The organism is Dolomitihabitans soli, from assembly GCF_022213955.1.
GTDB classification, from domain to species: Bacteria; Actinomycetota; Actinomycetes; order Streptosporangiales; family Streptosporangiaceae; genus Streptosporangium_A; species Streptosporangium_A soli.
Map to the genome: position 1 here is coordinate 508352 of NZ_JAKNTW010000001.1, position 57671 is coordinate 566022.

Below are 57671 nucleotides of genomic sequence, written 5' to 3' on the forward strand. Positions count from 1 at the left end.
GCGACTATCTCGCGGGGCCCTGGCGGGAGACCCTGCTCGCCCCCTTCCCCGGTTGCCGGCTGGCCCCGGCTAGCTGATCAGTGCGGTCGCCGGCGGGGCCGTGGGGGCCGGCTCGTCCTCGGGCAACGGGGTCGGCGCGGCGGTCACCTGGGGCGGCGGGGGCAGGGTGCCTGCGTCCGCGAGACCGGTGTCCTCCAGCAGGTCCATGTGCGTGTTGACGAACTTGGCGGCGCGCTCGGCGAAGTCGCGGACCAGGGTGTTCCTGGTGCTGGCCCGGATCTCGAAGATCACCGGGAAGATCTTGCCGTGGGCCATCCGCAGCCGCTTGACGGCGATCGCTCCGTAGGTCTCCGCGGGCTCGGTGGAGATCTCGTCGATCCACTGCTGCTGCTGCTCGCTCGGCTGATCGGGGAGCGGGATGCGGAGCTTGGCGGCGACGCCCCGCACGTCGGCGTCCAGGGAGCCGTGCTGGCCCGCGATGTGGCCGAAGTTCTCCTTCGTCCGCGCCTGGGTGGCGCGCTCCGAGACCTGGTGCCCGACCGGGATCTCCCACAGGCCGGCCAGCCGTACCTTGACCAGGAAGTCGCGGTCCGCCGCGCTCAGCGGGCCCCATCGGGTCTCGACGAGGTCCGGGCCGGACTCCGGCGGCGGCGGGGCCGCCAGGGAGCCGTCGGGGACGGGGAGCGAGGTGGCGGGGGGCGCGGTGGGCGCGGGGCTGCCGGCGGGGACGGGGAGCGGGGCGGAGGGGACCTGGGGCGGCGGCGGCAGGGTGGCGGCGTTCGCGAGGCCGGTGCCCTCCAGCAGGTCCATGTGCGCGTTGACGAACTGGGCGGTGCGCTCGGCGAAGTCGCGCATCATGGTGTTCCTGGTGCTCGCCCGGATCTGCGCGATGACGGGGAAGATCTTGCCGTGCGCCATCCTGAGCCGCAGCACGGCGGTCCGGTCGAAGGCGGCCCCCTTCTTGCCCGCGATCTCCGCCATCCATTCCTGCTGCTGCTCGTTCGGTTCGTCGGGGAGCGGGATGCGGAGCTTGGCGGCGACGCTGCGCGCGTCGGTGTCCAGGGTGCCGTGCTGGCCGGCGATGTGCCGGAAGTTGTCCCTGGTCCTGGCGCTCGCGCCACGCTTGGCCACCTGGCGGCCGACCGGGATCTCCCACAGGCCGGCCAGCCGTACCTTGGTCACGAAGTCGCGGTCGGCCGGGCTGAGCGGGCCCCACGCGGTCGGGGTGTAGCCCTCGGGCAGGGGCTCCTCGACCCGGGTGGTCGGCGCGACGAACGGCTGCGGGTCGGTGGCCACCGGATCCGCGATGCCGCACGCTCCGGTCAGGGCGGTCGCCACGATCGCCACGGCGACCACTCGCATGCGTCCTCGTTGCACGGCTGTCTCCTCCTCGGTGGTTCACCGGGAGGTACGCAGCGGCGCGGGTCCTGGTTCGCCGCTCAGCGGCCGGGCACGGGGGAGTTCCAGTGCAGGATCACCGGATTGGCGTGTTCGAAGCCGAGGGCGCTGTAGGTGCCGGTGTCGAGGCGGAGCAGGCGGCCGTCCGTCGGGGGCAGGCCGAGCCAGCGGGCGGCGAGGACGCGGAGGAAGTGGCCGTGGGCGACGAGCGCGACCGTGCCGTCGCAGGCGCGGGCCCTGGCGATGACCTTGTCCGCGCGTTCGCCGACGTCCGCGGCCGACTCGCCCGGGTGGTCGGCGTCGCCGGGGATGACGCCGTCGCGCCAGAGGTACCAGCCGGGGCGGTTGACGCGGATCTGCCGGGTGGTGACGCCCTCGTAGCCGCCGTAATCCCATTCCCACAGGTCGGCGTCGGTGTCGTACTCGGTGAACCCGGCCAGTTCCGCCGTCCGGGCGGCCCGCTGGGCGGGGCTGACCAGGACCGTGCCGAACCGGCGGTCGCCGACCAGCGGCGCGAGCGCCCTGGCCTGTCCCTCGCCCCGCGCGGTCAGCGGGATGTCGGTCAGGCCGGTGTGACGGCCGTCCCGGCTCCACTCGGTCTCGCCGTGCCGAAGCAACATCATGTCGTCCATCACCCACCATCATCCCCGACCGCCGGCGCCGAGCGGCGGCACGGGGTGCGTCCGAACGGGCGGGACGGGTCAGACCCCGCTGAGGGACTGTGCGACGGGGGTGAAGGCGCGCAGGTCACGCTCGTTGTGGAGGACGTAGTAGGAGAGGTCGTGGGTGTCGCGCCAGTGGCGGAGCTTGGCGGTGATGTCGTCGGTCGTGCCGAGCAGCACCTGGGGGGTGTCCTCCTGGCGGGAGTCGTCGGCGGCGCTCCACGAGGCGCGTTCCCTGCGCTCGCCGACCTGCTGGACGCTGGTGCCCAGTTCGATCCGGTCGTAGCGGGCTCCGGCGGCCGTCCGGACGGTCTCGATCTTCGCCAGGAACGCCGCGAGGCCGCCGTCGCTTCCGTCGGGGCCGGTGCCGTCGGCCCGGACCCGCATGCCGAGATTGATCACGTCGGCCTCGCGCGCGGCGAGCCCGAGCATGCGCGGGCCGCCGCCGCCGAGCAGCAGCCGGGGATGCGGGCGGCCGACCGGCCGCGGGTGCTGGTCCAGCTCGGTCACCTGGTAGTGCTCGCCGCGGAAGGTGAAGGGCCCACCGGCCCACAGCCCCTTGAGTACGGTGATCGCCTCCGCCAGCCGGGCGACCCTGGGCCCCGGCGGATCGAACGGCAGGCCGGCGGCGGCGTAGTCGGCGGCCATCCACCCGGTGCCCAGTCCCAACTCCAGCCGCCCGTCGGACAGCAGGTCGATCGTCGCCGCCTCCTTGGCCAGCAGCGCCGGATGCCGGTAGTCGTTGGCGAAGACCAGCGTGCCGACCTTGAGCCGGGTGGTCGCGCACGCGGCGGCCGTCATCGCGGCGATCGGCCCGAACCTGGGCCCGACCAGATGATCGGGCACCAGCAGCACGTCGAATCCCGAATCCTCCAGCCGCCTGGCCCGCTCCGCCCACGCCCGGCCCGACTCGGCCAGCCGTACCACCGCGGCGAACCTGAAGGGACGTCTCACCTGATACCTCCCAAGCGCTTGGTCAACACGATGGCAGCCGCCGCCGGAAAACACCAGTGGACCAAGCGCTTGTTCGAGTGGCACACTCGGCTCATGGCCGACAGCATCCGGGTCCGCGACGTGACGGACGACGAGGCCGCCTTCTTCACCGAACACGGCTGGGCGCATCTGCCGCGGCTGGTCGACCCGGCCCACGTGACCCTGCTCGAAGACAGGGCGAAGGAGCACCTGGCCGAGCGCACGCGAAGCCGCAGGACCCTGGTGGACCAGGCGTTCGGCCAGTCGCGTGACATCGCGGACGGCGACCCGCTGTTCCACGCGCTCGCGCACAGCCCCGCGCTGGGCCGCGGCGCGACCCGGCTGCTGCGCGGCGTGACCGGGGTCCGGATCCAGGTGACGAACCTGCTGATCAAGGAGCCGGGAGGCGGCCACGGGGCGACCGAGTTCCACCAGGACTTCCCGTGGATGCCGATGGACCGCTCGGCCATGCTGACGGTCTGGCTCGCGCTCGGCGACGTGCCCGCCGACATGGGATCGCTGCGGTTCTACACCGGCTCGCACCGGCAGGGGATTCTCGGCCGCTCCTTCACCAGGGCGGGCGACGACCAGCTCAGCCAGCACCCGTGGCTCGGGGACCTGGAGGTGTCGCCGCCGCTCGACCTCGCCGCGGGCGACGCGACCGTGCACCACGCGCTGACCGTGCACGGTGCGCCCGCCAACCGCCGGGACGCCGCGCGGCTGTCGTTCACGGCCACCTACTTCGACGCCGACGCCCTCTACACCGGCACGCCGTACGGCCAGACCGACGGGCTGGGGCTGGTCGTGAACCGGCCCTTCGACCATCCGAGGTTCCCCGTGGTGCCGCATGCCTGAGACGGTCGCCGGCCGGGTGCGGGACCTCGGCGCCACACTGATGCACGAGCACGTCTTCGGGCTCAGCCCGGAGATCCTCTGGAACTGGCCCGACGTCCCCGAAGGGTGGGACCTCGAACGGCGGGCCGGGGAGGCCGCCGCCCGGCTGGAGAGTCTGAAGGACCACGGCATCGACACGATCGTCGATCTGACGGTCGTCGGACTGGGCCGCTTCGTGCCCGCCGTGCAGCGGGTGGCCGAGCTGACCAGGGTGAACATCGTGGCCGCCACCGGGCTCTACACCTACGACGCGCTGCCGCCGTACTTCGGCAACCGGGGGCCGGGCAGCCTGTTCGGCGGGCCCGACCGGCTCGCGGAGTTCTTCGTCAGGGACATCGCCGAGGGGATCGGGCGAACCGGGGTGAAGGCCGCGATCCTCAAGTGCGCCTCCGACCACCTGGGCATGACGGCGGGCTGCGAGCGGGTCTTCCGCGCGGTCGCCGAAGCCCACCTGGAGACCGGCGCGCCGATCTCCACGCACTCGCACAGCGCCTCCAGGGGCGGCCTGGCGCAACAGGAACTCCTCGCCTCCCTGGGCGTCGACCTCACCAGCGTGATCATCGGCCACGCGGGCGACTCGACGGACCTCGGCTATCTCCAGGACCTCCTCCGCAACGGCTCCTACCTGGGGATGGACCGTTTCGGCATCGAGACCATCAGCTCCTTCGAGTCACGCGTCGCCACCGTGGCCGCCCTCGCCGAGCGCGGCCACGCCGGACGGATGGTGCTCGGCCACGACTCCTACTGCTTCAACGACCGCTTCGACCCCGACGTCGTACGGCGCCGCCACCCGAACTACCACCTGCTGCACATCTCCCGTGACGTCCTGCCCGAGCTGCGCAGACGCGGCGTCACCGAGGAACAGATCCACCAGATGCTCGTCGGGAACCCGCGCACGATCTTCGCAGGGAGCGCCAAGTGACCACAGACTTCGACGTCGGCGCGAGCTGGCACGTCGCCGCGCCGTACGACTTCCTGCGCACGCTGCGGCGGGAGCGGCCGGTCTTCCACAGCGAGCACCTCGGCGCCTACGTGCTGACCAGATACGAGGACGTCCGGGCCGCCTACGGGGATCCGGCCAGGTTCTCCTCGCAGGGATCGCTGACGATCTCGCGGAGCCTGGCGGCGGAGACCACGCGGGTGCTCGGCGAGCACGGGTCGTTCCTGTCGAGCTTCATGGCGAACGTGGACCCGCCCGTGCACACGCGGCTGCGGCGCTCGGTCTCGCGCGCGTTCACGCCGCGCGCGGTGATCGCCCTGGAGCGGCGCTTCCGCGCGCTCAACGAGGAGGTGCTGGACCGGGTGCTGCCCGATGGGCGGGCGGACCTGGTGGCGGAGATCGCCCACCTGCCCTCGGTGCGGCTGTCGGCCGGGTTCATCGGCCTGCCCGAGAGCGACGAGGGGTTCGTCAAGGACCATGTGAAGAACTGGTTCCAGCTCTTCCTGTCGCCCCAGCCGGAGGAGCGGCAACTGGAGCTGGCCCATAGTTTCCTGGAATATCTGGCATACGTTGACGACCTGGTCGCCTCGCGCCGGGCCGACCCCCGTGACGACTTCACCTCCCTGATGGCCGGGCACATCGGCGGCGAACTGTCCCACCGCGAGGTCGTCGAGCTGATCTCCACGATTCTGCTCGGCGGCAACGACACCGTCCCCAACCAACTGGGCAACAGCGTCCTGCGGCTGCTGCGCGAGGACGGCTGGCCGGTCCCGCCCGGCAGAATCCAGAACGCGGTGGAGGAGTGCATGCGGATCGACGGCGCCAGCCTCGGCTCCTTCCGCTACGCCACCACCGACATCGAACTGCACGGCGTGACCATCCCCGCCGGGGCGCTGTGCCTGCTGGCTACCGACTCGGCGGCGCACGACGAGACGGTCTTCCCCGACCCCGAACGGTTCGACATCGACCGGCCGAACGCCGACGCCCACCTCACCCTCGGTTACGGCGTGCACTTCTGCGTCGGCGCCGCGCTCGGCCGCCTCCAGCTCCGCACCGCCCTCGACGTGCTCGGCAGCCGCCTGCCGGGGCTGCGCCTCGCCCCCGGGCGGCCGGTGGAGTACCGCCGGTCGATCGTCGGACGCGGCCTGACCGCCCTGCACGTGGAGTGGTAACTCTAGGGTCGTGACAGGACGCGACCTGAAGGAGAACGCCATGGAACCGGTGTCGGTGGGACTTGTGGGGGCGGGACCATGGGCGTCCCAGGTGCACGCGCCCGTGCTCGCGGCGGGGCCCCACACGCGGCTGGCCGGGGTGTGGGCGAGGCGGCCCGAAGCCGCGGCCGGTTTCGGGGTGCCCGTTCACGAACGGCTGGAGGACCTGTTCGACACCTGTGAGGCCGTCGCCTTCGCCGTGCCGCCCGCCGTACAGGCCGAGCTGGCGGTGCGGGCCGCGCGGGCGGGCAAGCACCTGCTGCTGGAGAAGCCGCTGGCCGCCGACCTGGCGGGGGCGCGGGCGGTCGTCGACGCGGTCCGCGACGCGGGGGTGCTCACCCAGATGGTGTTCTCGTGGCGGTACGCCGACGGGGTGCGTGACTTCCTCGACCTGGCGGGCACCCTGAAACCGTTCGGCGGGCACGCCGCCTACGTCTCCAACTCGCTGCGGCCGGAGTCGCCCTTCGCCACGCCGTGGCGGCTCGACCGGGGCGCCATCCTCGACGTGGGCCCGCACATGATCGACCTGGTCGACGCCGCGCTCGGCAAGGTCGTCGGGGTCGTGGCCCGCGGCAACGTGCTCGGCTGGGCCGGTCTGCTGCTCGAACACGACAGCGGCGCGCTGAGCGAGATGTCGCTGTGCCTGAGCGCCCCGGTGACCGGCCACGCCGGGGTCACCGTGTACGGCGAGCACGGCGTCGCCGCCGTCGACCGGTCCGCCCTCAGCGACGACGCGGTCTTCTCCCGGATGGCCCAGGAGTTCGCCCAGACCGTACGGCTGGGCCGCGCCCATCCGTTGGACGCGGCCCACGGCCTGCGGATCCAGGAGACGATCCACGACGCGGAGACGCAGCTCACGAAGGGAGGCTAGGCTCCCGCTCCGCACTACCGCGCCGGCTCGCGGCCCCGCCTCGCCCGGGTACGCCGCGGCGGCGGATGGATTACGGGTCACCCCTTGGGGCGGTCCTGCCATGAGGACATTGATAGCGTTTGCCCGACGCGCAGCGTGCAGCGAAGTCCGGTGAGAATCCGGCGCTGTCCCGCAACTGTCAGACCCCGCGCTGTAAAAGGGGTCGTAGCCAGGTCGCCTGCATGCCGCGCCGACGTCATAGCCCTCGTGGAAAAGGGTGATCCGTCCGTTCTTATACGGGTCTCTCGGTTCCCGGCAACCTGAAAGGACTCTCGTGAGGCCCGTAAAGTCGGCCCTCGCGGGTGCCTTGCTGGGTGTGCTGGTGCTGGCCGGATGCGGCCAGTCGACCACCACAGACAGCGCGGCCACCGCGTCGGCGTCCCCCACGCCCCCCAACGCCACGTCCTCCGCCTTCCCCGTCACGGTCGAGGCGGGCAACGGGCCCGTCGCCATCGCCGGGCGGCCCCAGCGCATCATCTCGCTCTCGCCGACGGCGACCGAGACCCTGTTCGCGATCGGCGCGGGCCCGCAGGTCGTCGCGGTGGACGACCAGTCGACCTACCCCGCCGACGCCCCCAAGTCGGCGCTGTCCGGGTTCAAGCCCAACGCCGAGGCGATCATCGCGGAGAAGCCCGACCTGGTGGTCCTCGCCAACGACATCGGCGGCATCGTGGCCGAACTCGGCAAGGTCAAGGTGCCCGTGCTGCTCGAACCCGCGGCCACCAAGCTGGAGGAGAGCTACGACCAGATCACCGACCTCGGCGCCGCGACCGGCAACGCCGCGGGCGCCTCGACGGTGGTCGCCGGCATGAAGGAGAAGATCGAAAAGCTCGCCGCCGCCGCGCCGAAGGACAAGAAGCTCACCTACTACCACGAGCTGGACACGACCCCCTACGGGGCGACCTCCGCCACGTTCATCGGCCAGATCTACGGGCTGTTCGGCCTGACCAACATCGCGGACGAGGCCCCGGACGCGGCGGGCGGCTACCCCAAGCTGTCGGCCGAGTTCGTCGCCAAGGCCGACCCCGACCTGATCTTCCTCGCCGACACCAAGTGCTGCGGCCAGTCGAGGGACACGCTGGCCAAGCGCCCCGGCTGGGGAAAGCTCTCGGCGGTGAAGAACGACCAGGTGATCGGCCTCGACGACGACATCGCCTCGCGGTGGGGACCCAGGATCGCCGATCTCGCCGAGACCGTCGGGGCCGCGATCGACAAGGCCGCGGCCGGCCGTTGACCTCCCGCACCTCCCCGGAGCGCCGATGATCACGCGCTCGTCCCCGCCGCGCCCCGCCGTCACCGGCGGCGGGGCGCGGCTCCGGCCGTTGTGGGTGGCGGGCGCGCTGGTCCTGCTGGCCGGGTGCATGGTCGCCGGGCTGCTGGCCGGGGCGGCCGAGATCTCCCCATGGGCGGTCGTGCTCCAGCTCTACGACTGGCTTCCCCTCGTGTCGGCCGACAGCGGGCTGGCCCCGGTGGAACAGGGCCTGCTCCAGGAACTCCGGTTGCCGCGGGTCCTGCTCGCGGCCGTCGTCGGCGGGCTACTCGCCCTCGCGGGCGCCGGCTACCAGGGCGTGTTCCGCAACCCGCTCGCCGATCCCTACCTGCTCGGCGCGGCCGCGGGCGCCGGGCTCACCGTCACCATGGCGATCGTGTTCGTCGGCGGTGACGCGGGCTCGGCCGCCGTGCCCGCCGCGGCCTTCGCCGGGGCGATCGGCGGCGTCTTCCTCGCCTACGCCCTGGGCCACACGGCCCGCCGCAGCGGTGACGGAACCGCGACGCTGGTGCTCGCCGGGGTCGCGGTCACCTCGTTCCTCACCGCGATCCAGACGTTCGTGCAGCAGCTCAAGGTGGAGGAGCTGCAGCGGATCTACTCCTGGATCCTCGGCGACGTCGGCGGCGGATGGGACGACCTCTCGCTCATCGCGCCGTACGCCCTGCTCGCGGCCACCACCATGCTGCTGCACGGGAGGATGCTCGACGTGCTGTCGGTCGGCGACGACGAGGCGGTCAGCCTGGGCGTGCGGGCCGGCAGGGTACGGATCGTCGTGCTGCTGGCCGCCTCCCTGGCCACCGCCGCGGCGGTCGCGGTCAGCGGGCTCATCGCGTTCGTCGGCATCGTGGTGCCGCACGTGGTGCGCAGGCTGGCGGGCGGGTCCTACCGGATCGTGCTGCCGCTCTCGCTGGTCGGCGGGGCGGCCTTCCTGGTGCTCGCCGACCTGGTGGCGCGGACCGTACTGGCCCCCGCCGAACTGCCGATCGGCGTCGTCACGGCCTTCGTCGGCGCGCCGTTCTTCGTGTTCGTGCTCCGCGTGACCAGGCGGGTGGAGACTTGAGCGCGCTGTCCGCCAAGGGCCTCTCGGTCGCGCTCGACGAGCGCGAGGTGCTGTCGGACGTCGGCCTGGAGGTCGGCGCGGGCGGCTGGCTGAGCGTGATCGGGCCGAACGGGGCGGGCAAGTCGACGCTGCTGCGCGCCCTGGCCGGGCTGCTCGGCTCGCGGGGCGAGATCCTCGTGGACGGCGTCCCCGCGGCGCGGCTCAAACCGCGCGAACGGGCCCGCCTGATGGCCTACGCCCCGCAGACACCGGCGCTGCCGCCCGACATGACCGTGTTCGACTACGCCCTGCTCGGTCGCACGCCGTACATCTCCTATCTCGGCAGGGAGGGCAGGACCGACCGCGACGTCACCGCGGGGGTGCTGGAACGGCTCGACCTCGGCGCGTTCGGCGCGCGACGGCTCGGGCACCTGTCGGGCGGCGAGCGGCAGCGCGTGGTTCTCGCCCGCGCGCTCACCCAGCAGGCGCGGGTGCTGCTGCTCGACGAGCCGACCACCGCCCTCGACCTCGGCCACCAGCAGCAGGTCCTGGAGCTGGTCGACCGGCTGCGGCTCGCCGACCGGCTCACGGTGATCTCCACGCTGCACGACCTCAACCTCGCCGGGCAGTACGCGGATGCCATGATGCTGCTCGCCGGGGGACACGCCGTGGCCTCGGGCAGTCCCGTCCAGGTGCTCACCGAGGAGTTGATCGGCACCCATTTCGGGGCGAGTGTCAAGGTTCAGGCCGGTCCCGACGGCAGGCCGCAGGTCCAACTGGTGAGAGGAGAACGATGAGGCCGGCGCTGAGCCATCGGGTGGAGGACGGCGTGCGGCTGGGGTCGCTGCTGTGGGAGTTCGAGCCGGGCTGGCGGATGATCTCCTCAGCGATGCTCGGCGGCGGCATCGGGCCCCGCCGGTGGGTGCTCAACGCCCAGGTCGCCGGCGGCTACTCGCGGATGGACCCGGTCGCGCACCTGACCGAACTGGGCCCGTCGGGCCCGTCGGGCCACACGCGCGCGTCGGCGGACACCGGCCCGGACGCGCCGGCGGTCGCGGGAGCCGGCACCCCGGCGGGCACTGGGCTGGGCACCGGGCTGGGCACAGCATCGGACACGGCGGCGGACACGGCGTTGGACACGGTGGCGGGTGTGTGGGCGGGTGCGGGAGTCGGCATGATGACGGCGGCCCAGGTCGACCGTTACGTCATGGCGGACGACGGCGGGGTGCGGGTGACCGCCACGGTGGGCCTCCGGGTGCCCACCTGGGCCGCGGCCCCCGAGGGCGGCGTCGATCCCGAACTGGCTCCCGAACGCCTCGCCACCGCCCCTGGAACGATCAACATCATGGTCGCCGTGCCGGTGGCGATGACGGATGCCGCACTGGTCAACGCCGTGATGACGGTGACCGAGGCGAAGTCCCAGGCACTCATCGAGGCGGGGTTCCCGTGCACGGGCACCGCCTCGGACGCGGTCTGCGTCGCGGTGCACGGCCACGGCCCGGCGGAACTGTTCGGCGGCCCGCGCTCCACCTGGGGCGCCCGCGTCGCGCGCGCCGTCCACCAGGCCGTACGGCGGGGCGCGGACGACTGGCTGGCGTACGCCGCGAGCCGCGGTTACGACCCCCACCACCTCCGCCCCTGAGCGCGGCCCTGGAGACCGTCGGATTGCTGCCCTGAGCGCGGTCCTGGTGGCCGTTCGGGGATCCCGACCTCCGCCCGAGGCGGCGTGGACCGTCGGTGGCGTGCCGCCCTGATCGGGGTCCCGGTGGTCGTTCGGTCTGGCGCGGCCACCCTTCGTTGTCGGGGGCGGCCCTGGTGGCCGTTCAGTTCGGCGTGGCCCGGTGGGTCGTCACCCCGTAGTCGGCCGCCGCTCCCGCCGGGGTGATCTTCCCGGCGTCGAGGTCGTCGAGTACCGCCTCGTGGGCACGCGTCCCCGGCGGGCCGATGCCGCCGCCGCCCGTAGTCTCCACGACGAACGCCTCCCCGGCGGCGAACCGCACGTTGTTCACCTTGGAGTCGAGACGTTCGAGGGAGCCGTCGAGACGACGCCTGAAGAAGCCGCCGAGCCGGCCCGGCAGCCCGCCCGCGCGTCCGGGAGGCGGGTTGCGCAACCGGTCGCCGCGGGTCGTCACGTGCGCCCCGGCCAGGAAGCGGATCACCGTGCGCGACCCGAGCCCGCCCCGGTGGCGGCCGGGCCCGCCGGAGTCGGGGATCAGCTCCACCGACTCCACGACCAGCGGGCACCGGCTCTCGACCGGCTCCACCTGGGGCACCGAGTTCCGCCCGATCCCGAAGTGCACCCCGGTCGCGTCCGGCCCGTCCTTGCCCTGGCGGGCGCCGACCCCGCCGAAGTCGTAGGACAGATGGATCCAGTACGGCGCGTCACAGGCGGCGATGCTGAACGGCTGGAGGATTCCGCTGGCCGCGATGGCCCGGCCGGGCACGGCGTCCGACAACGCCTGGAAGATCGCCTCCATCGCCGCGTAGATGGGGACGAACCTGCCACCACAGGGGTACGGCGAGCGTGCGTCGAGCAGCGAGCCCGGCGGCAGCCGTACGTCGATCGGCCGGAGGCAGCCGTCGTTCATCGGGATCGTCGGATCCAGGAAGCAGCGGACCGCGAAGACCGCCGCCGCCAGCGCCTGCGAGGCCGAGGAGTTGATCGCGGCGGGGACCTGCGGGCCGGTCCCCGCGAAGTCGAGGGTGACCGCCGTGCCGTCGACGGTCACCGCGACCCGGACGGTGTGGGAGACGCCGAGGTCGAGGCCGTCGTCGTCGATCAGGTACGAGGCGGTGTGCCGGCCGTCGGGGAGATCGGCCAGCGACGCCCTGGTCCTGGCCTCGGTGTAGTCGAGGTAGTCGTCGATGCCCCGGGCGAGGCCGGCCGGGCCGTACTCCGTGACGAGGGCGGCGAGGCGGGTCGCGGCGACCGCGGTGCCCGCGATCAGGGCGCGGACGTCGCCCATGACCTTGTCGGGGGTGCGGCTGTTGGCGCGCAGGATCGCCTCGACGGCGGGCTCGACCCCCCGTTCGGTGGCCAGCCGTACCGGGGGGAGCTGGAGGCCCTCCAGGAAGATGTCGGTGGCGAGGGGGGCCATCCCGCCGGCGGACAGGCCGCCCAGGTCAGAGACGTGGATCATGGTGGCGGTGAAGTAGCGTGGCTCGCCCTCGACGAACACCGGGCGGTAGACGAGCAGGTCGTTGGTGTGCACGCCGCCCCGGTAGGCGTCGTTGAGCACGAAGACGTCGCCCGGTCGCATGGTCGGGGCCGGGAGGTCCTTCAGGAGTTCCGGCAGGGCCACCTTGAGGGCCATGCTGTTCATCAGCGTGGTGGCCATCGACTGCGCGATCAGCCGGGCATCGGCGTCCAGGATCGCGGCCGAGGCGTCGGAGCCCTCCACCACGAAGGTCGAGTACGCCGAGCGGACCACCACGATGCTCGCCTCCTCGGCGGCCACCACCAAGGCGTTTCTCAGCACCTCGGCGGTCAGCGCGTCGCTCATCCGCCCGCCCTCCGCATGACCACCGCGCCGTCGCCGGAGCGGGTCGCGTGCCAGCCGGGCGGGACCACGATCGTGGACTCCGGGTCCTCGACGACGGCCGGTCCCTCGACGGGGACGGCCAGGTCGCTCCTGGTGAGCACCGGAACCTCCGTGTATCCGCCCAGTTCGGGGAAGTAGGCGGGCCGGCTGGCGGGTCCGGCCGTCGGTGCGGGCGGGTCGGCGCGGAAGACGGCGGCGGCGCGGTCGCCCGGGTGGTGGGTCACGCGGACGCGGTAGCCGACGGTCTCGATGGGGCCGCGCTGGGCGATGCCGTAGACCTCGCGGTAGCGGGCGTGGAAGTGTTCGGCGAGGTCGGCGGGCGAGCCGGTCCAGGGAACCGTGAGGTCGTGGGCCTGGCCGGTGAACCGGACGTCGGCCGTCCGGGTGACGGTCACCGAGGGGGCGCCGGGGGAGACGCCGAGGTCGGCCGCGGCCGCCTCGGTGAGCGCGGCGAAGACGGCTTCGGGGTCGGGCGCGTCGAGCATGCTCCGCACCCGGTCCGTGGACAGGGCGCCGGTGAGGAGGCCGGCGGCGGAGGCGACACCGCAGAAGGCCGGCACGACGACCGTGCCGATGCCGAAGCGGGCCGCGATCCTGGCCGCGTGCATCGGTCCCGCGCCGCCGAAGGCCACCAGGACGAAGCCGCGCGGGTCGATGCCGCGCTGGACGGTGACGACCTGGACGGCCGAGCCCATGGCCGCGTTGACGATCTCGTGTACGGCATGCGCCGCCTCGGCCGTCGAGACCCCGAGCGGCCCGGCCAGATGCCGCTCGACCGCTTTGGTCGCGAGCTCGGTGGAGAGCGCCTGGGGCGGGTCCGGGCGTTCCGGGCGGACCCCCTCGTGCGGCACCTGGTGCCCTGGGAAGCGCAGGTCCCCCTCGTGCGGCACCCGGTGGTCTGGGAAGCGCAGGTCCGGGTGCCTGGGGGAAGGCGGGTCCAGGTGTTCGCCGGAGGGGAGCGCTTCGGGGGCTTCGGCGGGGGTTTCGGGGGTTCTCGGGGAGCAGAGGGCGGTGAAGGAGGTGGGGGAGAGGTAGCCGAGGAGGAGGTCGGCGTCGGTCACGGTCGGGGCCTCGCCGCCGAGGTCGTAGCAGGCGGGGCCGGGGGCGGAGCCCGCGGAGCGGGGGCCGACCCGCAGGGCCCCCGCGGCGTCGAGCCAGGCGATGCTGCCGCCGCCGGCGCCGACCTCGGCGAGGTCGATGGCGGGCATCTTGATCGGCACACCGGTGCCGGCCCGGCGCCCGCCGAAGCTGCCCTTGCCGCCGACGTGGAACTCGTGGGTGATCTCGGGCCGCCCGCCGCGGATCACGCAGGTCTTGGCCGTGGTGCCGCCCATGTCGAAGGAGATCACGTCGGGATACCCGGCGGCGGCGGCCGCGAGCACCCCGGCGGCCGGGCCGGACTCGATGGTGGCGACCGCGCGGCGGGAGGCGAGCCGGGCCGACATCACACCGCCGGCCGAATCCATCACGTGCACCGGAGCGCGGACGCCGATCGCGAGCAGCCGTTCCTGGAGCCGGTCCAGGTAACGGGACATGACCGGGCCGATGTAGGCGGACATGATGGTGGTGGTCGCCCGCTCGTACTCGCGCAGCTCCGGCCAGATCTCGAAGGACGCCACCACGCCGGGGAGCGTCTCCCGAAGGATCTCCGCGACCCGCCGCTCGTGGGCGGGGTTGGCGTAGGAGTGCAGCAGGCAGACGGCCACGGCCGTGATGCCCCGCCGTACGATCTCGGCCGCGACCGTGCGTACGGCGGGCTCGTCGAGGGGCAGCAGGACCTCGCCGCGGGCGTCGACCCGTTCGGGGACCTCGAAGCAGTCCTGTGGCGCGACGGGCGGAGGGGGAGGGTCGAAGCGCAGGTCGTAGCGGTCCTCCTCGACCCTGGCGTACCTGCCGAGGGGGATGGCGGACCGGAAGCCCGCCGTGGTCACGTAGGCGACGCGTTCGCCGCCGCGCGTCAGGACGGCGTTGGTGGCCAGCGTCGTGGCGTGCACGACCCGGGTGACGTGCCCGGGGGAGGCGTCCGCGCGGGCGAGCGCGGTGCCGATGCCGCGCAGGATCCCGTCGGCCGGATCGTCGTGGGTGCTCAGGCACTTGGCGACGGTGATCCGCCCGTCGCCCGCGCTCACCACGACATCCGTGAAGGTGCCGCCGACGTCGACCCCCACCGCGTACTCCACGTGCGGCAGCGTATGTGCCGAGCAAGCGCTTGTCCACACTACGAGATGGCTCCGCCCTCCGCTTCAGAGAAGGGCGCGAAGATTAACTTTTGGCCGATCGGGGTGTTATGTGTATATTTTCCGGTATATGGCGTCATGTAAGGGAGATTTTGTGTCATCCTTCCCGCGAGTATTGTTCGACGAGGCCCACAGCGAGTCCTGGACCATCCGGCGTGAGATCGCCGAGACGATGAACCCCGGGCATCCCGACGACAACAGCTACGCGCGGGCCGCCGGCGTGCTGCGAGAGCTCGGCCACACGGTGGGCGCGCACACCGAGGGACCGATCACCCCGGCCCTGCTCGCCGGGCACGACGTCTTCGTGATCGCGCACCCCGCCGCGGACCGCTGGGAGCGGACCACCGGGCTGGGCAGCCCCGTGCTGCCGGTGGAGGAGCTCGACACGATCGAGTCCTACGTGGCGGCCGGCGGCGGCCTGGTCGTCCTCGCCGAGTGCGAGCAGGAGAAGTACGGCAGCAACCTGACCGAGTTGCTGGCCAGGTTCGGAGTGGGCGTCGAGCACACCACGGTGCAGGATCCGCGCAACGCGCACAACGGCGTGGCCGCCTGGGTGATGGGCGTGCCGGGGGAGAGCGGCATCCTCGCCAGGACGCCCCGAGCCTGCTTCTACCGGTCGGGAACCCTGACCGCGCCCGAGGACGCCACCGTCCTCTTCACGACCTCGGCGACCGCCGACCCGGCCGGCGCTCCGCTGGCGCTGGCGTTGCGGCACGGCCGGGGCCGGGTGGTGGTCTTCGCCGACTCCGACCTCTTCGGCGACGACTCGATCGACGACCACGACCACGCCGGGCTGCTGGCCGCCACGGTGACCTGGGCGGCCAGGCTCCCCGAGCACACAGGCGCGCGGCGCGACCCCGACCCCGGCTTCGCCGCGCTCAAGGCGACCGTCGAGGAGCTGCGCCCGCTCCAGGCCAAGGACGGGTCGGTGGAGACCGGCAACGAACGCGCCGCCGAGCTGGTCAGGACCATCGCCGGCCAGGTCGCCGGGCTGGCCCCGCGCTTCCCGCACGACCGCGCCTACCTCGACGCCGTCGTCGCCGACCTCGGCAGGTGGGCCGACGAAGGACTCGGCGTGCCCGACTTCCTCGACTCGCTGAACGCCTTCCACCCCGACGCGCAGCGCGTGGACGGCCTGGAACACCTGGTCGTCTTCCCGATGTACACCCAGAACGGCAACCCGGGGCGCACCCTCGAAGCCGTCTGGATCCGCACGGTCTGGCCCGGCTGGCTGGCCGAGCTGGAACGTTCCGGCTACGACAACCCGATGTTCGTGCCGATCGCCTTCGAGGACTTCACCGCCGGCTACGACACCAACTCCGCGGTGCTGTTCCCCGAGACGGTCGCGGTCCGCTCGGCCCCGGAACGCTTCACCTGGGGCGGCATCTTCTGCGACCGCGAGGCGGCCCGGTTCCGCCAGGTCGGCAGGGCCGCCGCCGACACGCTCAAACTGGCCCTGCCGCCGGACGCCGAGCGCCTGCTGGCCTGCCAGGAGCTGGCCCAGGACACCTTCGTGCTGTGGGACCTGGTGCACGATCGCACGCACAGCCACGGCGACCTGCCGTTCGACCCGTTCATGATCAAGCAGCGCATGCCGTACTGGCTGTACTCCCTGGAGGAGCTGCGTTGTGACCTGACCGCGTTCGGGGAGGCGGTCAAGCTGGAGGCGCGGGGTGTGCCGCAGGCCCGCTACGTGCAGCTCGCCATACTGTTCGACCGGCTGTTCAGGTTCCCGATCACCGGTCAGCGGGTGCGCAACTACGACGGGCTCGGCGGGCAGCTGCTCTTCGCCTACCTGCACCGCAACGACATCGTCAGGTGGACCGACAACCGGCTCACCATCGACTGGGCGCGGGTCGCCGGCGGCATCGCCGATCTGCGCGGTGAGGTGGAGAAGCTGTACCGGGACGGGATCGACCGGTCCAAACTGGCCCACTGGCTCGCTGCCTACGCTCTTGTGTCGAACTACGTGGAACCGCACCCGGCCTCGGTGTGGAATCGCGGGGTGGACGCACTGCCCGTCGAAGGGTTCCCCAAGGAGGTCGTGGACGCCGTGCTCCCCGACGAGTTCCCGCTCAGCATGTTCTACGAGGCGCTGCGCCGTAAGCTCGGTGACGTCGTCGAAGCCACGAAGGGGATCCGCGGATGAGCAGCTCGGCCAGCGGTAAGGTCATCGTCGTCACGGGGTCCGGCGGCCCGGCGGGGCAGGCGGTCGTGCGCCGTCTCGCCGCCTCCGGGGCCACCGTGGTCGCCGTCGACGCCCGGCCACAGGCCGACACCCCCGGCGTCGAGAACGTCGTGGCCGACCTGCTCCAGCCCCACGTCGTCGGCGACCTGGCCCGCGAGGTCGCCGCCCGACACGGCAGGGTCGACGGCGTCATCCATCTGGTGGGCGGCTGGCGCGGTTCCAAGACCTTCGCCGACACCTCGCTGGAAGACTGGGAGCTGCTGCACGACCTGTTGATCCGCACCCTGCAACACGTCTCACTCGCCTTCGAGCCGCTGCTGGCCGAGAGCGCCGACGGCCGGTTCGCGATCGTGTCCGCGACCGCCGCGCAGTCGCCCACCCAGGGCAACGCGGCGTACGGCGCGGCCAAGGCCGCCGCCGAGGCGTGGACCCTCGCGCTGGCCGACTCGCTGGCCGGCACCGGCTCGGCCGCGACGATCCTGGTGGTCAAGGCCCTGGTGCACGACGGCATGCGGGCCGAGCGGCCGGAGGCCGCGTTCGCCGGGTTCACCGACGTGAATACCCTGGCAGAGGCGGTCGCACGACTGTGGGACGCGCCCGCCGCAGACGTCAACGGCCGACGATTGGACCTCACCAAGTGACTCAGGCGCGACGCCGCCACGACCCGGCGGCGAAGGGATTCGCCAGCGACAACTACGCGGGGGTGCATCCGGAGATCCTCCAGGCGATCGTGCTCGCCAACGAGGGACACCAGATCGCCTACGGCGACGACGTCTACACCGAGGCGTTGCAGGAGGTCTTCCGCGCCCACCTCGGCCCCGCCGCCCAGGTGTGGCCGGTCTTCAACGGGACCGCCGCCAACGTGGTGGGCCTGCGCGCGATGTGCGCGTCGTGGGAGGCGGTCATCTGCGCGGAGAGCGCGCACATCCACACCGACGAGGGCGGCGCGCCCGAGGTGACGGGCGGGCTCAAGCTCCTCACCGTGCCCGCTCCCGGCGGCAAACTGACCCCCGAGCTGATCGACAGGCAGGCATGGGGATTCGGCGACCCGCACCGGGCGCAGCCGAAGGTCGTCTCGATCTCCAACGCCACCGAGCTCGGCACCGTCTATACGCCGCAGGAGATCAAGGCCGTCTGCGACCACGCCCACCAGCTGGGCCTGTTGGTCCACCTCGACGGCGCGCGCGTCACCAACGCGGCGGCGGCCCTCGACGTGCCGCTGCGGGCGCTGACCACCGACGCGGGCGTGGACGTGCTCTCCTTCGGCGGCACCAAGGCCGGACTGCTGTACGGCGAGGCCGTGGTCGTGCTCAACCCCGAGGCGGCGCGCGGCGTGGAGTACATCCGCAAGACCGCCATGCAGCTCTCCTCCAAGATGCGGTTCGTCTCCGCGCAGTTCGAGGCGCTGCTCGCCGGCGACCTGTGGCTGCGCAACGCCAGGCGGGCCAACGCGATGGCCGCGCGGCTGGCGGCGGCCGTGCGCGACATCCCCGGTGTGGAGGTGCCACGCCCGGTGGAGGCCAACGCGGTCTTCGCCGTACTGCCGAAGGACGTCACGGTCCGGCTGCAGAAGCGCTTCCGTTTCTACACCTGGGACGAGTCGACCGGCGAGGTCCGCTGGATGTGCGCCTTCGACACCACCGAGGCCGACGTCGACGCCTTCGCCGCGGCCATCGCGGAGGAGATGCGCTAGCCGCCGCGCCGATCGGCGGCCCGCGTCAGGCCCCGCCCAGGAGGGCGGGCCTGCCGTCGGCGTGATGGCCTACTGGGTGAGGCCACCACGCCGACGGACGCCGGAGCCTGCTCCGACGAGCCCGTCGAGCTCGAACCGCCGCCACTCAGGAGCACCAGCAGGAGGAGTGCGGGCAACAGCACGCCGCCGCCACCTGCTGCCACAGCGGACCCGCTGATCCGACGCTCATGGGGGCGGACGAAGCTCCCGTTCCGGTATCGGCCACGCACATGCGTCGTCGTCTACGCGGTGTGGGCCGGCGATCTCAGACGGTGCGAACGCAGGCGCACTGGCCTGCCGCGAGTGTGCCCTCCGCAGCCTCTGCGGCTTCCCGGGTGGCGACTTCGGTCCTGGCGGAAGCGACCGCCACCGCGGCGCGGCCTCCGGCCTCGGCCTTCCTGATGTGTGGCTGGACCGCCACTGCCGTACGCCCTCCGACCTCGACCTGCTCGTCGCGCGGCCAGACCGCCAGTGCCGTGATGGCTCCGATTACCGCCAGGCCCGCCAGTATGGTCCAGGTGGTCGTGAAGCCCGCGTGCGTGGCGACCCATCCGGCGATGGGATAGGTGACCAGCCAGGCCAGGTGGGACAGCGAGAACTGGGCGGCGAAGACCTCGGGAATTCCGGTGGGAGCGACCGCCCGGCGAAGCACCCGCCCGGTCGGCGTGATGATCAGCGCCATCCCGCCGCCGATCGCCACCCAGATCACCCCGGTCGGCAGTGATGCGGCGACGCCCGCCGCGGACATCGTGACCGCCGTGCCGACCGCGAACACCAGCACGGCGGCACCGATCAGCATCACGAACCGGTCCGCCACCCGGTCCAGGACGCGCGGGAGGACGAGGGCCACCAGCAGCGTCCCCGTTCCGGACGCGGCGAGCACCCAGGCCACGTCGGATTGGGCTCCGCCGAGAACGTCGCGGACGTAGTTCACGGTGTTGACGACCACGATGGAGCCGACGGCGGCGACCACGAGGTTCAGTGCCATGACGCCGCGCAGACTCGGGGTGGCCGCGAAAGTGCGGATCCCCGCCACGGCCCGGTCCCAGGCGTTCGTGTGCGAGCTGGGGCGCGCGTTGGGGATGCGCGTGGACAGGACCAGCAGCGCGGACACGGCGAACCCGACGGAGGTACCGAGGAACAGCAGGTTGAACGACATGAAGGTGAGCGCCACAGCCGCGAGTACGGGGCTCAACAGGCTCTCCATGGTGTAGGCCACCTGCGATGCGGACAGGGCGCGGGTGTAGTCGGCCTCCTCGGTCACGATGTCGGGGATGACCGCCTGAAACGTCGGGGTGAATGCCGCCGACGCGGTCTGGAGAACCCCGATCAGGACGTAGATGTGCCACACCTCGGTGACGAACGGCAGCGCGATCACCACCAGAGCGCGCACCACGTCGAGGATCGTGAGAAACCAACGTCTGGGCAGCCGATCGACGTACGCGGCCGCGAGCGGTGCAACGACCACGTACGCGACCATCTTGATCGTCAGCGCGGTGGCGAGAACCGCACCGGCACGCGGACCTGCGAGCTCGTACGCGAGCAGCCCCAGCGCGACGGTAGCCAAACCGGTACCGAACAACGCGATGACTTGAGCGCTGAACAGCCGCCGGTAGTCGCGAATCGCGAACAATCCCATGTCCGTCTCCTCTCGGCAACCGCAGTCACCACATATACCCCCTAGGGGTATTCATCCGAGAGTGTTATATACCGGCTGGGGGTATATGTCAACGTGCGAATCCGAGCTCGGCAAGCTCGACGACGGCGCCCACTCAAGGGCGCCGCCACCTACTCGTTCACCACGGAGCGGACCCAGCCAACTCGTCAGCCGTTGTGCCGAAGGGCCTTGAGGACCAGGGGGCGCTCAGTGGGAGGCGAGGGCGAGGCGGGCCGCCTGACGGCCGCCCATCCCGTGCACTCCGCTTCCCGGCGGCGTGCTCGCCGAGCACAGATAGACGCCGCGCAGCGGGGTCCGCCACGGTCGGGGCGACAGCACGGGCCTGACGAACTGGCCGAGGCCGGCCAGCCCGGCGCCGATGTCGCCGCCGACCAGGTTGGCGTTGTGCCGCTCCAACTCGGCGGGCCCCCGCCCGGCCCGTGCCAGCACCAGGTCGCGGAAGCCGGGCGCGAACCGTTCGATCTGCGTCTCGATCCGCTCGCTCATGTCCAGCGGCGACCCGTTCGGCACGTGGCAGTAGGCCCACAGCGTGTGCCCACCCGCCGGCGCGCGGCTCGCGTCGGCCGCACCGGGCTGCACGAGCAGCACGTACGGCCGGCGGGGATGGCGGCCCGCGGCGACCTCCGCCTCGCTGAGCGCGATCTCCTCCAGCGTGCCGCCCAGATGCACGGTGCCCGCGTCCCGCACGGCGGCATCCCGCCACGGCACCGGACCGGCCAGCGCCCAGTCCATCTTGAACACCCCCGGTCCGTAACGGAACCGCTCCAGCCTGCGCCGGTAACCGGCGGGCAGCCGCGGCCCCGCCATCGCCAGGAACTGCCGGGGCGTCACGTCGAGCAGGACGATCTCCGCGCGCGGCAGTTCCCGCAGGTCGCCGATCCGGGTGCCGCTCACCAGTTCGCCGCCGAGCCCGCGCAGCCGGGAGACCATGGCGTCGGCCAGCCCCTGCGAACCGCCGCGCACGACCGGCCAGCCGACCAGGTGGGCGAGCGCGGCGAGCACCAGGCCGTAACCGCTGGAGAGGGGCGAGCGCAGGTCGAGCATCGAGTGGGCGGCCATCCCGGCGAGCGCGGCGCGGGCGCCGGCCGTACGGAAGGCGCGGGCCAGCACGGAGACGGGCAGCAACGCCTGCGGCCCGAACCGGACGGCGGACAGCGGCGCCTGCGGCACGCCGAGCGGGGCGAGCAGGGTGTCGATCAGCGGGAACCCGGCGCGCGCGGTCGCGCCGACCGTCTCCAGCCAGGCGACGCCGTCCGCACCGAGCCCGGCGGCGGTACGGCCGGCCTCGCGGTGGATCAGCACGGCGGGGCCGTCGTCGAGCGGGTGCGCGGCGGGGACGGGCGGATGGCGGAAGTCCACCTCCAGGGCCAGTTCCCGGAAGGCGGGCGAGGCCAGCGCGAGCGGCAGCACGGCGGCGCACACGTCGTGCCGGTGACCGGGCAGGGTCAGCTCCTCGGTGCGCAGCCCGCCGCCGAACCTTTCCCCGGCCTCGACGACCAGCACCCGCCTGCCCGCCGCGGCGAGCGTCAGCGCCCCGACCAGGCCGTTGGGCCCGGAACCGACCACCACCGCGTCGAACCCGTCGCCCCCGCGCACCCTCAAACCTTCCGGCCGGTTTCCTTCTCGTAAGCGGTGAGCTGCTGCTCCAGCGCCTTCATCAGCTCGAAGACCTGGCTGGGAGGAAGCCGGATGCGGCTGACGATCCGGGTCGGCACGCTGACGATGCGCTGTCCGGACTGGGGATCGTCGGCGAGCTGTGGTGGCCTTGTGATCACCGCGAAGTCGAGGACGAAGCCATCCCGGGTGTGCCAGACGGAGGCGAAGTTGGCGTACTGCCCGGCTTCCACCTCGGCTGAGATGCTCACCTCGAGATGGCTTTCCGGCTCTTCGTTCACTTTCGTCTCCTACGGCACGGGGGGTTGGCTCCATGCTGCCCTGCCCGGCGGTGCCGCGCGTGGTCGGCGCGCCGGGCGTCAGTTCAGGATGGAGGGGTACGGCTTGGCGCCGCGTTGCTGGAGCATCCCGGTCATCAGCTTGATCTCGCCGCTCTGACCGTTGCTGATATGGCGTGCCATGGTGGCGACCTCCTGGCGGTCGGACAGCCGGAGCAGCCCGTCCGCCATCTCCACGCCGCCCTCGTGGTGGCGGGTCATGAGCTGGAGGAACAGGATCTCGGCGTCCTTGCCCTCCGCCTGCCTCAGCCGTTCGAGTTCCGCGTCGGAGGCCATGCCGGGCATCGCGGCGCCCGAGCCGGCGGTCCGGCCCGCGGCGTGGCCGCCGTGCCCGGCCATCCAGGCCATCACGGGGCGTGTCGATGACTGGTTGAGTTCCCACTGCTGGAGCCAGCCCATGAAGACGCCCCGCTGCGCGGTCTGGGTGACGATGATGTCGTAGGCCAGTGACCGCACCGTCTCGTCGCCGGTGGCGTCGCGCACGACGAAGGCCATCTCGACCGCCTGGGCGTGGTGCACCGCCATGTCACGGGAGAATCCGGCTTCGGCCGACGCGTCGGCCGGTGTGGTGGTCCTCCCGACGATCAGCAGGACCACTGCGGCGATCACCACCATCGTGCCCAGCGCGAGGACGAGGGGCCGCCGCCTTGACCTTTCCTGAGAGATGTCCATCGTATGCCCAGAGTACCTATGATCTCGGGTTGAAGGCGTAAAGCGCGTGGTCGACGCCTTATTCTCCCTATACGCCCATAGGGCATAGGGTGACCCCGTTCAGGGCCACCGATGGAGGAACGATGACCAAGGACAGGGCGCAGGCCAGGCGCGAGAATCTCGCGAAGATGCGCGCCGACCAGAAACGCAAAGAGCGTCGTGCCTCTCTGCTGATGTGGGGCGTGGGCGGGCTCGTCATCGTCGTGCTCGTCGGATTGGTGGGGTTCTACCTGATCAACCAGCGTTCGCAGAGCTCGCTGGACGCGGTGACGACGACGAAGTACCCCGGCAGCGTCCACAAGGAAACCAAGATCACTTATGCGGAGCAGCCGCCGGTCGGCGGTGAGCACAACTCCAAATGGCAGAACTGCGGCATCTATCAGGAGCCGTTGAACAACGAGAACGCCGTCCACTCGATGGAACACGGCGCGGTGTGGATCACGTACCGACCTGACCTGCCCAAGGCCCAGGTCGAGCAGCTACAGGAGGTGGCCGGCGCCGACCTCGTGCTGCTGAGCCCCTACCCCGGGCTGCCCGCCCCGGTCGTGGCCAGTTCCTGGAACAACCAGCTCAAGCTCACGGGCGCGGACGACCCGAGGCTGCCGCGCTTCATCTCCAAGTACAAGAACAACCCGCAGACGACCCCCGAGTTCGGGGCTCCCTGCACCGGCGGCACCGACGCGACCGCGGCGCAGAGCCCGATCCCGGACGCGGCGCCGTCCCCGACCGGCACCGCCGAGCCGAGTGCGACCGGCAGCCCCGCGCCGTCCGAGACCGGCGCCGCCGAGCCGAGTGCCACGCCGACCGCCGGCTCCTGAGGCGCCGCGGCAGCCGGGAACGCCGCCCGCCTCCGCCGCTGAGCGGCGGAACGGCGGGGGAACGCCACCGACGACCGGGCGGCGGAGAACGCCGCCCCCCGGCCCCGGCGCCGCGCTCAGGAGCCTCCCGATCGGTTCCGCGGCTCAGACGAGCAACTGTTCCACGGAGATCGCCGCCAGCCCGTGCGCCTCGGCCACGGGCCGGTTGGCGAGGTGACCCTCGTGGGTGTTGAGGCCGCGGGCCAGCGCCGGGTCCGCGGCGAGCGCCTCCCGCCAGCCGAGGTCGGCGATCGACAGCGCGTACGGCACGGTCACGTTCGTCAGCGCGTACGTCGAGGTGTGCGGCACCGCGCCGGGCATGTTGGCGACGCAGTAGAAGACCGAGTCGTGCACCCGGTAGATCGGGTCGGCGTGCGTCGTCGGACGCGAGTCCTCGAAGCAGCCGCCCTGGTCGATGGAGATGTCCACCAGCACGGAGCCCGGCCGCATCCGCGAGACCAGCTCGTTGGTGATCAGCTTGGGGGCCCGCGCGCCGGGGACCAGCACCGCCCCGATCACCAGGTCGGCCTCCAGTACGGCCCGCTCGACCTCGTAGGCGTTGGACGCGATGGTCTGGCAGTGCCCCTGGTAGATGATGTCGGCCTGGCGCAGCCGGTCGATGTTCCGGTCGAGCAGGAGCACCTCGGACTGCATGCCGAGCGCGATCGCCGCGGCGTTCATGCCCGAGACCCCCGCGCCGATCACCACCACCCGCGCCGCGTGCACGCCGGACACCCCGCCCATGAGCACGCCGCGCCCGCCGCCCTGACGCATCAGGTGGTAGGCGCCCACCTGCGGGGCGAGCCGCCCGGCGACCTCGGACATCGGCGCGAGCAGCGGCAGGAACCCGTTGGCCGTCTGCACCGTCTCGTAGGCGATGCCGGTGATCCCGGAGTCGAGCATGGCCTTCGTGCACCCGGCGGACGCCGCCAGGTGCAGGTAGGTGAACAGCACCTGGCCCTTGCGCATCAGGGGGTACTCCCCGGGGATCGGCTCCTTCACCTTCAGGATCAGCTCGGCCCTGGCCCACACCTCCTCGGCGGTGGGCAGGATCGTCGCGCCGGCGGCCTCGAAGTCGACGTCGAGAATGGCGGACCCCACTCCCGCCTCGCGCTCGATGAAGACGTGGTGCCCATGGCGTACGAGTTCGTGTGCGCCCGCAGGGGTGAGCGCGACGCGATACTCGTTGTTCTTCACCTCTCGGGGGACTCCGATCCTCACGATTTCTCCTCGGGTCGGCGCTTTTCCTTCACTCTCCGTTCCCGCAGCCCCGTGGGCCACGCGCAGATTGGCTTGAATCGCTGGATCTTGGTGACAATTTGTTAAGAACCAACCCTGCTGACTCGCGGGTTTCCGGGTAGTACCGCGGATCGGTAGGCTCACCCGCGAACATCATCAGGATTTGGGGTTACCGATGGAAAAGCAGCCGGTTGCGGGAGAGAAGCCCGGGCCGACTCCCGCGGAGCCCGGCCAGCCGCGGGCGAGCCGGATCACCACCGCCCTGCTGGCCGTCGCGCTGGTCCTGGTCGTCGTGATCACCGGGGTGCTCGGCACGGTGGCCGTCCTGATGACGCGTAACCCCGACACGCTTCCCGGTGGGACCCTCCCGCACCGGCTGCCCGCCCCCATCCACTTCGCCCCGGTGACCGCGACGCAGGCGGCGCCGTGCCCGGGCGTGCAGGCCGTGCTCGACGAGGCCGGCACGACCTGTTACGTCGTGGCGGCCGGCATCAACGTGACTTCGGTGCAGAAGATCGAGTCGATCAGGGAGGGGAACGGCACCTACGCCGTCAGGGTGGCGCTGCCCGCGCCGTTCAGGGAGCAGATCGGCGCGCTGACCCAGGAGGAGGTCAAGAAACAGATCGCCGTCGTGGTGGCCGAGAAGGTCGTGGCGGCCCCCACGGTCGCTCAGGCGATCAGCGTGGACAGCCTGAGCATCACCGGCTCCTTCTCCAAGGAGGTGGCCGACGGCCTGGTGGCCCGGCTGCTGGGCGGCACCCAGCCGGTGCCCAGCACGCCCGCGCCGCCCGCCGTCTCCGGCTCCACGGACACCTCCGCGCCGCCCACGGGCCCGGTGAGCCCTCCGGTCACCTCACCGTCCGACGCGGGCACCGGCACCTCGGCTCCGTCCACCGGTACCTCGTCCACCGGTACCCCGTCCACCTCCCCCTCCGCTCCCGCCGCGATCGGCAACCCCCAGGGTGCCGATCCCAAATTCCCGTCCTGTAAAGAGGCCACCGACGCCGGCTACGGCCCCTACTTCAAGGAGAGCCACCCGGAGTACGCCTACTACCCGGACAACGACAAGGACGGCGTGGCCTGCGACGCCGACGAGCTCAACCGGCCCGCCCCGCCCCGCTGACCGGGCAGCGCGCACCCCCATCGCCTACGTGTCGGTCGACCCCGAGGGGAACCCCGGCCGCTAGCTGATCAGCCCTTCGAACGCGTCGATCGCGAAGTAGGCGGCGAAGATCAGCGCGACGATCCACAACAGCCAGTGGATCTCCCCGAACCGTCCCCGCGCGGCCTTGACCGTCACGTAGGCGATCACACCCGCACCGACGCCGTTGGTGATGCTGTAGGTGAAGGGCATCAGCGCGATCGTCAGGAAGGCGGGGATCGCCACATCAAGGTCTTGCCAGGGCACGTTCCTGCTCTGCGTCATCATCAGCGCGCCGACGAGCACCAGGGCGGGCGCGGCGGCCGCGGCGGGCACGACCATGGTGATCGGCGTGAACAGCAGGGTGAGCGCGAGCAGCCCGCCGGTCGCGACGCTGGCCAGGCCGGTCCGCGCGCCCTCGCCGACGCCCGCGGCCGACTCCACGAAGACGGTGCCGGCCGAGGAGCTGGTCGCCCCGCCGATCGCGGCGGCCACGCCGTCGACCGTGAGGATCGCGCCCAGCCGGGGAACCCGCCCCTGCTCGTCGACCAGCCCGGCCTCGTCGCTCACCCCGATGATGGTGCCCATCGCGTCGAAGAAGCCGGACAGGACGAGGGTGAACAGCACCACGGTCGCGGTGACCACGCCGGCCCTGGCGAAACCGCCGAACAGGTCGAATTGGCCGAGCAACCCGAAGTCGGGCGCCGAGATCACCGAGTCGGGTATCCGTGGCTCCACCACCCCCCAGCTCCGGGGGGCGATCGTGAAGACCTCGTCGACGACGATGGCGACCACGGTGGTGACCGCGATGCTGATCAGGATGGCTCCGGGCGTCCTCCTGACGTACAGCGCGATCATGAGCAGCAGGCCGAAGCAGAACACGGACACCGGCCAGCCCGCGAGGTGTCCCGTCGCGCCGAGCTGCACGGGGGTGCCGATCCCGCGCGCCACGAACCCCGCGTCGACCAGGCCGATCAGCGCGATGAACAGCCCGATTCCCACGCTGATCGCGTGCTTGAGCGCCAGCGGGATGGCATCCATGATCAGCCGCCGCACGCCGGAGACCGCCAGCAGAATGATCAACAACCCCTGGAGCACCACCAGCCCCATCGCCTGCGGCCAGGTCATGTACGGCGCGGCCTGGTAGGCGACCACGGCGTTCAGCCCCAGCCCGGCCGCCAGCCCGAACGGCGCGTTGCCGATCACGGCCATCAGCAGCGTGCTCACCGCGGCCGCCAGCGCGGTCGCCGTCGTGAGCTGCGGGATCGACAGCTTGGCTCCGGTGACGTCGGTCGCCCCGGCCAGGATGATCGGGTTCAACAGGATGATGTACGCCATCGCCACGAACGTGGTGACGCCGCCACGCACCTCACGCGCGACGGTGGTGCCACGCTCCCGCAGTGCGAAGAACCCGCTCAGCGAACCCATTCCGCCCCCCTCCGCGCGAGGGGGCATCCGGAGACCTACCCAGGTCAGGTGAGTGCGATGTGCTCCGGCCTGATGGGGACGCGGGACAGCGCCCTGCCGGTGGCGGCCCGGACGGCCGCCACGACGGCGGGGGTGGTGGAGAGCGTGGGCGGCTCGCCCGCCCCCCGCAGGCCGTACGGCGCGGCCGGGTCGGGGTTCTCCAGGATCGACACCTTCATCGGCGGCATGTCGAGGATCGTGGGGATGAGGTAGTCGGTGAACGACGGGTTGCGCAGCCTGCCGTCCGCCACCAGGACCTCCTCCATCAGCGCCAGCCCGAGCCCCTGGGCCGAGCCGCCGTGGATCTGGCCTTCGAGGGCGAGCAGGTTGAGCACCTTGCCGACGTCCTGCACGGCGGCCAGCTCCACCACCTTCACCAGGCCCAGCTCCACGTCCACGTCCACCACGGCACGGTGCACGCACAGGGCGAGCTGGGTGTGGGAGTCGCCCTGCCCGGTCGACGGGTCCATGGGAAAGGTGGGCCGGTGACGATACTCCCGGGTCTCCTCCACCGGCCCGAACCGCTGCAGCAGCGCTGTGGTCGTGAGACCCGGATGGGCGGCGGCCAGCTCCGCGAGCCGTTCGCGCACGGCCTCGCAGGCGGTCTTCACCGCGCCGCCGGTGACGTAGGACTGCCGGGACGCGGACGAGGAGCCGGCGGAGCCGACCGTCGTGTCCGCCGGCGCGACGGTGACCCGCTCGACGCCCAGCTCGGTCCGCGCGACCTGCGCCTGGACGGTGACCAGCCCCTGACCGACCTCGGCCGCCGCGGTGTGCACGAGTACGTGCGGCTCGCCGCCTGCCAGCTCCAGCCGCACCCGGGCGGTGGAGTAGTCGTCGAAGCCCTCGGAGAAGCAGATGTTCTTGATGCCGACCCCGTAGCCGACGCCGCGCCGTACGCCCTCGCCGTGGGTGGTCTGCGCCACCCCGCCGGGAAGCTCCCGCAGGTCGCCGTCGCTCGCGGCGGGCAGCGGGAACGCCTCCAGCTCGGCGAGCATGCCGGCCAGCGGCGCGGGGGAGTCGATCAGCTGGCCGGTGATCAGGCGCGAGCCCTGGGAGACCGCGTTGCGGATCCGCAACTCCACGGGGGACAGCCCGCACGCCTCGGCCAGCCGGTCCATCTGCGATTCGTAGGCGAAACACGCCTGCACCGCGCCGAACCCGCGCATCGCCCCGCACGGTGGATTGTTCGTGTAGACGCCGTACGCGTCGATCTCGACGTTCCCCACCTCGTACGGCCCCGCGCCGAGGGAGGCCGCGTTGCCGACCACCGCGGGCGAGGAGGAGCAGTAGGCGCCGCCGTCGAGCAGGATCTCCGCCTTCACGTAGATCAGCCGGCCGTCGCGGGTGGCGCCGTGCTCGTAGCGCATCCAGGCGGGATGCCGGTGCACGTGCCCGAAGAACGACTCCTCGCGGTTGTAGACCATCTTCACCGGCCGCCCGGTGCGCAACGCCAGCAGGCACGCGTGGACCTGCATCGACAGGTCCTCACGCGCCCCGAAGGCGCCGCCCACCCCGGCCAGCGAGACGCGTACCTTCTCAGCCGGCAGCCCCAGGCAGGGCGCGATCTGGTCGCGGTCCACGTGCAGCCACTGGGTGGCGACGTAGAGGTCGACGCCGCCGTCCTCCGCGGGCACGGCGAGGCCGGACTCGGGCCCGAGGAACGCCTGGTCCTGCATGCCCACCTCGTACTCGCCGGTGACCACGACCGGCGCCTCGAACACCGAGCCGACCCGTACCGGCTGGTGGCGCAGGATGTTGCCCCTCTCACCGACCTTCGGGCAGGCCGGGTCGAAGGCCGCGCGTCGCGCGTCGGTGACCGCCTCCGTCACCTCATAGTCGACCACGATCGCCGCTGCGGCCCGCCGCGCCCGCTCGGGATGGTCGGCGGCCACCAGCGCCACCGGCTCGCCCTGGTAGCGAACCCGGTCGACGGCGAGCACCGGCTGGTCCCTGAGCTCAAGGCCGTGGTGCTTCTCGCCGGGCACGTCCTCATGGGTGAGCACGGCGAGCACCCCGGGCATCGCCAGCGCCGGGCCGAGGTCGATGGAGCGGATCCGGGCGGCCGGGTGCGGGCTGCGCAGGGTGACGCCCCAGACCATGTCCTCCAGCCACAGATCGGAGGAGTAGGCGAACTCCCCGGTCACCTTCAGCGTGCCGTCCGGCCGCGGGGCGCTCTGCCCGATGCCCTGGCTCGTACGGGTGTCTGTGCTGGTCACAAAGGCAGTACATCACTCGCGGGGCGGACCGGCCTATGGGCCCCGCCATGAAAGGCGGGCCGCCGCCCGCACCGGACTTGTAGCTTCCTCCAAAGCCGGGAGTTACGCTGACGTGTGCGCATCCGGGACGTCGTGGCGATGGCGGAGCTCCGGCTCGCCGTGCTCGGCGGCGGCGAGCACCTGGACCGGGAGTTCACCGGCGTGCACATCACCGACCTGCCCGACCCCGGACGCTACCTGTCAGGCGGCGAGCTGGTCCTCACCGGGCTCATGTGGCGCGACCGGCCGGAGGACTCCGAGCGGTTCGTGGCGGCGCTCGCCGGCGCCGGAGTGACCGCCGTCGGCGCCGGGCTGGCCAGGCTGGGCGACGTCCCCGGCGACCTCGTGACGGCGTGCGAGGCGTACGGCCTGCCGCTGCTCGCCGTACCGGTGGAGATCTCGTTCAGGAGGGTCACCGAGCTGCTGGGCGCCCGGCTGTCCCTCGACGTGCGCGACGCCCTGGGCAGGCACCGCCGCATCGTGGCCGCCGTCTCCGAGGGAGCGGGGCTGCCCGACCTGTTCGCGCTCATGCTCGGCGAGCTGGGCGTCGCGGGGGCGGTGCTCTCCGCCACCGGCCGGCCGATCGCCGGCGACCACGCGGGGCTCCCGCTGCTGCCGCTGGCCCACGCGTATCTCTCCGCGCCCCGGCTCCCGCACGTCGTCCATCGCGACGGCGGCACCTACACGATCTTCGGAGTGGGCCGGTCGCACCGGGCGGCGGGCTGGGCGCTGGTCTGCGAGGGCGACCTGAGCGGGCGTGCCGACCTGGGCTACGAGCTGGCCGCCTGCGTCGCGCTCGAACGCACCAGGATCGGGGAGGGGCGCCGGGTCGAGCGCAGACTCGCCGGCCGGCTCATCGACCTGGCCAGGGCGGGCGGCGACGCGGCGGAGGTGGGAGCCGGGCTGCGCACCTGCGGGATCGAGCCCGGCGAGCCGTACGCCGTGGTCGACGCCGTCGCGGTGGACGCGGGCGGCGGTCGTGAGGTGGGCGCGGCGGCGCTCGGGGGGCAGATCGTGGAGGAGATCCTCGGCCGCGGCGTGGTGGCGGCGGCGGGGGAGGACGGCGCGCTCGCCCTGGTATCCCTGCGTGGTGGGCACACCGCCCAGGATCTGGCGGAGTCGCTGCGCGCCGGGGTGGCCGTGCTGGCGGCGGGGATGCGCGCGACGAGGGTGTCGATAGGGGTGAGCGCCGCGCTCTCGGGGGCGGCCGCGTTACGCGGCGGAGCCGAAGAGGCGGGACATGCGCGCAAACTGGCGGAAACGCGTAACGGTGGAGTGGTGACCAGCGATGAGATCTATACGCACACGCTGCTGCTGGCCACCCTCCCACGTGACGTGCGGCGATCCTTCGCCGCACGCCTGCTGGGGCCGCTGCTCGACTACGACAGCAGGCACCAGTCGGAACTCGTACGGACGCTCGGCACGTATCTCGACTGCGCAGGGTCGTGGAACGCGTGTGCCGAGCGTATGCATGTGCACGTCAACACGGTGAGGTACCGCATTCACCGTGTGGAGGAGCTGACCGGACGAGATCTGTCGAGCATGACCGACCGCGTCGACCTGTTCCTCGCATTACGAGCAGATTGAGATCTAGCAGCAGAGGGCGGCGCGATCCGCCGCCGTAGCAGACGCGGAGGGGGATGTGGTCGTAGCATTGACTCCGACCGCTACGACGGCCGTAATCAGCACGGCCAGGGCAGACACTGTGAGGCGACGACGCATTGTGGTGCTCCTGTCACGGGGGTTCGTTCGACGACATTGTTCCAGGGAGTACCAGTGAGTCAAGATCTGGTCGGTCAGCGCATCAAAACGATTCGCCGTCAACGTGGGCTTTCTCAAGCTCAGTTGGCACATCCAGAGTTGTCGGACAGCTATGTATCTCTTATCGAAAGCGGTAAGAGAACGCCAACTCCGGCAGTGCTCGAGCTGCTGGCGGTGAAACTCGACTGTTCGCTCACCTACCTGGTCAACGGCGTTACGGCGACCCAGATGCACGAGCTGGAACTCGAGCTCGGATACGCTTTGATGGCGCTGGAGAACGGTGCCGTGGCGGAGGCGCGCAGGCGATACGCCGACCTGGTGGCCGACAACGCCGTCGCGGGACTCGCACAACTCCGGCAGGACGCCGAATACGGCCTCGCGCTGGCCATGGAGGCCTGCGGCGACCTCGACGCGGCCATCGCCACCTTCAACGGCCTGCGCGCCACGGCGGCCGGGAACATGTCGCCCGAGCGGCACATCGCGGTGGCCGTCGCGCTGTCCCGCTGTTACCGCGACCGCGGCGACCTGAGCGCGGCGGTCCAGGTCGGCGAGCAGATCCTGACGGGGACTGTCCGCCCCGCCTGGACCGACGAACTGGTCGAACTGGGTTCCACGCTCCTGGGCGTCTACCTGGTCCGCGGTGATCTGCTGCGGGCGAGGCAGTACTCCGCCGAACTGCTCGCGGCGGCGGAACGCCTCGGCCCCCGGGCCACCGTCGCCGCCTGCTGGAACGCCTCGCTGGTGGCCGAGGCCAGCGGTCACGGTGAGGAGGCGCTGGCGCTCATGGAGCGCGCGTTCGCCATCCACTCCGAGGTCGGTGAGCGGCGCAATCTGTACCGGCTCCGCTTCACCTACCACGGCCAGCGCTTTCGCGTCAGGCCGGAGGAGGCGGAGACCAGTCGCGAGGGGATCCTGCGCGCCCAACGGGAGCTGAGCGAGTCCTCCGCCGGGATCGCCGACCGGGTCAGGTGCGAGATGGAGCTCGCCCATGTCGAGTTCGGCCTCGACCGCCCCGCCGAGGCGGCGGGCCGCGCGGAGGCCGCTCGCAAGCTGGTCTCCACCAGCACGCGTGACCTCGGCGCGGACGTGCACCTCGTCCTCGGCGGCGCCTATGCGATGCTCGGCAAGATCAAGGACGCGAGGGAGTCGATCGCGACGGCCACCCAGTGGCTGGAGCGGGTCGTCCCGCCCCGCCACGCCGCTCAGGGCTGGTGCACCGTGGCCGACGTGCTCGGCAGGCTGAAGGACCGTGAGGGAAGCATCGCCGCCTACCAGAAGGCGCTGGCCTGCGCGGGCCTCTGACCGGCCGCCCGGCCTCTTCCGCACCCGGCTCCGGCCGGGGGACCGGGAGAGGCCGGTGCGTTTCACCGGGCGCCATCAGTGGGCGCCCCCGGTCGGGCAGGGCCGCGTCCACACCTCTGGCATGTTGGATCGTGCGCGATTCGGCCAGGTTTCGGCGACCGGGGTTCGGACCGGACCCCCGCGTCGGTAGCCTTGGACGTGCCATGAAGACTTCCCCGTTCGGTCCCGCGCTCGCCTTCCTCGCGGCCCTTCTCGTCAGCGTGGTCCTCGCCCCTCCCGCCCTCGCCCACGACGCGCTCAGAAGCAGCGACCCTGCCAAGGACGCCAAGGTCGAGAACGTGCGGAAGGTGACCCTGGAGTTCACCGCCAAGGTGCGCCTGCCCACCGTCGTGGTCACGGCGGCCGACGGCACCCGTCACGAGAGCGGCAAGCCGTCGGCCGACGGCGCCGTCGTGACCCAGCAGCTCGACCGCCCGCTCCCCGCGGGGAAGTACACCATCGCCTACCGGATCGTCTCCTCCGACGGGCATCCCGTGGAGGGGGAGATCCCCTTCACGGTCGTGGGCGGCGCCGAGCCCTCGGAGGCCGCCTCCGCGGAGCCCCAGCCCTCAGAGCCCGAGCCCTCGGAGTCGGCCGCCGCGCCATCGGCGCCCCCCACCGCTCTATCCGCCACGCCTACTCCGGTGGCCGCCGAGCAGGACGATGACGGCGGCGGTGTGCCGGTGTGGCTGTGGATCGTCGTCGGGGCGCTGGCCGGCATCGGCCTCGGCATGTTCTTCAGCATGCGAGGCAAGAGACGGTGAGCCGCACCGTACGTGTGGCGCTGGCGGCCGCCGGAGCCGCCCTCATCGCCCTGATCGTGGCGATGTTCGCCGGTGGCGCGGCCACCCCCCGCATCATCCCCGGCCTGCCCGACGAGGGCGCGCTCACCAGGTGGGCGCTGCCGATCTCGAAGCTGGCGATGGACACGGCCGGCGTGCTCACCGTCGGCGCCCTGCTGGCCGCCACCGTCTTCCTCCCCAGCGACAAGGGACTGCTCGGCAGGACCGCGCTCGACTACGTGAAGGCCGCCTCCTGGCTGGCGCTCGCCTGGGCCGCCGCGGCGGCCTCGACCATGCTCTTCACCCTGTCGGAGTCGCTCGGCCTGCCGGTCATGGAGGTGCTCGGCGGCAACGAGCTGACCAGCTTCGCCAGCCAGGTCTCCCAGGGCATCGCGCTGACCATCGTGGTGCTGTTCGCGGTCGCGATCGCGTTGTTCTCCCGTGGCGCGATCACCGCGGGCGCGTCGGGCGGCCTGCTCGTCCTCGCCGTCTTCACCCTGCTGCCCCCCGCCCTCACCGGGCACTCCGCCTCCTCGCCCAACCACTCGCTGGCGACATCGGGCGTCGCCCTGCACCTCGTCGGGCTGGCGCTGTGGGTGGGCGGGCTCGTCGTGCTCTGCGCGCACGCGCTGCTGAAGCGCCCGCAGCTCGACATCGCGGCGCAGCGGTTCTCCCGGCTGGCGCTGTGGTGTTACATCGGTCTCGGCCTGTCCGGCGTGTTCGGCGTCCTGGCCCGCCTGACCTCCGTCGCGGAGCTCTTCACCACGTCGTACGGCCTGCTCGTGGTCGCCAAGGTGGTGGCCTTCGGCGCGCTCGGCACCGTGGGCTGGTGGCACCGGCGGCGCACCCTGCCAGAGCTGGACGCGGGCCGGCCGAAGGCCTTCCTCCGGCTGGCCTCGGGCGAGGCCGTGCTGATGTTCGCGACCGTCGGCCTGGCTGTGGCGCTGGCCCGGACCGCGCCGCCGCCGACGACGCTGCCCGTCGACCGCGCCTTCGAACTGCTCGGCTATCTGGTGCCGCCGCCGATCTCGATCGGCAACCTCGTCACGTTGTGGTGGTTCGACCTGTTCTTCGCCGTCGTCGCGGCGGCCCTCGGCGGCCTGTACGCCGCCGGTCTCGTGCGGTTGCGGCGGCGCGGTGACTCCTGGTCGTGGGGGCGCACCTCGGCGTGGTTCACCGGGGTGCTGATCCTGGTGCTGGCGACCCAGAGCGGCGTCGCCCGCTACGCACAGGTGATGTTCAGCGTGCACATGGCCGAGCACATGACGCTGTCGATGCTGGTGCCGATCTTCCTGGTGCTCGGCGCCCCGGTCACGCTCGCCCTGCGCGCCCTGAAGCCCGCCGTACGCCGGGGGGACCGGGGGCCGCGGGAGTGGCTCACCGTGATCCTGCACAGCAGGGCGGTGAAGTTCTTCGGGCATCCGGGCATCGCCACGACCCTGTTCATCGTCTCCACCTACGCGCTGTACTTCACGCCGTTGTTCGCCGGGGCGATGTCCGAGCATCTCGGGCACATCGTCATGACGTCGCACTTCCTGCTCAGTGGCACGCTGTTCTTCTGGGTGATCGTGGGCGTCGATCCCGCCCCGTACAAGCTGCCTCATGTCGGGCGGCTGCTCGTCCTGTTCGTCACGATGCCCTTCCACGCCTTCTTCGGCATCGCGATGATGATGATGACGACGGTGATCGCGTCCGACTGGTACGACCAGCTCGGCCGTACCTGGGGGGCCTCCTCCGTCGAGGACCAGCAGACGGGTGGGGCGATCGCGTGGGGGTTCGGCGAGATCCCGACCCTGATCGTGATCCTCGCGCTGGCCCTCCAGTGGTGGCAGGACGACACCCGGAAGTCCAGCCGGGCCGACCGCAGGGCGGACGCGATCGCGGCCAAGACCGGCGGCACCGGTGACGCGGAACTCGATGCCTACAACGCCTATCTGGCGAAACTGGACAAACGGGATCGCGCCGAATAGCTCTCCGGCCAGTGGCTGCTATCTTCCACCGCCACGCCGCGTAATCGCCGGTAGCCTTACCAGTGGGGGAGACGGGCGCCGCCTGCGTTCCGGCCGACGCTGACGTGGGGGCGAGCGTGGCCGGGCACAGGGCGCTGTCCTCGTGCTCAGGAAGGCATGGTGGTGACCGAAGAAACGCGGATGCGCGGGGGGCGGAGTCTCGCCGAAGCCCTGGAGGACGACCTCGCCCAGTGGTCGGCGCGCACCGGCATAGCGGTGGAGACGTGGGCGTTGCCCGAGGGCGACGTCCCGCCGCGCACGAGCCGCGCGGTGCTGCTGGTCTTCCACGAGGCACTGTCCAACGTGCAGCGGCACAGCGGGGCCGGCACCGTGTCGATCGCCGTCACCATGAGTTCCTCCGGCCTGCGGATGACGATCAGTGACGACGGCGTGGGCTTCGACCCGCCGGTGACCGGCAGGGGGATCACCGCGATGCGCACCGCGTTCGCCGAGCTGGGCGGCTCGCTCACGGTGACCACGGCGTTCGGCGCGGGCACCACCGTCACCGGCGCGGTGCCGGCCTGATCGATTGCGGAACCCCGTCCGCGTTCGCGGTGATTCGGCCCCGCGCCCCCGCGCGGGTGCGACGTCCTCGCGCCACTGCGCGTGAGGAGATGGGCCTCGCGTCGTCGCCGGCCGGTGGTCGCCCGTGCCCGGTCATCGCGTGGGTGGACGCCTTCTTCGTGGCCCGGGGGCGGTCCGCCGGGATCTAGGGGAGCGTGAGGATCTCTCGGCCCGACTCGGTGACCAGCACCGTGTGCTCGAACTGCGCGGTCCGCTTGCGGTCCCTGGTCACCGCGGTCCACTTGTCGGGCCAGATCTCGTAGTCGATCGTGCCCAGCGTCAGCATCGGCTCGATCGTGAAGGTCATGCCGGGCACGATGGTGACGTCGAGCGACGGGTCGTCGTAGTGCGGCACGATCAGGCCGGAGTGGAACGTGGTGCCGATGCCGTGACCGGTGAAGTCGCGGACCACGCCGTAGCCGAACCGCTTGGCGTAGGCCTCGATGACACGGCCGACGACGTTGAGCCTGCGTCCGGGGGCCACTGCCTTGATCGCCCGCTCGGTGGCCTCCCTGGTGCGCTCGACCAGCAGCCGGGACTCCTCGTCGACCTCTCCGACCAGGAACGTCGCGTCGGTGTCGCCGTGCACGCCACCGATGTAGGCGGTGATGTCGACGTTGACGATGTCGCCGTCGCGCAGCACGGTGTCGTCGGGGATGCCGTGGCAGATGACCTCGTTGATCGAGGTGCACAGCGACTTGGGATAGCCGCGGTAGCCGAGCGTGCTCGGATAGGCGCCGTGGTCGCACAGGAACTCGTGGCCGACGCGATCGAGCTCGTCGGTGGTCACCCCCGGGGCGACCTGCCTGCCCACCTCTTCGAGCGCCTGCGCGGCCAGCTTGCCGGCGATCCGCATCCGCTCGATGATCTCTGGCGTCTTGACGTCGGGCTCGCCGGTGCGCGGCGACTTCTTTCCGACGTACTCCGGCCGCTCGATCTGGGCGGGAACCTTGCGCGTGGGCGAGATCCGCCCGGGCTGGAGCAGTGTCGTCATGCGCACAAGTCTAGGTGCGCGGGCAACCGGGCAAGATTGCACTGTGACCGGTGAGCTGAGCGAAAAATGGTGGTTCTGCCTGACGCACATGCGCGTCGAGCCCGACGAGGGCTGCCCCAACAAGGACCGGATGGGCCCCTACGAGACCCGTGAAGCCGCGGGAAACGCCCTCAAGACCGCGAGAGAACGCAACAAGGCGTGGCGTGAGTCCGACAAGGACTGGGACGGCGACTAGCCCTCCCTCCGCCGCATCTCCTGGCCCGGGTGATCCGAGTCAGGCGACGTCGGCGTTCAGGGCACGTCCAGCCATCCGAGCCAGGCGACGTCGGCGTTCAGGACATGTCCGAGCCATCCGAGCCAGGGGAGCCGGCGTTCAGGAGACGTTCGGGCCAGGGACGTTCGGGCCAGGGACGTTCGGGCCAGGGACGATCGGGAGGGTGATGTACGAGGGGCGGGCGGAGTCGTGGTAGATCGTCTGGTGCTGAACGATCATGGTCGGGTTGGACGGGTCGCCGGCGCCGAGGTTGCGGTCGAAGCGCGGGAAGTTCGAGCTTGAGATCTCCACCCGGATCCGGTGACCCGGCGGGAAGAGCTGGCTGGTGGCCACCAGGTCGACGGTGTGCTCGGCCGGCTGGGAAGGGGTGGCCGCGGTGCGGACGATCCCGTCGATGACGCTCAGCGCGCGGCCGTCCGGCCAGACGTCGACGAGCTTGGCCGTCCAGTCGGTGCCGGCGGCGGACGTGGCCGCGTGCAGGGTGACCGACAGCGGGCCGGTGACCTCGACGGCGGTCGTGAGCGGGTCGGTGGTGAAGCAGAGGACGTCGGGGCGCTGTTCGACGGCGCGCTGGTCGCGGGGGCCGACGTTGGCCGGGTCGGCGAGCAGCAGCGGGCCGCCGACGGTGGGCACGGGGTCCGCCGGGTCGTAGTCGTAGGTGGAGGGCGCGGCGTCCGGCGGGGGTTCCTCGGTGCCCAGCCTGCCGCCGGAGTGCAGGTAGAAGGGGGTGGGAACGGCCCGTTCGAGCGGCCAGGACTCCTCGTCACGCCAGACGTTCGCGCCCATCACGAAGATCTGCACGCCCGCGTCGCCGGGCGCAGGGGCGGCCCTGAGGAATTCGAGCTGCCGTCGTTCCAGGTTGACGGCCTGCTGGGAGGCGGCGAGGCCGAAGTTGAGGTCGCCGGTGGCGGTGCTCGGCATATGGGCCCAGGGGCCGATCACCAGCGGGCCGCCGAGGCGGCGATGGTTCTCCAGGGTGCCGGTGAGGAAGAGGTCGAACCAGCCGCCGACGTGCATGACCGGCACCTGGATCCGGTCGTGGCGCAGGGTATCGGCGAAACCCTCCCAGTAGGCGTCCCGGGTGGGATGGTCGACCCAGTCGCGCCACCAGGAGACGCCCGGGACGTCGCGCACCGGCAGCGTGCGCAACGCGGTCTCGTGGTCGGTCAGCACGGGCATGAGCTGGGCGAACCCGGCCGAGACGTCGTCACCGGCCTCCGTCGCGTGCATCAGGCCGAGCATGGTCTGCATCCCGGCCCAGTTCAGGGCGGAGCCGAGGGCGAGTGCGCCGCCGTTGTAGGTGAGCCCGTCGTAGAAGTCGTGCGGGGTCACCGCCGCGACGACGCCCTTCAGCGCCGGCGGCGCCAGCGCGGCGGCCTGGAGGGCGCAGCCCGCGAGGTAGGACATACCGGAGGCCACCACGTCGCCGTCGGACCAGTCCTGCTCGGTGATCCATTCGATCGTGTCGTAGCCGTCCTGGCCCTCGTCCAGCCATGGGCGGAACTCCCCGTCGCTGCCGCCGCGTCCCCGGCAGTGCTGGAGCACGACAGCGAAGCCCATCTCCAGGGCGCGGATCGTGGGCGCGCTCCGCAGGGTGGGCTCGCCGTACGGGGAACGGATGAGCAGGGTGCGGAAGGGGCCGCCGGCGGCGGGACGGTGCAGGTCGGCACGGAGCACGGTGCCGTCGCGCATCGGGATGGGGGCGTCATGCTCGGTGGTGATCGCCAGCGGGGCGCGGTTCAACTTGGGCATGCGGATGGTCCTCAGGTGAGCGTGTAGGCGTCGTAGTGGACGGCGGCGGCCCTGCGGGACGCGGAGGCGACGGCGAGGGTGCGGTTGAGCCAGGCGTAGCGCTCGCCGCCGGTCTCGAAGCGGCAGAAGAGGCGGAAGTAGTATTCGGCGGGATCGACCGGGGAACCGGCCGCGAGGCGGGCCAGCACGTCCGGCGGGCCGTGCCGTACTCCCGAGGTGGAGATGAAGATCAACGCGCCGTCGCCGGTGCGCAGGGTGTAGCGGGTGTCGATGCTGACCATGCCGTCGTCGTGGACGAGTTGCCAGTCGGCGCCGCCGGGCAGGATCTCGCCCGACAGGCGCGGGCCGTCGAAGGAGCCGCCGATGATGTTGATCACGCGGCGGCGGCCGAGGTGCGAGACGCCCAGGTCCATGACCGGGTCCAGGTCGACGCGGAAGGTGGCCAGCGCCTCCAGCCTCACCGGGTCACGCTCCAGGACTCGCGCTCGTTGAGCACCTTGGGGTCGAAGCCCGCCGTCCGCTTGTAGGAGGCGGCGATGGCGGCGCGTTCCGCGTGCGGGATGACCTGGTCGATGTCGGTGAAGCCGCCGGGCGCGCGTTCGTGGGCGAGTTTCATCACGATCTCCGGACCCAGTTGCCGGTTGGCGAGTTGCAGCGCGGTGAGAGGCGGCCGCCTGGCCTCCTCGTAGGCGTCGATCCCGCCCCCGCCGGCCAGGCAGAGCGCCAGATATCTGGCGTCGAGGATCGCCTGGGAGGCGCCGTTCGAGCCGATCGGGTACATCGCGTGGGCGGCGTCGCCCAGCAGCGTGACGTCGCCGGCGCTCCAGCGGGGCAGCGGGTCGCGGTCGACCATGGGGTACTCGTAGGCGGTCTCGGCCGAGGCGATGATGCCGGGCACGTCGAGCCAGTCGAAGCGCCAGTCGCCGAAGTGCCGCAGGATCTCCGCCGGGTCAGCCGGCCGGTTCCAGTCGCCCCGGTCACGGGCGTCGCCCGTCATGGGCCGCTCCGCGATCCAGTTGATCACGACCCGGTCCCCCTCCCGGCGGATCGGGTAGGCGACGAACTTCTGCTCGCCGTCGCCCGCCATGATCATCGAGCGCCCGGTGAGATACGGCCGGCCGTAGGAGGTGCCCCGCCACAGCACCAGGCCGTTCCACGGCGGCGGGCCCTCGCCGGGGAACAGGTGGGCGCGCACGGCGGAGTTGATGCCGTCGGCGCCGATCAGCAGATCGTGGCCGCCCGCCTCGACGGTCGCGCCGGTGACCCGGCTGCCGGTGCGCACCGCGTCCCGGCCGAGCCGGGCGCGGACCTCGTCGAGCAGGAGCATCTGCAGCTCGCCCCGGTGAACGGAGTACTGCGGCCACCGGTAGCCCGCGCCACGGCCGCGCGGCTCCGACCAGATGGCCGTGCCGTACCGGTTGAAGTAGGCCAGCTCGGCGGTCTCGATGCCGATCGCGGCCAGCCGGTCGGCCAGGCCCAGCTCGGTGAGCTCGCGTACGGCGTGCGGCAGCAGGTTGATGCCCACGCCCAGCGGCCGGATCGCCTCGGCGGACTCGTGCACGGTCACGTCGCCGAAACCGGCGGCGTGCAGGCTGAGCGCGGCGGCGAGCCCGCCGATGCCCGCCCCCGCGATGACGATGCGCATCCACCCTCCCAAGATTGTTATGGCCGTAACAAATCTTGGCGGCGGAACGACGGCCGCGCAAGGTCTGCTTTGCTTGGGCGGTGGACAAAGCCGATATCCGGTACGCGGCCCTGGCCAGGGAAAGGCTCGCGGCGATGCCCGCACCGGCCGACCCGGACGCGTTCGCCCTGGCGTACAACGTGTTGCAGCTCGCCTACCTGCTGGTCGCCGATCTGGAGACCCGGGTGCACCGGCCGAAGGGGTGGACGCTGCCCGGTTTCCGGCTCATGTTCAAGCTGTGGCTGCTCGGGCCGACCCAACCGGCCAGGCTGGCGGAGATCTCCGTGATGTCCCGCTCGGCGGTCACCAACGTGGTCAACACTCTCGAACGGGACGGCCTGGTCGAGCGCGGCCCGGTGCCGGGCGACCGGCGCGGGGTCACGGTCGCGCTGACGGACGAGGGCGAGCGGGCGGTCCGTGAGGCGTACGGCGAGCAGGCGCGGCGCGAGCAGGAGTGGTTCGCCACTCTGACCGGACCCGAACGCGCCCAGCTCACCGCCCTGCTGGAACGGATCATCGAAACCCGGCCCGCCGGCCTCCCCTGACCCTCCCGCCGGTCAGTCGACGTGCGGGCCGCTGACGCGGTCAAGGAGGCGGGCCAGGCGGTCGCGGAGCCCGATGCGGCGGGGTTCGTCCGCGGTGGCCATGCCCACCAGGTGCTGCGCGCCGTCGAAGGAGACGGGGGCGTCCTCCGGGACCGCGAGGAAGTCGTGGGCGAGCCCGTTGAGGTCGGGATCGCCGCCGTCGAGCGCGAGGATCGTCGCACCGGTGCGCCGCGCGTCGTCGACCCGTTCGAGCAGGGGCACGGGCGCCCGGTGCGCCGCCACGACGAACAGGGTCTGACCGCGTCCGGCCTCGCGCAGCCGGTCCATGCCGACCCGCAGATGCGCGGGCGCGCCCGCGGGGGGCGACCACCGGACCAGCGTGGGCGCGAGCTGGGGCAGCCCCGCCAGCCGTGCCTCGTCATCCAGGTGCGCGGTCAGGTGCCAGGGCTCCTCCTCCGGCGTGCCCAGCATCAGCAGACCGCCGGGAGACCGGGTCGCCCGGAGCGCCAGCCCGAGTTGCCGGGTGCGCTCCACCCAGCCCGTCGAGCCGAGAACCTCGCGCAGAAAGGCCACCGACGACGCGTCCATACGCCCTATCGTGCACCAGTGACCCCGGTACCGTCTCGCGATCCGACGCCTGGCATGATCTGGGCGTACGTACGGTGCGTCCGCGCGTCCGCCCGGAACGACGTCCAGGTGTACGGCGGAGCGAAGGGGTGATCAGCGTGAGTTCCGATGTCGACGGCCTGTCCCTGGGGATTCTCGGCGGCACCGGTGACCAGGGCAAGGGCCTGGCGCGCCGGTTCGCGATGGCCGGGCACAAGGTCCTGATCGGCTCCCGCAGCGCCGAGCGCGCGAACGAGGCGGCGGCCGCCATCGGGCACGGTGTCGGCGGCGCCGACAACGCGACCGTGGCCGCCGAGGCGGACGTCGTGATCGTCGCCGTGCCGTGGGACGGTCACAAGGCCACCCTCGAGTCCCTCCGCGAGCCGCTCGACGGCAAGATCGTCATCGACTGCGTCAACCCGCTGGGCTTCGACAAGCAGGGCGCCTACGCGTTGCCGGTCGAGGAGGGCAGCGCCGCCCAGCAGGCCGCCGCCGTCCTGCCGGGCAGCCGCGTCGTCGCCGCCTTCCACCACGTCTCCGCCGTGCTGCTCCTGGACCCCGAGGTCGCCGAGATGCAGCTCGACATCCTGGTCCTCGGCGACGACCGCGAGGCCACCGACACCGTCCAGGCACTCGCGAGCCGGATCCCCGGCGTCCGCGGCGTCTACGGCGGCCGGCTGCGCAACGCTCACCAGGTCGAGGCCCTCACCGCCAACCTCATCTCGGTGAACCGCCGCTACAAGGCCCACGCGGGCTTCCGGGTCACCGACGTCTGACCCGTTCGGAGCCACCCGGCGTCCTGGGCGGTGCGGACGGCGTCGAGGTGATCGCGCTGGTGAGACGGTCGCGCACGGTCGCCGGCGACAGGCGTGGCCGCGAACGAGCCGGCACGCATCACCTCGAAGCCGCTGCCATCCCTTCCTGAGCCGTCCACTCGTATCGCGTCCGATTCCCTGGAGCGAGCCCGCCCGGCGGCGGCGAGATATTCACGATTACGGTGGTGGCCATGAGTGAACACCGTCCCGAGACGCGCACCGTCCACCTGCCCCATCCCGTCCTCGAGGGCAGCAAGCCGATCACGGTTCCGCTTTACCAGACCTCGGGCTTCGTCTTCGACGACCCGGCCGTCTTCGCCGACGGGATGGGCCGCCCCGACGGCGCCTTCGTCTACGGGCGGCTGAGCAACCCGACCGTCCGGTCGATGGAGGACGCGGTGGCCGGGCTGGAGGGCGGGGTGGGCGCCGTGGCGACGTCCTCGGGCATGGGCGCGATCAACTCGGTGCTGCTGGGCCTGCTCAAGCCGGGTGACCACATGATCGCCCAGCGCGCGGTGTACGGCGGGACGGCCGCGATGCTCGCCGACCTGGCCGCGCGGTTCGGCATCGAGGTGACGCACGTCCCGGAGAACGACCCCGAGGCCGCCCGTGCCGCCGTCCGGCCGCAGACCCGGCTGCTCTACCTGGAGACCATCGCCAACCCGATGACCCAGGTGGCCGACCTGCCGGGGATGTGCGCGGTGGCCCGTGAGGCGGGGCTGATCTCGGTCGTCGACAACACCTTCGCCTCGCCGCTGCTGTGCCGGCCCCTGGAGCACGGGGCGGACATCGTCGTGCACTCCACCACGAAGTATCTCAGCGGGCACACCGACGTGCTGGGCGGCGTCGCGGTCTTCGCCGACGAAGCGCTGCACCGCAAGGTCTGGTCCTTCGCCATCGAGCTGGGCGCGACGGCCGACCCGTTCGCGGCCTGGCTCACCCTGCGCGGCATGCAGACCCTCCACCTGCGGATGGAGCGGCACTGCAGCAACACCCGCATCCTGGCCACCCGGCTGGCCGAGCACCCGGCCGTCGACGTCGTCCACTGGCCCGGCCTGCCCTCCCACCCCTCCTACGAGGTGGCCGCCAGGGTGCTCCCCGACTTCGGCGGCGTCTTCTCCTTCGACCTGGCGGGCGGCCGCGCGGCGGGCGAGAAGTTCATGGGCGCGGTACGGCTGGCGCTGCTCGCCCCCTCGCTCGGCGGCGTGGAGACGCTGATCCTGCACCCCGCCACCACCTCCCATCGTTCGCTCGACGCCGAGGCGCTGGCCAGGCACGGCATCGGCGAGGGAACGGTCCGGGTGGCCGTGGGCATCGAGCACGTCGAGGACCTGTGGGCCGACTTCGAGCAGGCCCTGGCTTGACGAACGCTTCGTTAATTAGGAAACTTCCTAAGTGTTGTCGACGGATGTGCTGCGGGCGCTCGCCAGTGAGCGCCGGCTGCTGGTGCTGCACTGGCTGAAGGACCCCACCGCCCACTTCCCGCCCCAGGTCGACGGGGATCTGGTGGAAGACGGGGTCTGCTCGGTCTTCATCGCCAACAAGCTCGGCATGACCCAGCCGAGCGCCACCGGGCACCTGAAGATCCTCGAACGCGCGGGCCTGATCCGGGGCAGGCGGATCAAGCAGTGGGTCTTCTACAAGCGCGACGAGGAACGCATCGCCGAGTTCGCCACGCGGCTGGCGAGTGAGCTTTGAGAGCGGGAGACATGAGCGACAGTGAGCTTGCGGCCGAGCGGATCGGCGGGTTCGTCAGGCGCACCCCCGTGATCGAGGTGCGGCCGGGGATGTTCTTCAAGCTGGAGTACCTCCAGCACGCCGGCTCCTTCAAGGCGCGTGGCGCGTTCAACCGGGTGCTGTCGGCCCGTGCGGCGGGGGAACTGCCGGCGAGCGGCCTGATCGCGGCCAGCGGCGGCAACCACGGGCTCGCCGTCGCCCACGTGGCCAAGACCTTGGGCGTCCGGGCCGAGATCTTCGTGCCGGAGGTCACCAGCCCGGTCAAGGTCGCCGGGCTGCGCGCCCTCGGCGCCGTGGTGAACCAGGCGGGAGCCGTCTATTTCGATGCCCTCGCGGCCTCCCGCGAGCGCGCCGCCGAGACCGGCGCCCTGGAGGTCCACGCCTACGACCACCCCGACGTGCTCGCCGGCCAGGGCACCCTCGGGCTCGAACTCCTCGACCAGATCCCCGGCCTCGACACGGTCCTGGTCGCCGTCGGCGGCGCCGGCCTGATCGGCGGCATCGCCGCCGCCCTGCACGGCAAGGCGTCCGTGGTGGCCGTCGAGCCCGAGCTCATCCCCGCCCTCAACCACGCCCTCGCCGCCGGTCGCCCGGTCGACGTCTCCGTCAGCGGAGTGGGTGCGGACGCCCTCGGCGCCACCCGCGTCGGCTCGCTGGCCCTGGAGATCCTTATCTCTCAGGGGCCGGTGCGGAGCGTGCTGGTCAGCGACGAGGCGATCGTGGCGGCCCGGCTCGCGCTGTGGCGCGAGCACCGGATCGCCGTCGAGTACGCCGGTGCGGCGGCGCAGGCCGCCATGATCTCCGGGGCCTATCGTCCGGAGCCGGGCGAACGGGTCGCGGTGGTCCTGTGCGGGGCCAACACCGACCCCGCCACGCTCGCCGCCTGACCCGCACGCCCGGCCGGGGGCGGATCAGCTGTAGCTGTGCTCGGCCGTCGGGAAGGCGCCGGAGGTCACCTCGTCGGCGAAGTCGCGGACCGCGCGGTCCATCTCGCCGGCGAGGTCGGAGTACTTCTTGACGAACTTCGCGGGCCGCTGGGTGAGGCCCATGAGGTCCTGCCAGACGAGCACCTGGGCGTCGCAGTCGGGCCCGGCGCCGATCCCGATGGTGGGAATGGACAACGCCGAGGTCACCCGGCCCGCCAGGTCGGTGGGCACGCATTCGAGCACCACGGAGAACGCGCCCGCGTGCTCAAGGGCCTTGGCGTCGGCCATCAGCTCGTCGCCCGACTGGCCGCGCCCCTGGACCCGGTAGCCGCCGAACGCGTTGACCGACTGGGGAGTGAGGCCCAGGTGGGCCATCACCGGGATGCCGGCCGAGACGAGCGCCTCGACCTGCGGCAGGATCCGGCGTCCGCCTTCGAGCTTGACGGCGTGCGCGCCGGCCTCCTTCATGAAACGGGCCGCCGTCTCCAGGGCCTGCTGGGGGGACGACTGGTAGGAGCCGAACGGCAGGTCGGCCACCACCAGCGCGCGTGCGGAGCCGCGCACCACGGCGGCGGTCAGCGGGATGAGATCGTCGACGGAGACGGGGAGCGTGGAGTCGTAACCGTAGACGACCATCGCGGCCGAGTCGCCGACGAGCAGGACGGGGATCCCGGCCTCGTCGAAGACGCGTGCGGTCATCGCGTCGTACGCGGTGACCATCGGCCAGCGCTCGCCGCGCTCCTTGGCGGCGGCGATGTCGCGGACGGTGACCCTTCGCCCAGCCTTGCCGCCGTAGAGCGTGGTCGACGGGCTGGTGACAGAAGTGGCAGAGGACATCGTGGATACCTCCCGGTCTCGAGGCGCCCCTGTGGCGTCCCCGGACGCTTTCGATGATGACACGGCTACGGGTCCTGTAACACCCCTGACATTGCGGGTAATCCGGTTGCGTCCCGGTGAGTGGCCCACGACACAATGCATCGTGGAGGTAAGTATCGTGATGGCTTTGGCGCCTTACAAGCGGATCTTGGCTTTACCGGGGATGCGGGTCCTGATGGCGGTGGGCCTGGTCGCCCGCGTGCCGTACACGGCGTCGGCGCTGACCTTGACCCTGCACGTCACCGCCGACCGCGGCTTTCTGGACGCCGGGATCGTGACCGCGGCGGTCACACTCGGCATGGCCGTCGGATCACCGCTGGCGGGCCGGCTCATCGACGCCCGCGGGCTGCGCCCGATCCTGGCCGTGTGCGCGGCCGCGCAGTGCGTCTTCTGGTTCCTGGCCCCGTTCCTGCCCTATCCGGTCCTGGTTCCGGCCGCCCTGGTGGCGGGGGTGCTCTCCCTCCCGGTGTTCGGCGTGATCCGGCAGTGCGTGGCCGCGATGGTGCCGGCCGACCAGCGCAGGACCGGGTTCGCGCTCGACTCGATGGCGGTCGAGCTCTCCTACATCGTCGGCCCGGCCCTGGCGGTGGCGGGCGTCACGACGCTCGGCGGACCGTGGACGATGCGCCTGGTCGGGGCCGGCCTGGTCGGCTCGGGCATCGCGCTGATCCTGCTCAACCCGCCGACCCGGTCGGAGGCGGAGATCGCTCAGCTGCGGGTGCCGCGCCGTACGTGGTTGCGGCCCGGGTTGGTCGCCCTGCTGGCCTCGGTCTCGGCGCTCACGCTGGTGCTGACGGCCACCGAGTTGTCGCTGGTGGCGACGCTGACCAAGAGCGGTGACCTGGGATGGACCGGTTTGGTGATCGGTTTGTGGTGCGCGTACTCTCTGGTGGGCGGGTTCGTCTATGGGGCCCTGTCCCGTTCTGTCTCGCCGCTCCTGCTGATCGGCGGGCTCTGCGTGCTGACCGCGCCGCTCGGCCTGGTGGGCGGCGGCTGGTGGTGGCTCTGCCTGGCGCTGATCCCGGCGGGCCTGTTGTGCGCTCCCGCCCTGGCCGCGACCGTCGACGCCGTCTCCTCCCGCACTCCGGGCAGTGCCAGGGGCGAGGTGATGGGCCTGCACAGCACGGCACTGACCATCGGCGTCGCGGCGGCCGGCCCGCTGGCGGGCGGCATCATCGACGGCCACGGTCCGGGCTGGGCGTTCGTGGTCACGGGGCTGGTCGCCGTCGTGGTGGTGCTGGTCGCGGTGCCCTTCGTGCGCGCCGCGGTTCCCGAGGCGCCCGCGCCCGCCACAGAGCCGGTCTCGGCCTGAGGGGGATTTCGAAACGGGACGGTTGCGTATCGAAATATGATCCGCTACGGTTGCGTTGCGAAACTTACACGTATCGAAATTCCCCGGGGGAAAGTCTTGGAAGAACAACTCGGCCACCCGAGACGATGGCAGATCCTGGGTGTGCTGGTCTTCAGCCTCCTTGCCGTGGTTCTCGACAACACCATCCTCAACGTGGCGCTGAAGACGATCGCGGACCCGGTGGAGGGTCTGGGCGCCACCCAGAGTGAGCTCGAGTGGGCGATCAACTCCTACACGCTCGTCTTCGCCGGTCTGCTGTTCACCTTCGGTGTGGTGGGCGACCGCACCGGTCGCAAGCGCATGCTGTTCGTCGGCATGGTGATGTTCGGCCTGGCCTCACTGGCCAGCGCGTACGCCCAGGACCCGATGCAGCTGATCATCGCCAGGGCCGTCATGGGCATCGGCGGCGCGGCCATCATGCCGGCCACGCTGGCGATCATCTCCAACGTGTTCCCCGCCCGCGAGCGCGGCAAGGCCATCGGCCTCTGGGCCGGCGGGGTCGGCTTGGCCGTGGCGATCGGGCCTATCACCGGCGGCCTGCTGATCGAGCACTTCTGGTGGGGCTCGGTCTTCCTGATCAACGTGCCGGTCGTCCTGATCAGCATGGTGCTGATCGCGCTGGTCGTGCCCGAGTCGCGTGACCCCAAGCCGGCCCGGCTCGACCCGGTCGGCGTGCTGCTGTCGATCATCGGCCTGGTCGCCGTCACCTACGGGATCATCCGTGGCGGCGAACTGGCCACCCTCGCCAGCGCGGAGGTGCTCGTCCCGACGCTGCTGGGGCTCGTCGTGCTGGTCGCCTTCGTCTGGTACGAGCGCCGGATCGACCACCCGGCGTTCGACGTGACCTACTTCCGCAACCCGCGTTTCTCCACCGCCATCGGCATGGTCGGCATCGTGTTCTTCGCCATGATGGGCGGGATGTTCTTCCTGGTCTTCTACCTGCAGATCGTGCTGGGATTCAGCCCGTTGCAGGCCGGAGCGCTGATGATCCCGTTCGCCGCGGCGCAGCTCATCTTCGCCCCGCTGAGCCAGCGGACGATCGCCCGTTTCGGCAGCAAGGTCTCCGCCACCACCAGCATGGTGGTGATCGCACTGGTGCTGGGCAGCTACGCGCTGATGGACCAGAACACGCCCATCGTGCTGATCGAAGTGATCTTCTTCATCCAGGGCGCGGCGATGGCCAACATCATGCCCCCGGCCACCACCGCGATCATGGAGGCGCTGCCCAGGGAGAAGGCCGGCGTCGGGTCGGCGATGAGCAACACCATCCGCCAGGTCGCCGGCGCGCTCGGCGTCGCCATCCTCGGCTCGGTGCTGTCGGCCAGCTACCGCGACGGGATCGCCCCGTCGCTGTCGATCCTGCCGGAGGGCATGCGGCACCTGGCCGGCGAGTCGATCACCGGTACGAGGGCGGCCGCCGAGGCCCTGGGCGCGCGGGGCGCCGCCCTGATCGAGCCGTCCAACACCGCCTTCCTGAACGGCATGCACACCACCGCGCTCGTCTCGGCCGCGATCGCGCTCATCGGCGCTCTCATGGTGGTGCGGTGGCTCCCCGGAAAGAACGCGGCGGAAGCTCCGCACGCGGCCCAGGAACAGCCTAAGGAACCGGCTGTAGTGTGAGGTCCCGATGACGACGTATGGAACGGCGGAAGGGACGGCCCGCCCCGCGGGCCGTCCCCGGTCCGCGCGAGCGGAGAAGGCCATTCTCGACGCCACCCTCGACCTGATCGGCGAGGGGATAGGCATCGCGGAGCTGACCATCGAGGCGATCGCCACCCGCGCCGGCGTGGGTAAGACCACGATCTACCGGCGCTGGTCCAACAAGGAGGACCTGGTCGTCGACGCGCTCGCGGCGCTCAAGGCTCCCCTGCCGCCGCTCCGCGGCGTCACCGCACGCGAAGATCTGATCACGTACCTCAACGCGATCAAGGAAGAGGCCGTGCTGCCGCGCAACCGGTGCGTGATGAACATCGCGATGAGCGAGTACGACCGCCACCCGCGGCTGGCCAAGCGCTTCCACGATGTCGCCATCGAGCCGCGCAGGCGCATCCTGCGCGAGGTCCTGCAACGCGGGGTCGACCGCGGCGAACTGCGGGCCGATCTCGACATCGAGACCGCGATGGCGACCGTGGTCGGCACCATGATGTGGCGCACCAAGTGGCTCAAATCGATCGACGAGCTGCCCGATGACCTCGCCGATACCATCGTCAACGAGCTGATGGCCGGCCTCGGCGGTGCGGGACCGCGCTAGACCTCTAGGCAAAACCTGAACATTGTTCTACTCTCGCGCCCATGCAGCTGGTGCGCAGGGTCGTGACAGTGATCGTGTTGAGCCTGGGGATGCTCCTTCCGGCAGCCGCGGCGCTGGCGCACGAGGAGCGGGAGGTGACGCTGCCCGACGGCTCGGGCAGCGTGCCGGTCCACCGCGCCGCCGAGCCCGATCTGCTGGTCTGCAAGAGCGACCGAGCCGACTTCGAACGGCGGATCTCCGGCTTCCCCGCCGAGCTCCGCGCACGCAACCTGTCGCTGTTCGAACAGTGCCAGAAGGACGGCTATCGCCACCTCCAGCAGGCCGTGGACGAGGTCGACCGGGCGGGCATGAACATCGCCGTCCTCCCCGGCCTCTACCTGGAGGAGCCGAGCCTCCCCGAACCGGCGGGCGCGTGCGCGAACCTCCCCGCCCGGTGGTCCGACTTGGGCTACCAGATCCTCTCCTTCGAACAACAGCGGCAGTGCCCGCACAACCAGAACCTGGTCGCCATCCTCGGCATCGAGGACCTGCAGATCGAGGGCACCGGCGCGAGCCCGCTCGACGTCGTCGTGGACGCGCAGTACCGCAAGCTCAACGCGATCCGCGCCGACTCCAGCGACGGCGTCTACTTCCGCAACTTCACCGCCCAGCGGACCACGTTCAACTCCCTCTACATCCTGGCCACGGACGGCTTCGTCATCGACGGCATGCTGACCCGCTGGAACGACGAGTACGGCTTCCTCACCTTCGCCAGCGACCACGGCCTCTACACCGGCTGCGAGTCCTACGGCAACGGCGACTCCGGCATCTACCCCGGCAGCGCCTCCGACATCAACACCGGCCGCGGCCACGTGGTCCCGCGCTACGCCATCGAGATCCGGAACTGCAGAAGCCACCACAACATGGTCGGCTACTCGGGTACGGCCGGCGACTCGGTCTGGGCGCACGACAACGAGTTCTTCCAGAACATGGGCGGCGCCTCGATGGACAGCGCCTTCCCCGGCCACCCGGGCCTGCCGCAGAACCACGCCAAGTTCGAGCGCAACCTCATCTACGACAACAACCAGGACTACTACCGCCACGTCGCCGACGGCACCTGCGCGAAGCCGGCCGCCGAACGCGGCTACGAGCAGGGTGTCGTCTGCCCGCAGATCGGCATGCCGCCCGGCAGCGGCGTCATCACGGCGGGCGGCAACTACAACGTGTTCCGCGGCAACCGGATCTGGGGACACACCCGAGCCGCCTTCTGGCTGCTCGCCGTACCCGCCTTCATCCGTGGCGAGGAGAGCTGGGCCAAGCAGTTCGACACCTCCCACCACAACCTCTACACCGGCAACACGCTGGGTGTCTCCGCGGCCGGCGAGCGGCGGCCCAACGCCGCCGAGGTCTACTGGGACGGGCAGGGCGCGGGCAACTGCTGGCAGGTCACCGGCCCCTCCACCCCGTGGGCGCTGCCGCGCTGCGCCGCCGGCGCGGGCTTCTCGGCCGAGCCCGTCACCGTCTCGGGGCCCGCCCGGGTGCTCGGCGAGCCGGTCAAGTTGGCCAAGGGCTACCTGTGCAACGACTACAGCGTGCGGGAACGGCGGCTGCCCGCCGGCTGCGACTGGTACGGCGCGGCCGGGGTGGGCCGGGTGGAGGTGCAGATCGCGCTCGCCGTCTCCCTGATCCTCGGACTGGTCGCCCTCCTGCTGTGGCGGCGCAGGCTCGGGCGCGGCGTGGCGGCGGGCGTCGTGACGCTGCTGGGCGTGGTGGGCCTGACGCTGGACGTGGTGGGAGCCGCGTTCGAGTACACCCTGGTGCCGGCGGCGGCGCTGTTGCTGATGGGCCTGTGGTGGATCGGGGCGGGGCTGCGGCTGCGCGGGGCGTTCGGCTGGGCCACGGTCGTGCTGGGCATCCTCGCCCTGGCCGACGCGTTCGACAAGGCGGTGCTGATGATCCCCTGGCTGCCGGTGGGGCCGGGGTGGATCCGCGGCCTCCTCACCGTCGTGTGGGTGCTGTGGGCGGTGGTCGTCCTCGCGCCCAGGTCCCGCCGGGCCGTACCCGCGGAGGCGGCGGGATGAGCGGACAGGCCTCCTTCGGGTTCGGGTCTCGCCGGGGCGTGCTGTCCAGGGTGGTCCTCGTGCTCGGATTCGGCCGTGCCGTACTCCCCGAGGCCGGTGGGAAGGCCATGCGCGGGTCTCGCCGGGGCGTTCCCGCGGCGACGACGATGGGAGGGCTGGTGGCCTGCCTGGCGGCCACCTTGATCGTCGCCGGGTGCGCCGCTCCCGCGACGACGCATCACAACCCGGGCACCGACCACGGCGTGGCCGGCGGCGCGTCGCCCGAGGCGGGCGGCCTGCGCGAGGCGTCCGGCGGGCAGTCGATCACGCTGGAGGTCCGCCGCGACACCGTCTCCGGCTGGAACGTCCACGTCGCCGCCGAGGGCTTCCGCTTCACCCCCGACAGCGTGGGCGGCGCGGCCATCCCCGGCTCCGGCCACGTCCGCCTGTACCTCGACGGTGAGCGGATCGCCCGTCTGTACGGCCCGTGGTACCACCTCGACGCGCGAGCCGTACCCGCCGGCACGCACGAACTGAAGGCCGAACTCGTCGCGGACGACCACACCGCGTGGTCCCGCGACGGGCGGCCCATCACCGCGACCACCACCCTCGGCGCCGCCACCCCCGGGGCCGCCGGGCCGAAGGAGATCCGGCTGGGCGTGGCCGGCGGCAGGACCGTGTCGCCGCTCGCCCGGGTCGAGGTCGCGAAGGGCGCCCGGATCCGCCTGATCGTCACCTCGGACGTCCCCGACGAGGTCCACGTCCACGGCTACGACCTGGCCCGGCCGCTCACCCCCGGCAAGGCCGTGACCCTCGACTTCACCGCGTCCGAGTCCGGCCTCTTCGAGGTGGAGACGCACGAGTCCGGCCTCGTCCTCACCCAGCTGGCCGTGCGGTGATGGGCGGGTCGGCGGTGGTCGTTCGGTGGCCTGGGCCCTTCTTTCCGAGTCGGGTGTGGTGATGGGGCGCTGGTGTCTGGTCCTGTCCTCACTCGGTTGGCTGTGCGGTGATGGGCGGGTCGGCGGTGGTCGTTCGGTGGCCTGGGTCCCTCTTTCCGAGTCGGGTGTGGTGATGGGGCGCTGGTGTCTGGTCCTGTCCTCACTCGGTTGGCTGTGCGGTGATGGGCGGGCCGGCGTTGTCCTTGCCCGTGGTCGTTCGGTGGCCGGGGTTCTTCTCTTCGAGTCGGGTGCGGTGATGGGGGTGCCTGGTCTGGTCCTCGCCCATGACCGTGTTGGTGTGCCGGTGTCCGTTCCTGTCCTCGCCGGGGCGGGCGTGGGGTGATGGGGGTGTCGGGGCTGGGGCTCGTACTCGCGCACGGCCGTCCGGTGCCGGGTGTGCTGGCGCACGGGGTGGGGGCACGGCATGATCTGCCGATTCCGCTGTTCTACGCGTTCGCGGGGGCGTTCGGGGCGCTCATGGTGTCGTTCGTGGCGCTTGGGCTGTTGTGGGCTGATTCGCGGTTCAGGGGCGGAGCCGCAGGTCGCGCGCTGAGGCTGGGGTTCCTGGACGGCGGCGTGTTCAGGTGGGGGATGCGGGCGGCCGGGCTCGCGGCGACGGTGTTCCTGCTGGCCGTGACCGTGCTCGGGCCCGACGACCCGGCGGTCAATCCCGCCGCGCACCTGGTCTACGTGGTCTTCTGGGTCGGCCTGGTGCCCGCGTCGCTGCTGTTCGGCCCGGTCTGGAAGCTGCTCAACCCGTTGCGGACGGTCCATCTCCTGCTCAGGGTCGCACCCTCCGCGCCGCTGCCGGACCGGCTCGGGTACTGGCCCGCCGCCGCCGGCCTGGCCGCGTTCACCTGGGTCGAGCTGGTGTCACCCGACCCCGCCTCCACGACCACGCTGCTGATCCTGCTCACCGCGTACGGCACGGCGCAGCTGGCCGGCTCCCTGAGGTACGGCCAGGCGTGGTTCGACAGGTGCGACGCGTTCGAGGTCTACTCCGCGCTCATCGGCAGCCTGTCACCGCTGGGCCGCAGGGACGACGGCAGGATCGTCGTCAGGAACCCGCTGGACGGGCTCGACGCCGTGCGGCCCGCCCCCGGACTGATCGCCACGGTGTGCGTCATGCTCGGCTCCACCGGCTACGACGGGTTCGCCGGCTCCCCGTGGTGGACCGGCGTCCTGCAGTCGGGACCGCTGGGCCCCGCGATCACCGGGACGCTGGGCCTGTCCGGCGCGGTCATGCTGGTGGCGGTGCTCTACACGGCGTGCCTGGGACTCGCGGGCCTGATCGGCGGGACCCGCGGGCTGACCGGCGCCTTCGCCCACTCGCTGGTGCCGATCGCGGTCGGCTACCTCGTCGCGCACTACTTCTCGCTGCTGGTCATCGAGGGACAGCAGGCGGTGATCATGGCCTCCGACCCGCTCGGCACCGGGGCGAACCTGTTCGGCACGGCCGGGCTGACGGCGGACGAGGAGATCGTGTCACCCGGCACGATCGCGGTCGTGCAGGTGTTGGCGATCGTGATCGGCCACGTGCTGGGGGTGGTCGCCGCGCACGACAGATCGGTGCGGCTGCTGCCGCCGCGCGCCGCTGTGGCCGGGCAGATCCCGCTGCTCGTGCTGATGGTCTGCTACACGGTGGGCGGCCTGGCCCTGCTGTTCGCGGCGTGATCGGCTGCACCGCCCCAGGCCCGGTGCCCCGCCGACCGTGGCCGGGTGCCGTGACCGGATGCAGGAGCCGGATGCAGGAGCCGGATGCCGCGACCGCATGCCGCGACCGCATGCCGCGACCGCATGCCGCGATCTGGTGTCGTGATCGGCTGCCGCGACCGGCTGCCGCGACCGGCCGTTGCGATCGGGTGCCGTGATCGGGTGCCGTAGCTGGGTGCTGTGGCCGGGCACTGCGACCGGGTGCCGTGGCCGTATGTCGCGACCAGGCAGGATGAGCGTATGGAATCGGTGCGCAGGACCCCGGTGCAGCAGCGCAGCGTGGAACGGGTCAACCAGATGCTCGACGCCGCGGCCGCGCTGCTCGACGAGGGCGGCTATGAGGCGCTGAGTACCCGGGCCGTGGCGGAGCGGGCGGGGTTGCCGATCGGTTCGATCTACCGCTTCTTCCGCGACAAACGCGGCCTGGCCGACGCGCTCGCCCGCCGCAACCTGGAGCGTTTCGCCGACCGGGTGGCGGACCGGCTCGACGAGGTCACCGGCTGGGAGGGCGTGGTGGACGCCGTCGTCGACGAGTACGTTGAGATGAAGCGCCGGGTTCCGGGCTTCGCCGTACTCGACTTCAGCGGCAACGGCCTGGTGGCCGACGAGCTGACCGGCCTCCTCGCGTCCTGGCTGACGCCGGTGGCGGGGCACACCCTGGGCCGTACCCTGCTGATCGCGGTGGAGGCCGCGGACGGGCTGCTCAAGCTCGCCTTCAGGGACGCCCCCTCCGGCGACCCCGGCCTCATCGCGGAGACGAAGGAGTTGCTCCTCGCCTACCTGGCACGCAGGGTGGAGAACGGGGTCATGAGCCGACCTCGCGCCACCGGTTCGTGATGGGCAGGCGGCGGTCCCGGCCGAAGTTCTTCGGCGTGATCTTCGGCCCCGGCGGATACTGCCTGCGCTTGTACTCCGCGACGTCCACCAGCCTGATCACCCGCGTCACCAGCGCGGGATCGTGACCGGCGGCGATCAGCTCCTCCCGGCCCATGTCCTTCTCGACGTAGTCGTCCAGGAGCCGGTCGAGCACCTCGTACGGCGGCAGCGAGTCGGTGTCGCGCTGGTCGGGGCGCAGCTCGGCGCTCGGCTCCTTCTCGATGGAGTTCTCCGGGATGGGCGGGCGGGCGAAGCCGTACAGGAAGTCGGCCGGGCCGCTTTGCTCGTTGCGCCACCTGGCGAGCTGCCAGACCATCGTCTTCGGCACGTCCTTGATCGGCGCGTAGCCGCCCGCCGAGTCGCCGTAGAGGGTGGAGTAGCCGGTGGCCAGCTCACTCTTGTTGCCGGTGGTGAGCACCAGGTGGCCGTGCTCGTTCGACAGGCTCATCAGCAGCATGCCGCGCACCCGCGCCTGGAGGTTCTCCGCGGCCAGGCCGCTGATCTCGATCTCCTTCTCGAACGCGTCGACGATGCCCTCGATCGGCACCACCCGGGATCGCAGCCCCTGCCGCTCGACGAGATCCTGCGCGTCGTCGAGCGAGTGCTCGGTGGAGTAGCGGGACGGCATCAGCACCACGTTGACCCGGTCGGGCCCGATGGCGTCGGCGGCGATCGTGGCGGTCAGCGCGGAGTCGATGCCGCCGGACAGGCCGAAGATCACTGAGTCGAAGCCGTTCTTGGCCGCGTAGTCGCGGACTCCCAGCACGAGCGCGGAGTAGACCTCGGCCAGATCGTCGAGCCGGGGGGCCAGCCGCGGGGGCTCGGGAGCCGGCGCGGACGCGGGCGGGGTGTCCAGCACGAGGCGTTCGACGGTGATCACGCTGCCGTCGCCCGCGTCGTAGGGGTAGAGCCCCGGTGCGATGCTCTCGTCGGCGGGCGGCACCTCCAGATCGGCGACCAGCAGCTCCTCGGTGAACTGCGCCGCGCGCGCGATCAGCTCGCCGTCCGCCCCCACGATGATCGAGTCACCGTCGAAGATCAGCTCATCCTGCCCGCCGACCTGGTTGGCGTACGCCAGCGCGCAGCCCGCCTCCCGTGCCCGGCGCGCGACCAGCTCCAGGCGGAAGTCGTCCTTCTCCCGCTCGTACGGCGAGGCGTTCGGCGCCACCAGCAGCCCGGCGCCCGCCTGGCCCACCACGGCGACGGGCCCGCCCTCCTGCCACAGGTCCTCGCAGACCGCCACGGCCACGTCGACGCCGTGCAGCCGGAAGATGGGCAGCCGGTCGCCCCTGACGAAGTAGCGGTACTCGTCGAAAACGCCGTAGTTGGGCAGGTGGTGCTTCGCCGTACGGGTGCGGACGGCGCCGCGGTGGATCAGGGCGGCGGCGTCCAGCGGCGCGCCCTTGGGCTGGCCGGCCCGCGGTGCGAGGTTGGCCCGGTCGACGTAGCCGACCACGACCGGGATCTCGCCCAGTCCTTCCGCGGCCAGGCGCGTGGCCACCGCGTCGAGGGTCGCGATGGACGCGTCGACGAAGGAGG

Annotated in this window: 51 protein-coding genes (2 of these 51 running past the window's edge); 32 read left to right on the forward strand and 19 right to left on the reverse strand. The window is 71.7% G+C overall.

The annotated features are described in order from the left end of the window. Window positions 1-77 carry the end of a hypothetical protein gene (locus tag MBA17_RS02330; protein ID WP_238494524.1) on the forward strand. Its footprint begins 685 nt before the window's first position, so only the last 77 of its 762 coding nucleotides appear in the window; its start codon lies beyond the left edge, outside the window; the stop codon is at window positions 75-77. On the opposite strand, the gene MBA17_RS49130 is transcribed toward MBA17_RS02330, so the two are convergent. The 3 genes from MBA17_RS49130 to MBA17_RS02350 form a co-directional block, all read right to left on the reverse strand. Further along, window positions 70-1362, reverse strand: coding sequence for a DUF4142 domain-containing protein (locus MBA17_RS49130; protein ID WP_274384779.1), 1293 nt, complete (start codon window positions 1360-1362; stop codon window positions 70-72). The two genes, MBA17_RS02330 and MBA17_RS49130, sit on opposite strands and share 8 nt — an antisense overlap. 77 nt (window positions 1363-1439) lie before the next feature. Then, window positions 1440-2030, reverse strand: a complete 591-nt coding sequence (locus MBA17_RS02345; RefSeq protein WP_238494525.1) for a histidine phosphatase family protein — start codon at window positions 2028-2030, stop codon at window positions 1440-1442. Between the two features lie 69 nt (window positions 2031-2099). Continuing rightward, a complete protein-coding gene (locus tag MBA17_RS02350) occupies window positions 2100-3014 on the reverse strand; it encodes a TIGR03621 family F420-dependent LLM class oxidoreductase (RefSeq protein WP_238494526.1) in 915 nt (304 codons plus the stop codon). 93 nt (window positions 3015-3107) lie between these two features. Here MBA17_RS02350 and MBA17_RS02355 point away from each other — a divergent pair, with 93 nt between their 5' ends. From MBA17_RS02355 to MBA17_RS02390, 8 genes are all read left to right on the forward strand, one after another. Beyond that, on the forward strand, window positions 3108-3887 hold the full coding sequence (locus tag MBA17_RS02355; RefSeq protein ID WP_238494527.1) for a phytanoyl-CoA dioxygenase family protein: 780 nt from the start codon (window positions 3108-3110) through the stop codon (window positions 3885-3887). Then, a complete protein-coding gene (locus MBA17_RS02360; protein ID WP_238494528.1) occupies window positions 3880-4848 on the forward strand; it encodes a phosphotriesterase family protein in 969 nt (322 codons plus the stop codon). Before MBA17_RS02355 ends, MBA17_RS02360 begins: the two co-directional genes overlap by 8 nt. Beyond that, window positions 4845-6038 (forward strand): cytochrome P450, encoded by a 1194-nt coding sequence (locus MBA17_RS50190; protein WP_238494529.1) that lies wholly within the window; start codon window positions 4845-4847, stop codon window positions 6036-6038. The genes MBA17_RS02360 and MBA17_RS50190 overlap by 4 nt, the downstream gene beginning before the upstream one ends. Window positions 6039-6048: 10 nt before the next feature. Continuing rightward, a complete protein-coding gene (locus MBA17_RS02370) occupies window positions 6049-6948 on the forward strand; it encodes a Gfo/Idh/MocA family protein (RefSeq protein ID WP_238494530.1) in 900 nt (299 codons plus the stop codon). 313 nt (window positions 6949-7261) lie between these two features. Then, on the forward strand, window positions 7262-8221 hold the full coding sequence (locus tag MBA17_RS02375; RefSeq protein ID WP_238494531.1) for an ABC transporter substrate-binding protein: 960 nt from the start codon (window positions 7262-7264) through the stop codon (window positions 8219-8221). A 25-nt stretch (window positions 8222-8246) separates the two neighbouring features. Further along, a complete protein-coding gene (locus tag MBA17_RS02380) occupies window positions 8247-9317 on the forward strand; it encodes a FecCD family ABC transporter permease (protein ID WP_238494532.1) in 1071 nt (356 codons plus the stop codon). Beyond that, entirely contained in the window at window positions 9314-10093 is a 780-nt protein-coding gene (locus tag MBA17_RS02385; protein WP_238494533.1) for an ABC transporter ATP-binding protein, read from the forward strand. Before MBA17_RS02380 ends, MBA17_RS02385 begins: the two co-directional genes overlap by 4 nt. Beyond that, on the forward strand, window positions 10090-10938 hold the full coding sequence (locus tag MBA17_RS02390; RefSeq protein WP_238494534.1) for an adenosylcobinamide amidohydrolase: 849 nt from the start codon (window positions 10090-10092) through the stop codon (window positions 10936-10938). The genes MBA17_RS02385 and MBA17_RS02390 overlap by 4 nt, the downstream gene beginning before the upstream one ends. 181 nt (window positions 10939-11119) lie before the next feature. Here the strand turns inward: MBA17_RS02390 and MBA17_RS02395 are convergent, their stop codons facing one another. Then, window positions 11120-12799, reverse strand: a complete 1680-nt coding sequence (locus MBA17_RS02395; RefSeq protein ID WP_238494535.1) for a hydantoinase B/oxoprolinase family protein — start codon at window positions 12797-12799, stop codon at window positions 11120-11122. Next, window positions 12796-15018 (reverse strand): hydantoinase/oxoprolinase family protein, encoded by a 2223-nt coding sequence (locus MBA17_RS02400; RefSeq protein ID WP_238494536.1) that lies wholly within the window; start codon window positions 15016-15018, stop codon window positions 12796-12798. The genes MBA17_RS02395 and MBA17_RS02400 overlap by 4 nt, the downstream gene beginning before the upstream one ends. A 151-nt stretch (window positions 15019-15169) precedes the next feature. Here MBA17_RS02400 and MBA17_RS02405 point away from each other — a divergent pair, with 151 nt between their 5' ends. The 3 genes from MBA17_RS02405 to MBA17_RS02415 are packed head-to-tail and all read left to right on the forward strand — an operon-like array spanning window position 15170 to window position 18956. Then, window positions 15170-17224: a DUF6421 family protein gene (locus tag MBA17_RS02405; protein WP_238494537.1), complete on the forward strand. Its 2055-nt coding sequence runs from the start codon at window positions 15170-15172 to the stop codon at window positions 17222-17224. Beyond that, window positions 17221-17904: an SDR family NAD(P)-dependent oxidoreductase gene (locus MBA17_RS02410; RefSeq protein WP_238494538.1), complete on the forward strand. Its 684-nt coding sequence runs from the start codon at window positions 17221-17223 to the stop codon at window positions 17902-17904. The genes MBA17_RS02405 and MBA17_RS02410 overlap by 4 nt, the downstream gene beginning before the upstream one ends. Next, complete coding sequence (locus tag MBA17_RS02415) at window positions 17901-18956, forward strand: threonine aldolase family protein (protein ID WP_238494539.1); 1056 nt, start codon at window positions 17901-17903, stop codon at window positions 18954-18956. Before MBA17_RS02410 ends, MBA17_RS02415 begins: the two co-directional genes overlap by 4 nt. A gap of 304 nt (window positions 18957-19260) precedes the next feature. On the opposite strand, the gene MBA17_RS02420 is transcribed toward MBA17_RS02415, so the two are convergent. The 4 genes from MBA17_RS02420 to MBA17_RS02435 form a co-directional block, all read right to left on the reverse strand. Next, window positions 19261-20634, reverse strand: coding sequence for an MFS transporter (locus MBA17_RS02420; RefSeq protein WP_238494540.1), 1374 nt, complete (start codon window positions 20632-20634; stop codon window positions 19261-19263). 225 nt (window positions 20635-20859) lie between these two features. Further along, window positions 20860-22269 (reverse strand): phytoene desaturase family protein, encoded by a 1410-nt coding sequence (locus tag MBA17_RS02425; protein ID WP_238494541.1) that lies wholly within the window; start codon window positions 22267-22269, stop codon window positions 20860-20862. Between the two features lie 2 nt (window positions 22270-22271). Beyond that, window positions 22272-22568 carry a DUF3467 domain-containing protein gene (locus tag MBA17_RS02430; RefSeq protein ID WP_238494542.1) on the reverse strand — a complete coding sequence of 99 codons (297 nt, stop codon included), beginning with the start codon at window positions 22566-22568 and terminating at the stop codon, window positions 22272-22274. 78 nt (window positions 22569-22646) lie between these two features. Continuing rightward, window positions 22647-23297, reverse strand: a complete 651-nt coding sequence (locus MBA17_RS02435; protein ID WP_238494543.1) for a DUF305 domain-containing protein — start codon at window positions 23295-23297, stop codon at window positions 22647-22649. 122 nt (window positions 23298-23419) lie between these two features. Between MBA17_RS02435 and MBA17_RS02440 the strand changes: the two genes are divergently transcribed. Continuing rightward, window positions 23420-24154 carry a DUF3105 domain-containing protein gene (locus MBA17_RS02440; RefSeq protein WP_238494544.1) on the forward strand — a complete coding sequence of 245 codons (735 nt, stop codon included), beginning with the start codon at window positions 23420-23422 and terminating at the stop codon, window positions 24152-24154. A 144-nt stretch (window positions 24155-24298) separates the two neighbouring features. On the opposite strand, the gene ald is transcribed toward MBA17_RS02440, so the two are convergent. Then, window positions 24299-25414, reverse strand: a complete 1116-nt coding sequence (gene ald / locus MBA17_RS02445) for an alanine dehydrogenase (RefSeq protein WP_238494545.1) — start codon at window positions 25412-25414, stop codon at window positions 24299-24301. A 193-nt stretch (window positions 25415-25607) separates the two neighbouring features. Between ald and MBA17_RS02450 the strand changes: the two genes are divergently transcribed. Beyond that, window positions 25608-26555 carry an excalibur calcium-binding domain-containing protein gene (locus tag MBA17_RS02450; protein ID WP_238494546.1) on the forward strand — a complete coding sequence of 316 codons (948 nt, stop codon included), beginning with the start codon at window positions 25608-25610 and terminating at the stop codon, window positions 26553-26555. 60 nt (window positions 26556-26615) lie between these two features. Here MBA17_RS02450 and MBA17_RS02455 read toward each other — a convergent pair whose 3' ends face one another. After that, complete coding sequence (locus MBA17_RS02455; protein WP_238494547.1) at window positions 26616-28001, reverse strand: NCS2 family permease; 1386 nt, start codon at window positions 27999-28001, stop codon at window positions 26616-26618. A gap of 44 nt (window positions 28002-28045) precedes the next feature. Next, window positions 28046-30259: a xanthine dehydrogenase family protein molybdopterin-binding subunit gene (locus MBA17_RS02460; protein ID WP_238494548.1), complete on the reverse strand. Its 2214-nt coding sequence runs from the start codon at window positions 30257-30259 to the stop codon at window positions 28046-28048. Between the two features lie 114 nt (window positions 30260-30373). On the opposite strand from MBA17_RS02460, the gene MBA17_RS02465 reads away from it, so the two are divergent. The 5 genes from MBA17_RS02465 to MBA17_RS02485 all read left to right on the forward strand — a co-directional run bounded on the left by MBA17_RS02465 (window position 30374) and on the right by MBA17_RS02485 (window position 36716). Further along, window positions 30374-31885 (forward strand): PucR family transcriptional regulator, encoded by a 1512-nt coding sequence (locus tag MBA17_RS02465; RefSeq protein ID WP_238494549.1) that lies wholly within the window; start codon window positions 30374-30376, stop codon window positions 31883-31885. Between the two features lie 189 nt (window positions 31886-32074). Continuing rightward, window positions 32075-33361 (forward strand): helix-turn-helix domain-containing protein, encoded by a 1287-nt coding sequence (locus tag MBA17_RS02470; RefSeq protein WP_238494550.1) that lies wholly within the window; start codon window positions 32075-32077, stop codon window positions 33359-33361. A 203-nt stretch (window positions 33362-33564) separates the two neighbouring features. Continuing rightward, a complete protein-coding gene (locus MBA17_RS02475; RefSeq protein WP_238494551.1) occupies window positions 33565-34164 on the forward strand; it encodes a copper resistance CopC family protein in 600 nt (199 codons plus the stop codon). Continuing rightward, the gene (locus MBA17_RS02480) at window positions 34161-36152 is read left to right on the forward strand and encodes a bifunctional copper resistance protein CopD/cytochrome c oxidase assembly protein (protein WP_238494552.1); all 1992 of its coding nucleotides are present in this window, start codon (window positions 34161-34163) and stop codon (window positions 36150-36152) included. The genes MBA17_RS02475 and MBA17_RS02480 overlap by 4 nt, the downstream gene beginning before the upstream one ends. 162 nt (window positions 36153-36314) lie before the next feature. Further along, the gene (locus tag MBA17_RS02485; RefSeq protein ID WP_238494553.1) at window positions 36315-36716 is read left to right on the forward strand and encodes a sensor histidine kinase; all 402 of its coding nucleotides are present in this window, start codon (window positions 36315-36317) and stop codon (window positions 36714-36716) included. A 184-nt stretch (window positions 36717-36900) separates the two neighbouring features. On the opposite strand, the gene map is transcribed toward MBA17_RS02485, so the two are convergent. Further along, complete coding sequence (map, locus tag MBA17_RS02490; protein ID WP_238494554.1) at window positions 36901-37749, reverse strand: type I methionyl aminopeptidase; 849 nt, start codon at window positions 37747-37749, stop codon at window positions 36901-36903. A gap of 55 nt (window positions 37750-37804) precedes the next feature. Between map and MBA17_RS02495 the strand changes: the two genes are divergently transcribed. Then, entirely contained in the window at window positions 37805-37984 is a 180-nt protein-coding gene (locus MBA17_RS02495; protein ID WP_238495027.1) for a hypothetical protein, read from the forward strand. 138 nt (window positions 37985-38122) lie between these two features. Here the strand turns inward: MBA17_RS02495 and MBA17_RS02500 are convergent, their stop codons facing one another. From MBA17_RS02500 to MBA17_RS02510, 3 genes are read right to left on the reverse strand one after another with little or no spacing between them, the layout of a single operon-like run. After that, window positions 38123-39775, reverse strand: coding sequence for a CocE/NonD family hydrolase (locus MBA17_RS02500; RefSeq protein WP_238494555.1), 1653 nt, complete (start codon window positions 39773-39775; stop codon window positions 38123-38125). An 11-nt stretch (window positions 39776-39786) separates the two neighbouring features. Further along, window positions 39787-40236 carry a DUF3237 domain-containing protein gene (locus MBA17_RS02505; protein WP_238494556.1) on the reverse strand — a complete coding sequence of 150 codons (450 nt, stop codon included), beginning with the start codon at window positions 40234-40236 and terminating at the stop codon, window positions 39787-39789. Next, the gene (locus MBA17_RS02510) at window positions 40233-41420 is read right to left on the reverse strand and encodes a flavin-dependent oxidoreductase (protein WP_238494557.1); all 1188 of its coding nucleotides are present in this window, start codon (window positions 41418-41420) and stop codon (window positions 40233-40235) included. The genes MBA17_RS02505 and MBA17_RS02510 overlap by 4 nt, the downstream gene beginning before the upstream one ends. A gap of 80 nt (window positions 41421-41500) precedes the next feature. Here MBA17_RS02510 and MBA17_RS02515 point away from each other — a divergent pair, with 80 nt between their 5' ends. Continuing rightward, window positions 41501-42004: a MarR family winged helix-turn-helix transcriptional regulator gene (locus MBA17_RS02515; RefSeq protein WP_238494558.1), complete on the forward strand. Its 504-nt coding sequence runs from the start codon at window positions 41501-41503 to the stop codon at window positions 42002-42004. 12 nt (window positions 42005-42016) lie between these two features. Here MBA17_RS02515 and MBA17_RS02520 read toward each other — a convergent pair whose 3' ends face one another. Further along, complete coding sequence (locus MBA17_RS02520) at window positions 42017-42592, reverse strand: hypothetical protein (protein ID WP_238494559.1); 576 nt, start codon at window positions 42590-42592, stop codon at window positions 42017-42019. A gap of 137 nt (window positions 42593-42729) precedes the next feature. On the opposite strand from MBA17_RS02520, the gene npdG reads away from it, so the two are divergent. The 4 genes from npdG to MBA17_RS02540 all read left to right on the forward strand — a co-directional run bounded on the left by npdG (window position 42730) and on the right by MBA17_RS02540 (window position 46049). Then, window positions 42730-43386, forward strand: coding sequence for an NADPH-dependent F420 reductase (gene npdG, locus MBA17_RS02525; protein WP_455432671.1), 657 nt, complete (start codon window positions 42730-42732; stop codon window positions 43384-43386). A 230-nt stretch (window positions 43387-43616) separates the two neighbouring features. Next, the gene (locus tag MBA17_RS02530) at window positions 43617-44789 is read left to right on the forward strand and encodes a trans-sulfuration enzyme family protein (RefSeq protein ID WP_238494561.1); all 1173 of its coding nucleotides are present in this window, start codon (window positions 43617-43619) and stop codon (window positions 44787-44789) included. Window positions 44790-44820: 31 nt separating this feature from the next. Next, complete coding sequence (locus MBA17_RS02535; protein ID WP_238494562.1) at window positions 44821-45123, forward strand: ArsR/SmtB family transcription factor; 303 nt, start codon at window positions 44821-44823, stop codon at window positions 45121-45123. A gap of 11 nt (window positions 45124-45134) precedes the next feature. Next, on the forward strand, window positions 45135-46049 hold the full coding sequence (locus MBA17_RS02540) for a threonine/serine dehydratase (RefSeq protein ID WP_238494563.1): 915 nt from the start codon (window positions 45135-45137) through the stop codon (window positions 46047-46049). 24 nt (window positions 46050-46073) lie between these two features. Here the strand turns inward: MBA17_RS02540 and panB are convergent, their stop codons facing one another. Next, window positions 46074-46925: a 3-methyl-2-oxobutanoate hydroxymethyltransferase gene (gene panB / locus MBA17_RS02545; protein WP_238494564.1), complete on the reverse strand. Its 852-nt coding sequence runs from the start codon at window positions 46923-46925 to the stop codon at window positions 46074-46076. Window positions 46926-47085: 160 nt separating this feature from the next. On the opposite strand from panB, the gene MBA17_RS02550 reads away from it, so the two are divergent. The 7 genes from MBA17_RS02550 to MBA17_RS02580 all read left to right on the forward strand — a co-directional run bounded on the left by MBA17_RS02550 (window position 47086) and on the right by MBA17_RS02580 (window position 56093). Beyond that, complete coding sequence (locus MBA17_RS02550) at window positions 47086-48276, forward strand: MFS transporter (RefSeq protein WP_238494565.1); 1191 nt, start codon at window positions 47086-47088, stop codon at window positions 48274-48276. A gap of 96 nt (window positions 48277-48372) precedes the next feature. Then, on the forward strand, window positions 48373-49935 hold the full coding sequence (locus tag MBA17_RS02555) for an MFS transporter (protein ID WP_238494566.1): 1563 nt from the start codon (window positions 48373-48375) through the stop codon (window positions 49933-49935). Window positions 49936-49942: 7 nt separating this feature from the next. Beyond that, window positions 49943-50566, forward strand: coding sequence for a TetR/AcrR family transcriptional regulator (locus tag MBA17_RS02560; protein ID WP_238494567.1), 624 nt, complete (start codon window positions 49943-49945; stop codon window positions 50564-50566). Between the two features lie 41 nt (window positions 50567-50607). Continuing rightward, entirely contained in the window at window positions 50608-52626 is a 2019-nt protein-coding gene (locus MBA17_RS02565; RefSeq protein WP_238494568.1) for a right-handed parallel beta-helix repeat-containing protein, read from the forward strand. Beyond that, window positions 52623-53504: a cupredoxin domain-containing protein gene (locus MBA17_RS02570; protein WP_238494569.1), complete on the forward strand. Its 882-nt coding sequence runs from the start codon at window positions 52623-52625 to the stop codon at window positions 53502-53504. The genes MBA17_RS02565 and MBA17_RS02570 overlap by 4 nt, the downstream gene beginning before the upstream one ends. Window positions 53505-53885: 381 nt before the next feature. Then, window positions 53886-55217 carry a hypothetical protein gene (locus MBA17_RS02575; RefSeq protein ID WP_455432672.1) on the forward strand — a complete coding sequence of 444 codons (1332 nt, stop codon included), beginning with the start codon at window positions 53886-53888 and terminating at the stop codon, window positions 55215-55217. A 279-nt stretch (window positions 55218-55496) separates the two neighbouring features. Continuing rightward, window positions 55497-56093 (forward strand): TetR/AcrR family transcriptional regulator, encoded by a 597-nt coding sequence (locus MBA17_RS02580; RefSeq protein WP_238494571.1) that lies wholly within the window; start codon window positions 55497-55499, stop codon window positions 56091-56093. On the opposite strand, the gene MBA17_RS02585 is transcribed toward MBA17_RS02580, so the two are convergent. Next, a protein-coding gene (locus MBA17_RS02585) for an NAD+ synthase (RefSeq protein ID WP_238494572.1) crosses the window boundary here: on the reverse strand, window positions 56062-57671 show its 3' portion. It continues 175 nt past the right edge of the window; the window shows 1610 of its 1785 coding nt (coding positions 176-1785); its start codon lies off the right edge, out of view; the stop codon is at window positions 56062-56064. The two genes, MBA17_RS02580 and MBA17_RS02585, sit on opposite strands and share 32 nt — an antisense overlap.

Bases quoted from the DNA above. Each gene is read 5' to 3' on its own strand.
- MBA17_RS49130 (WP_274384779.1), bottom strand. From the start codon at position 1,362: ATGCGAGTGGTCGCCGTGGCGATCGTGGCGACCGCCCTGACCGGAGCG.
- MBA17_RS02345 (WP_238494525.1), bottom strand. From the start codon at position 2,030: ATGGACGACATGATGTTGCTTCGGCACGGCGAGACCGAGTGGAGCCGG.
- MBA17_RS02355 (WP_238494527.1), top strand. From the start codon at position 3,108: ATGGCCGACAGCATCCGGGTCCGCGACGTGACGGACGACGAGGCCGCC.
- MBA17_RS02360 (WP_238494528.1), top strand. From the start codon at position 3,880: ATGCCTGAGACGGTCGCCGGCCGGGTGCGGGACCTCGGCGCCACACTG.
- MBA17_RS02380 (WP_238494532.1), top strand. From the start codon at position 8,247: ATGATCACGCGCTCGTCCCCGCCGCGCCCCGCCGTCACCGGCGGCGGG.
- MBA17_RS02390 (WP_238494534.1), top strand. From the start codon at position 10,090: ATGAGGCCGGCGCTGAGCCATCGGGTGGAGGACGGCGTGCGGCTGGGG.
- MBA17_RS02395 (WP_238494535.1), bottom strand. From the start codon at position 12,799: ATGAGCGACGCGCTGACCGCCGAGGTGCTGAGAAACGCCTTGGTGGTG.
- MBA17_RS02410 (WP_238494538.1), top strand. From the start codon at position 17,221: ATGAGCAGCTCGGCCAGCGGTAAGGTCATCGTCGTCACGGGGTCCGGC.
- MBA17_RS02420 (WP_238494540.1), bottom strand. From the start codon at position 20,634: ATGGGATTGTTCGCGATTCGCGACTACCGGCGGCTGTTCAGCGCTCAA.
- MBA17_RS02435 (WP_238494543.1), bottom strand. From the start codon at position 23,297: ATGGACATCTCTCAGGAAAGGTCAAGGCGGCGGCCCCTCGTCCTCGCG.
- MBA17_RS02440 (WP_238494544.1), top strand. From the start codon at position 23,420: ATGACCAAGGACAGGGCGCAGGCCAGGCGCGAGAATCTCGCGAAGATG.
- MBA17_RS02450 (WP_238494546.1), top strand. From the start codon at position 25,608: ATGGAAAAGCAGCCGGTTGCGGGAGAGAAGCCCGGGCCGACTCCCGCG.
- MBA17_RS02455 (WP_238494547.1), bottom strand. From the start codon at position 28,001: ATGGGTTCGCTGAGCGGGTTCTTCGCACTGCGGGAGCGTGGCACCACC.
- MBA17_RS02475 (WP_238494551.1), top strand. From the start codon at position 33,565: ATGAAGACTTCCCCGTTCGGTCCCGCGCTCGCCTTCCTCGCGGCCCTT.
- map (WP_238494554.1), bottom strand. From the start codon at position 37,749: ATGACGACACTGCTCCAGCCCGGGCGGATCTCGCCCACGCGCAAGGTT.
- MBA17_RS02500 (WP_238494555.1), bottom strand. From the start codon at position 39,775: ATGCCCAAGTTGAACCGCGCCCCGCTGGCGATCACCACCGAGCATGAC.
- MBA17_RS02510 (WP_238494557.1), bottom strand. From the start codon at position 41,420: ATGCGCATCGTCATCGCGGGGGCGGGCATCGGCGGGCTCGCCGCCGCG.
- MBA17_RS02520 (WP_238494559.1), bottom strand. From the start codon at position 42,592: ATGGACGCGTCGTCGGTGGCCTTTCTGCGCGAGGTTCTCGGCTCGACG.
- MBA17_RS02530 (WP_238494561.1), top strand. From the start codon at position 43,617: ATGAGTGAACACCGTCCCGAGACGCGCACCGTCCACCTGCCCCATCCC.
- MBA17_RS02540 (WP_238494563.1), top strand. From the start codon at position 45,135: ATGAGCGACAGTGAGCTTGCGGCCGAGCGGATCGGCGGGTTCGTCAGG.
- panB (WP_238494564.1), bottom strand. From the start codon at position 46,925: ATGTCCTCTGCCACTTCTGTCACCAGCCCGTCGACCACGCTCTACGGC.
- MBA17_RS02550 (WP_238494565.1), top strand. From the start codon at position 47,086: ATGGCTTTGGCGCCTTACAAGCGGATCTTGGCTTTACCGGGGATGCGG.
- MBA17_RS02560 (WP_238494567.1), top strand. From the start codon at position 49,943: ATGACGACGTATGGAACGGCGGAAGGGACGGCCCGCCCCGCGGGCCGT.
- MBA17_RS02565 (WP_238494568.1), top strand. From the start codon at position 50,608: ATGCAGCTGGTGCGCAGGGTCGTGACAGTGATCGTGTTGAGCCTGGGG.
- MBA17_RS02570 (WP_238494569.1), top strand. From the start codon at position 52,623: ATGAGCGGACAGGCCTCCTTCGGGTTCGGGTCTCGCCGGGGCGTGCTG.
- MBA17_RS02575 (WP_455432672.1), top strand. From the start codon at position 53,886: ATGGGGGTGTCGGGGCTGGGGCTCGTACTCGCGCACGGCCGTCCGGTG.
- MBA17_RS02580 (WP_238494571.1), top strand. From the start codon at position 55,497: ATGGAATCGGTGCGCAGGACCCCGGTGCAGCAGCGCAGCGTGGAACGG.